The sequence below is a fragment of the Mesorhizobium sp. WSM4809 genome (assembly GCF_055811655.1).
The window spans coordinates 646,544-703,402 of the sequence record NZ_JBVVQW010000002.1; the positions used below are offsets into that span (position 1 = coordinate 646,544).

51 protein-coding genes are annotated in these 56,859 nt (G+C 63.1%); 23 read left to right on the forward strand and 28 right to left on the reverse strand.

The annotated features are described in order from the left end of the window. Positions 1 to 29: 29 nt before the first annotated feature. From AC0L24_RS07585 to AC0L24_RS07620, 8 genes are all read right to left on the reverse strand, one after another. Positions 30 to 2,291 carry a transglycosylase domain-containing protein gene (locus tag AC0L24_RS07585; RefSeq protein WP_473563610.1) on the reverse strand — a complete coding sequence of 754 codons (2,262 nt, stop codon included), beginning with the start codon at positions 2,289 to 2,291 and terminating at the stop codon, positions 30 to 32. Positions 2,292 to 2,415: 124 nt separating this feature from the next. Then, a complete protein-coding gene (locus AC0L24_RS07590; protein WP_473563611.1) occupies positions 2,416 to 4,386 on the reverse strand; it encodes an acyltransferase family protein in 1,971 nt (656 codons plus the stop codon). A 23-nt stretch (positions 4,387 to 4,409) separates the two neighbouring features. Continuing rightward, positions 4,410 to 5,324: a hypothetical protein gene (locus tag AC0L24_RS07595; protein ID WP_473563612.1), complete on the reverse strand. Its 915-nt coding sequence runs from the start codon at positions 5,322 to 5,324 to the stop codon at positions 4,410 to 4,412. Between the two features lie 30 nt (positions 5,325 to 5,354). Next, the gene (locus AC0L24_RS07600) at positions 5,355 to 5,501 is read right to left on the reverse strand and encodes a hypothetical protein (RefSeq protein ID WP_013529552.1); all 147 of its coding nucleotides are present in this window, start codon (positions 5,499 to 5,501) and stop codon (positions 5,355 to 5,357) included. Positions 5,502 to 5,526: 25 nt separating this feature from the next. Next, positions 5,527 to 5,781, reverse strand: coding sequence for a GlsB/YeaQ/YmgE family stress response membrane protein (locus AC0L24_RS07605; protein WP_013529551.1), 255 nt, complete (start codon positions 5,779 to 5,781; stop codon positions 5,527 to 5,529). A 215-nt stretch (positions 5,782 to 5,996) separates the two neighbouring features. Continuing rightward, positions 5,997 to 6,197 (reverse strand): hypothetical protein, encoded by a 201-nt coding sequence (locus AC0L24_RS07610; protein ID WP_473563613.1) that lies wholly within the window; start codon positions 6,195 to 6,197, stop codon positions 5,997 to 5,999. Between the two features lie 104 nt (positions 6,198 to 6,301). Beyond that, positions 6,302 to 6,922, reverse strand: coding sequence for a ribonuclease D (locus tag AC0L24_RS07615; RefSeq protein WP_473563614.1), 621 nt, complete (start codon positions 6,920 to 6,922; stop codon positions 6,302 to 6,304). A gap of 124 nt (positions 6,923 to 7,046) precedes the next feature. Beyond that, the gene (locus AC0L24_RS07620) at positions 7,047 to 8,432 is read right to left on the reverse strand and encodes a M20/M25/M40 family metallo-hydrolase (protein WP_128288043.1); all 1,386 of its coding nucleotides are present in this window, start codon (positions 8,430 to 8,432) and stop codon (positions 7,047 to 7,049) included. 415 nt (positions 8,433 to 8,847) lie between these two features. Between AC0L24_RS07620 and polA the strand changes: the two genes are divergently transcribed. Then, positions 8,848 to 11,799 (forward strand): DNA polymerase I, encoded by a 2,952-nt coding sequence (gene polA / locus AC0L24_RS07625; RefSeq protein WP_473563632.1) that lies wholly within the window; start codon positions 8,848 to 8,850, stop codon positions 11,797 to 11,799. 176 nt (positions 11,800 to 11,975) lie between these two features. On the opposite strand, the gene AC0L24_RS07630 is transcribed toward polA, so the two are convergent. Beyond that, positions 11,976 to 12,380, reverse strand: a complete 405-nt coding sequence (locus tag AC0L24_RS07630; protein ID WP_109658718.1) for a Fur family transcriptional regulator — start codon at positions 12,378 to 12,380, stop codon at positions 11,976 to 11,978. A gap of 240 nt (positions 12,381 to 12,620) precedes the next feature. On the opposite strand from AC0L24_RS07630, the gene AC0L24_RS07635 reads away from it, so the two are divergent. The 3 genes from AC0L24_RS07635 to AC0L24_RS07645 all read left to right on the forward strand — a co-directional run bounded on the left by AC0L24_RS07635 (position 12,621) and on the right by AC0L24_RS07645 (position 16,023). Next, positions 12,621 to 14,816 (forward strand): caspase family protein, encoded by a 2,196-nt coding sequence (locus tag AC0L24_RS07635; protein ID WP_292635322.1) that lies wholly within the window; start codon positions 12,621 to 12,623, stop codon positions 14,814 to 14,816. A 122-nt stretch (positions 14,817 to 14,938) separates the two neighbouring features. Then, positions 14,939 to 15,319 (forward strand): hypothetical protein, encoded by a 381-nt coding sequence (locus tag AC0L24_RS07640; protein WP_127809291.1) that lies wholly within the window; start codon positions 14,939 to 14,941, stop codon positions 15,317 to 15,319. Beyond that, positions 15,316 to 16,023, forward strand: coding sequence for a DUF4760 domain-containing protein (locus tag AC0L24_RS07645; RefSeq protein ID WP_127809290.1), 708 nt, complete (start codon positions 15,316 to 15,318; stop codon positions 16,021 to 16,023). The genes AC0L24_RS07640 and AC0L24_RS07645 overlap by 4 nt, the downstream gene beginning before the upstream one ends. A gap of 63 nt (positions 16,024 to 16,086) precedes the next feature. On the opposite strand, the gene AC0L24_RS07650 is transcribed toward AC0L24_RS07645, so the two are convergent. Further along, on the reverse strand, positions 16,087 to 17,181 hold the full coding sequence (locus AC0L24_RS07650; RefSeq protein ID WP_128288046.1) for a trypsin-like serine peptidase: 1,095 nt from the start codon (positions 17,179 to 17,181) through the stop codon (positions 16,087 to 16,089). Positions 17,182 to 17,580: 399 nt separating this feature from the next. Between AC0L24_RS07650 and AC0L24_RS07655 the strand changes: the two genes are divergently transcribed. Beyond that, positions 17,581 to 18,678: a S1 family serine peptidase gene (locus AC0L24_RS07655; protein WP_473563615.1), complete on the forward strand. Its 1,098-nt coding sequence runs from the start codon at positions 17,581 to 17,583 to the stop codon at positions 18,676 to 18,678. Between the two features lie 75 nt (positions 18,679 to 18,753). On the opposite strand, the gene mgrA is transcribed toward AC0L24_RS07655, so the two are convergent. The 7 genes from mgrA to AC0L24_RS07690 all read right to left on the reverse strand — a co-directional run bounded on the left by mgrA (position 18,754) and on the right by AC0L24_RS07690 (position 26,113). Continuing rightward, the gene (gene mgrA, locus AC0L24_RS07660; protein WP_292635330.1) at positions 18,754 to 19,800 is read right to left on the reverse strand and encodes an L-glyceraldehyde 3-phosphate reductase; all 1,047 of its coding nucleotides are present in this window, start codon (positions 19,798 to 19,800) and stop codon (positions 18,754 to 18,756) included. Between the two features lie 120 nt (positions 19,801 to 19,920). Further along, a complete protein-coding gene (locus AC0L24_RS07665) occupies positions 19,921 to 21,063 on the reverse strand; it encodes a Gfo/Idh/MocA family protein (RefSeq protein ID WP_473563616.1) in 1,143 nt (380 codons plus the stop codon). An 11-nt stretch (positions 21,064 to 21,074) separates the two neighbouring features. After that, on the reverse strand, positions 21,075 to 21,821 hold the full coding sequence (locus AC0L24_RS07670) for a sugar phosphate isomerase/epimerase family protein (RefSeq protein WP_292634427.1): 747 nt from the start codon (positions 21,819 to 21,821) through the stop codon (positions 21,075 to 21,077). Positions 21,822 to 21,867: 46 nt separating this feature from the next. Beyond that, entirely contained in the window at positions 21,868 to 22,965 is a 1,098-nt protein-coding gene (locus AC0L24_RS07675) for an ABC transporter ATP-binding protein (RefSeq protein ID WP_292634430.1), read from the reverse strand. A 5-nt stretch (positions 22,966 to 22,970) separates the two neighbouring features. Continuing rightward, positions 22,971 to 23,903, reverse strand: coding sequence for a carbohydrate ABC transporter permease (locus tag AC0L24_RS07680; protein ID WP_027037756.1), 933 nt, complete (start codon positions 23,901 to 23,903; stop codon positions 22,971 to 22,973). A gap of 2 nt (positions 23,904 to 23,905) precedes the next feature. Next, complete coding sequence (locus AC0L24_RS07685) at positions 23,906 to 24,793, reverse strand: carbohydrate ABC transporter permease (RefSeq protein ID WP_127322195.1); 888 nt, start codon at positions 24,791 to 24,793, stop codon at positions 23,906 to 23,908. An 81-nt stretch (positions 24,794 to 24,874) separates the two neighbouring features. Next, positions 24,875 to 26,113, reverse strand: coding sequence for an ABC transporter substrate-binding protein (locus tag AC0L24_RS07690; protein WP_127382134.1), 1,239 nt, complete (start codon positions 26,111 to 26,113; stop codon positions 24,875 to 24,877). 404 nt (positions 26,114 to 26,517) lie between these two features. Here AC0L24_RS07690 and AC0L24_RS07695 point away from each other — a divergent pair, with 404 nt between their 5' ends. Further along, on the forward strand, positions 26,518 to 27,573 hold the full coding sequence (locus tag AC0L24_RS07695; protein ID WP_292334094.1) for a LacI family DNA-binding transcriptional regulator: 1,056 nt from the start codon (positions 26,518 to 26,520) through the stop codon (positions 27,571 to 27,573). Between the two features lie 9 nt (positions 27,574 to 27,582). Here AC0L24_RS07695 and gndA read toward each other — a convergent pair whose 3' ends face one another. From gndA to AC0L24_RS07725, 6 genes are all read right to left on the reverse strand, one after another. Beyond that, the gene (gene gndA / locus AC0L24_RS07700) at positions 27,583 to 29,010 is read right to left on the reverse strand and encodes an NADP-dependent phosphogluconate dehydrogenase (protein WP_128364600.1); all 1,428 of its coding nucleotides are present in this window, start codon (positions 29,008 to 29,010) and stop codon (positions 27,583 to 27,585) included. Positions 29,011 to 29,158: 148 nt separating this feature from the next. Continuing rightward, entirely contained in the window at positions 29,159 to 30,796 is a 1,638-nt protein-coding gene (locus AC0L24_RS07705; RefSeq protein ID WP_473563617.1) for a copper resistance CopC/CopD family protein, read from the reverse strand. Between the two features lie 53 nt (positions 30,797 to 30,849). Then, on the reverse strand, positions 30,850 to 31,368 hold the full coding sequence (locus AC0L24_RS07710) for a YcnI family copper-binding membrane protein (protein ID WP_127321859.1): 519 nt from the start codon (positions 31,366 to 31,368) through the stop codon (positions 30,850 to 30,852). 41 nt (positions 31,369 to 31,409) lie between these two features. Beyond that, positions 31,410 to 31,949 carry a copper chaperone PCu(A)C gene (locus tag AC0L24_RS07715; protein WP_292634434.1) on the reverse strand — a complete coding sequence of 180 codons (540 nt, stop codon included), beginning with the start codon at positions 31,947 to 31,949 and terminating at the stop codon, positions 31,410 to 31,412. A 97-nt stretch (positions 31,950 to 32,046) separates the two neighbouring features. Beyond that, a complete protein-coding gene (locus AC0L24_RS07720; protein ID WP_292634436.1) occupies positions 32,047 to 32,403 on the reverse strand; it encodes a DUF2946 family protein in 357 nt (118 codons plus the stop codon). Between the two features lie 196 nt (positions 32,404 to 32,599). After that, positions 32,600 to 33,502, reverse strand: coding sequence for a GntR family transcriptional regulator (locus AC0L24_RS07725; protein WP_292634438.1), 903 nt, complete (start codon positions 33,500 to 33,502; stop codon positions 32,600 to 32,602). Positions 33,503 to 33,728: 226 nt separating this feature from the next. Between AC0L24_RS07725 and AC0L24_RS07730 the strand changes: the two genes are divergently transcribed. The 6 genes from AC0L24_RS07730 to AC0L24_RS07755 all read left to right on the forward strand — a co-directional run bounded on the left by AC0L24_RS07730 (position 33,729) and on the right by AC0L24_RS07755 (position 41,343). Continuing rightward, entirely contained in the window at positions 33,729 to 35,234 is a 1,506-nt protein-coding gene (locus AC0L24_RS07730; RefSeq protein WP_473563618.1) for a UxaA family hydrolase, read from the forward strand. 60 nt (positions 35,235 to 35,294) lie between these two features. Further along, positions 35,295 to 36,293 (forward strand): aldo/keto reductase, encoded by a 999-nt coding sequence (locus tag AC0L24_RS07735; RefSeq protein WP_127272466.1) that lies wholly within the window; start codon positions 35,295 to 35,297, stop codon positions 36,291 to 36,293. Positions 36,294 to 36,593: 300 nt separating this feature from the next. Beyond that, positions 36,594 to 37,586, forward strand: a complete 993-nt coding sequence (locus AC0L24_RS07740) for an ABC transporter substrate-binding protein (protein ID WP_127272465.1) — start codon at positions 36,594 to 36,596, stop codon at positions 37,584 to 37,586. A 155-nt stretch (positions 37,587 to 37,741) separates the two neighbouring features. Next, positions 37,742 to 39,295, forward strand: a complete 1,554-nt coding sequence (locus AC0L24_RS07745) for a sugar ABC transporter ATP-binding protein (RefSeq protein ID WP_127328220.1) — start codon at positions 37,742 to 37,744, stop codon at positions 39,293 to 39,295. Continuing rightward, complete coding sequence (locus AC0L24_RS07750; protein WP_023812479.1) at positions 39,292 to 40,257, forward strand: ABC transporter permease; 966 nt, start codon at positions 39,292 to 39,294, stop codon at positions 40,255 to 40,257. The genes AC0L24_RS07745 and AC0L24_RS07750 overlap by 4 nt, the downstream gene beginning before the upstream one ends. A gap of 66 nt (positions 40,258 to 40,323) precedes the next feature. Continuing rightward, on the forward strand, positions 40,324 to 41,343 hold the full coding sequence (locus AC0L24_RS07755; RefSeq protein ID WP_473563619.1) for a zinc-binding alcohol dehydrogenase family protein: 1,020 nt from the start codon (positions 40,324 to 40,326) through the stop codon (positions 41,341 to 41,343). A gap of 251 nt (positions 41,344 to 41,594) precedes the next feature. On the opposite strand, the gene phnF is transcribed toward AC0L24_RS07755, so the two are convergent. After that, positions 41,595 to 42,347: a phosphonate metabolism transcriptional regulator PhnF gene (phnF, locus tag AC0L24_RS07760; protein ID WP_473563620.1), complete on the reverse strand. Its 753-nt coding sequence runs from the start codon at positions 42,345 to 42,347 to the stop codon at positions 41,595 to 41,597. A gap of 131 nt (positions 42,348 to 42,478) precedes the next feature. On the opposite strand from phnF, the gene phnG reads away from it, so the two are divergent. From phnG to AC0L24_RS07775, 3 genes are read left to right on the forward strand one after another with little or no spacing between them, the layout of a single operon-like run. Next, complete coding sequence (gene phnG, locus AC0L24_RS07765) at positions 42,479 to 42,940, forward strand: phosphonate C-P lyase system protein PhnG (protein WP_127398601.1); 462 nt, start codon at positions 42,479 to 42,481, stop codon at positions 42,938 to 42,940. Next, positions 42,940 to 43,551 (forward strand): phosphonate C-P lyase system protein PhnH, encoded by a 612-nt coding sequence (phnH, locus tag AC0L24_RS07770; RefSeq protein ID WP_127398599.1) that lies wholly within the window; start codon positions 42,940 to 42,942, stop codon positions 43,549 to 43,551. The genes phnG and phnH overlap by 1 nt, the downstream gene beginning before the upstream one ends. Position 43,552: 1 nt before the next feature. Beyond that, positions 43,553 to 44,665, forward strand: a complete 1,113-nt coding sequence (locus tag AC0L24_RS07775) for a carbon-phosphorus lyase complex subunit (protein WP_473563621.1) — start codon at positions 43,553 to 43,555, stop codon at positions 44,663 to 44,665. Positions 44,666 to 44,667: 2 nt separating this feature from the next. Here AC0L24_RS07775 and AC0L24_RS07780 read toward each other — a convergent pair whose 3' ends face one another. Next, positions 44,668 to 44,844, reverse strand: coding sequence for a hypothetical protein (locus AC0L24_RS07780; protein WP_189526676.1), 177 nt, complete (start codon positions 44,842 to 44,844; stop codon positions 44,668 to 44,670). Positions 44,845 to 44,909: 65 nt separating this feature from the next. Between AC0L24_RS07780 and AC0L24_RS07785 the strand changes: the two genes are divergently transcribed. The 8 genes from AC0L24_RS07785 to phnE (AC0L24_RS07820) all read left to right on the forward strand — a co-directional run bounded on the left by AC0L24_RS07785 (position 44,910) and on the right by phnE (AC0L24_RS07820) (position 52,724). Then, positions 44,910 to 45,809, forward strand: coding sequence for an alpha-D-ribose 1-methylphosphonate 5-phosphate C-P-lyase PhnJ (locus tag AC0L24_RS07785; protein ID WP_127267989.1), 900 nt, complete (start codon positions 44,910 to 44,912; stop codon positions 45,807 to 45,809). Continuing rightward, positions 45,806 to 46,582 (forward strand): phosphonate C-P lyase system protein PhnK, encoded by a 777-nt coding sequence (gene phnK / locus AC0L24_RS07790; RefSeq protein WP_473563622.1) that lies wholly within the window; start codon positions 45,806 to 45,808, stop codon positions 46,580 to 46,582. Before AC0L24_RS07785 ends, phnK begins: the two co-directional genes overlap by 4 nt. Positions 46,583 to 46,790: 208 nt before the next feature. After that, positions 46,791 to 47,498, forward strand: coding sequence for a phosphonate C-P lyase system protein PhnL (phnL, locus tag AC0L24_RS07795; RefSeq protein WP_473563623.1), 708 nt, complete (start codon positions 46,791 to 46,793; stop codon positions 47,496 to 47,498). Continuing rightward, on the forward strand, positions 47,495 to 48,112 hold the full coding sequence (locus AC0L24_RS07800; protein ID WP_473563624.1) for a DapH/DapD/GlmU-related protein: 618 nt from the start codon (positions 47,495 to 47,497) through the stop codon (positions 48,110 to 48,112). The genes phnL and AC0L24_RS07800 overlap by 4 nt, the downstream gene beginning before the upstream one ends. Positions 48,113 to 48,490: 378 nt before the next feature. After that, the gene (gene phnC / locus AC0L24_RS07805) at positions 48,491 to 49,348 is read left to right on the forward strand and encodes a phosphonate ABC transporter ATP-binding protein (RefSeq protein ID WP_473563625.1); all 858 of its coding nucleotides are present in this window, start codon (positions 48,491 to 48,493) and stop codon (positions 49,346 to 49,348) included. Between the two features lie 92 nt (positions 49,349 to 49,440). Beyond that, positions 49,441 to 50,349, forward strand: a complete 909-nt coding sequence (phnD, locus tag AC0L24_RS07810; protein ID WP_128289248.1) for a phosphonate ABC transporter substrate-binding protein — start codon at positions 49,441 to 49,443, stop codon at positions 50,347 to 50,349. A 57-nt stretch (positions 50,350 to 50,406) separates the two neighbouring features. Continuing rightward, positions 50,407 to 51,357 (forward strand): phosphonate ABC transporter, permease protein PhnE, encoded by a 951-nt coding sequence (gene phnE / locus AC0L24_RS07815; RefSeq protein WP_473563626.1) that lies wholly within the window; start codon positions 50,407 to 50,409, stop codon positions 51,355 to 51,357. A 2-nt stretch (positions 51,358 to 51,359) separates the two neighbouring features. Beyond that, positions 51,360 to 52,724 (forward strand): phosphonate ABC transporter, permease protein PhnE, encoded by a 1,365-nt coding sequence (gene phnE, locus AC0L24_RS07820; protein WP_127809265.1) that lies wholly within the window; start codon positions 51,360 to 51,362, stop codon positions 52,722 to 52,724. A gap of 269 nt (positions 52,725 to 52,993) precedes the next feature. Here the strand turns inward: phnE (AC0L24_RS07820) and AC0L24_RS07825 are convergent, their stop codons facing one another. From AC0L24_RS07825 to AC0L24_RS07835, 3 genes are all read right to left on the reverse strand, one after another. Next, on the reverse strand, positions 52,994 to 53,845 hold the full coding sequence (locus AC0L24_RS07825) for a sugar phosphate isomerase/epimerase family protein (protein WP_127809264.1): 852 nt from the start codon (positions 53,843 to 53,845) through the stop codon (positions 52,994 to 52,996). A gap of 226 nt (positions 53,846 to 54,071) precedes the next feature. Beyond that, positions 54,072 to 55,259, reverse strand: a complete 1,188-nt coding sequence (locus tag AC0L24_RS07830) for a Gfo/Idh/MocA family protein (protein WP_292635689.1) — start codon at positions 55,257 to 55,259, stop codon at positions 54,072 to 54,074. Positions 55,260 to 55,409: 150 nt separating this feature from the next. After that, positions 55,410 to 56,465: a sugar phosphate isomerase/epimerase family protein gene (locus AC0L24_RS07835; RefSeq protein WP_127269536.1), complete on the reverse strand. Its 1,056-nt coding sequence runs from the start codon at positions 56,463 to 56,465 to the stop codon at positions 55,410 to 55,412. Between the last annotated feature and the right edge of the window lie 394 nt (positions 56,466 to 56,859).

Here is a 56,859-nt window from a genome sequence, read left to right on the forward strand (position 1 = left end):
GCGCCAAGCCACGGAATTAGCGGATCGGATCAGCCGCCAAGGAGGTCGAGGATCGAGGTCTGCCGCTTTTTGCGCGGACCGCCGACGTCGCCTGGCGGCACCGGGTGCTTGATCGATGCGGTGGCGCCGTCATCCTCCGGCATGGAAGGGCCGTCGGCATCGACCGTTTGGGCGGGACGGGCCGCGCGGACCGGCGCTTGGGCAACCGGCGCTGCTGGCCGCGCTGGTGCCTGCTGACCGACCGACGTCGACGGAACCGGCGCCGTGTTGTTCGCCGCGGGTATCTCGTCGGGGATGATTGTGTCGGCCGGCGTCGATTTCCAGGTGCCGGGCAGCGGCCGCACCGGCACACCTTCGTGGGCCGCAACCATGAACTCGTGCCAGGCCTGCGCCGGCAGTGCGCCGCCGGTGACCTTCTTCATCGCGCTGCCATCATCATTGCCGAACCACACACCAGTGGTGAGGTTGGCGGTGTAGCCGACGAACCAGGCGTCGCGCGAATTTTGACTGGTGCCGGTCTTGCCGGCCGATGGCCAGGCGAAAGCCGCTTTCCGGGCAGTGCCGATCTCAACCGTGCCCGTCATCATCGAGTTCATCATGCCGACGATCTCAGGCTTGACGACGCGCGGCGCGCTGCCGCCGCCGCTGTCGTAAAGCACTTTGCCCTCGGTGGTCGTCACGCGCCGGATGAAATGGATGTCCGGCTTGTAGCCGCCATTGGCAAAGGGGACATAGGCCGAGGTCAGCTCCAGCGGCGTCACTTCCGAAGTGCCGAGCGCGATCGAGGTGTTGGCTATCAGGTCGGACTGGATGCCCATGCGGTGCGCCGCCTCGACAACCGCGTTCGGCCCGACCTCCATGGTCAGTTGCGCCGCCACCGAGTTCAGCGACTTGGCCAGCGCGGTGGCCAGCGTCACCTTGCCGAAATACTTGCCGCCGTAATTGTCGGGTGTCCAATTGCCGATCTTGATCGGCGCATCGTTGCGGATGCTGTCGGGCGTGCGACCGGCTTCGAGCGCGGCCATATAGACGAACGGCTTGAACGCCGAGCCCGGCTGGCGACGTGCCTCCGAAGCACGGTCGAACTGGCTCGTCGAATAGTCGTAGCCGCCGACCATGGCACGCACCGCACCGGAATCGTCGATCGACACCAGCGCGCCCTGTGTGACGTTGAGCTTCTTGCCGCTCTCGTCGATCAGTCTGCGGATCGACTGTTCGGCGAGCTTTTGCAGGTTGAGGTCGACGGTGCTGTCGATGACGATGTCGCCGCGCACATCGCCGATCAGGTCGGGCAATTCCTCCATGATGGTGTCGGCGACATAATTCTCCGAGCCGGTCCAGTAGGACGGCGCGCGCGTTGCCGGCGCGCTCATTGCCGAGGTCATTTCCTTGGCGCTGATCTTTCCCTCGTCACGCATGGCGGCAAGCACCAGTTGCGAGCGTTCCTCGGCGGCCTTCGGATCGCGTGCCGGGGACAGCCGCGACGGCGCCTTCAACAGGCCGGCAAGCAATGCGGCTTCCGACAGGGTGACGTCGCGCGCGCTCTTGCCGAAATAGCGGCGCGAGGCGGCCTCGACGCCATAGGCGCCGGAACCGAAATACACCCGATTCAGGTACATTTCGAGGATCTGGTCCTTGGTGTGCTTGTGCTCCAGCCACAGCGCCAGCAGCACTTCCTGCACCTTGCGTTCCAGCGTGCGGTCGGGTGTCAGGAACAGGTTCTTCGCCAATTGCTGGGTCAGCGTCGAACCGCCCTGCGAGAAACGCCCGCCCAGCACGTTGGTGACCATGGCGCGCGACAGACCGATCGGGTCGATGCCGAAATGCGAGTAGAAGCGCCGGTCCTCGATGGCGATGACGGCTTCCGGGATATAGGGCGACATTTCATGCAGGCCGACGGCCTCGCCGCCGCTCATGCCGCGATTGGCGAGCAATTGGCCGTCGGCAGAGACGATCTTGATGTTGGGGGCGCGGTCGGGAATCGACCAGGTCGTCGCCGCCGGCATCTTGGCGCCATAGTAGACGACGATGCCGGCCACCGCGATGCCGCCCCAGATGGCGAACACGAAGCACCAGTAGAACAGCCGGCCGAGCACACCGAACAGGCCGCGCCGGCTTCTGCCGCGCTTGGCCCGCGACGATTTCCCTTTGGCCGGCTTGCGTTTTGCGGAGGCTTTGCGATTGCTCGGCACGACGCGATCCTCCTCGTTCACCGAAAGACCCGCCGAGGACCGCGCCTGCGGCGGCCCCTCGAAACTGGGTTCGATGCGACTGTCTCTGCGGTTCGCCATGCGCTGTGCTTGATATCCCCGATGCCTATGGCGTTCGGGTTGAAGAGTAGATGCGGCGGTTTAAAGGCGGGTTAAGTCGTGTTCGATTGCCGGCCCTGGCGTTGGTCAACGATGTTGATGCTCGCTAGAGACCCGCCGCCTTCGCCAGATAGGGCGCCAGCGCCAGCGCATAGGTGGCCGTCATATGGTGATAGTCGCGCCAGACGATGATGTTGCCGACCACGGCCGAACAGCTGTCCTTGCCACATAAGGCATCGTTCATGTCAACGACACGGACCCCTGGCAATGCCCCTGCGGCGAGGGCGAAGACATCGCTCGTCTCCACCTCCTGTCGCGCGTTGACGCATTTGTCGGGATCGGCGGTCAGGCAATCACCGGGATCGAACTTGACGAAAGGCGTGTTCCGAATGGCGATAATGCGCACGCCCGTTCTGTTCAAGTCGCTCCAGATGCTGCGCAAACCGTCGATCATTGCCGGCTCCGGTGTGTCGGAATAGCGAGACTGGCTGGTGAACATCAGGTCTGGCCGCAATTTCCTGATCTCGGCGAGAACGTTGTCGCGCCATGTTGCGCAGGCCTCATACGGCTTACCGTCATCCGTCACAGCGGCAAGGGTGAAAGGGCATGCAGCCTTGGTGAAGGTGACCAGTTTCCACTTGCGGTCCCTGGCAATCTTGTCGATGGCCGGGATCCATTGTGCTGCGTGTGAATCGCCTGCGACGACAATGGTCCTGGTTCCCTGGGGATCGCCGAGCTGGCAGCCCACAGCTTGCGTGCTGTCCTGCTCCTGATGGCATTTCAGTCGATAGACGATCGGTACGTCACGCCTGAGTTTGCCGAGGGATGGCAGCAGTTGCACGTCGCGCGGAACCGAAGCGTTGGCAAGCAGCGCTGCCGGCCCTGGATAATTCGGTGTCCCGATCAGGCTGATATCGACGTCTTGCCTGTCGAGCGCATAGCCGAGCCCACCCGACACCATCACGCAGACGGCAACGGCGGCAGTGGCATAGGCCAGAGGTTTCCGTTCCGTATCCGACCGCGGCTGCCGGTAGCGCTGTTCGACATATCGGTAGGACAGATCCGAGATTGCCAGCGTCAGGGCGATCAGCACGACACCTGCAAGGAGCCCGGCGGCGGGGCGATGCGCCGAATAGAAAACAACCAGCGGCCAATGCCAGAGGTAGATCGAATACGACCGGTCGCCGACATAGCAAAGGATGCTGGCGTCAAGCCCGCGAAACCGGCCTAGTTTGATGCCGCCGGCGGCAATGATGAGCACCGTCCCCAGGGTCGGCAGCAACGCAAGAGCGCCAGGAAATGACGTCGAGGCGGAAAAGAAAAGCGCTGAAAACCCGATGGCGCCAATACCGGTCATCGCCATTGCGGCGCGCAATGGCAGCCCTGCCCTGAACCGATGGACCGTCAGCGCCAGCAGGCCACCGAGCGCCAGCTCCCACAGACGGGTATGGGTTACGAAATAAGCGGCGGCCGGATCGCTCCGGGTGATGACAACCGAGCTGATCAGCGATCCGGCAAAAACCGCGGTCAGCCCCACGAGGAATACGTCTTTCGCTGGCCGCCCGAGACGGCGCGCCAGCCAAAGGCCTGCCACCATCAGCAATGGCCAGACGATATAGAACTGCTCCTCGATCGATAGAGACCAGTAATGTTGCACCGGGCTCGCCGCCTCCTCGGCGCCGAGATAGTCGACCGCCTGCCAGGCAAGCCGCCAGTTCTGCACATAGAGCGCACTGGCAGAGACCTGGATTGCCGTCTCTTCCCAACGTGCCATGGACAGGAAGACCAGCGTTCCTGCGAGCGTGGCAAGAAGGGCCAGGATCGCAGTCGGCAGCAGTCGCCGCACTCGCCGCGAATAAAAGGCCATCAGCGAGATGCGACCATCGCGCAACGCCATGCGGGCAAGCAGACCGGTGATGAGATAGCCCGAGATGACGAAGAACACATCGACCCCGACATACCCGCCAGGAAGAACCCCGGGCCAGATGTGGAAAACCACCACCAGGGCAACGGCTATGCCACGCAGCCCCTGGATTTCAGGCCGCAATGCAACAGGCCCCTCAGCGTCTTCTGTCAACACCACCCGCCTCAGACCTGATTTCAGATGGGCTCGAACTTCACATCCGGCTGGTCGGGACCGCCGGCTTGCCGCAACAGCGCGAGAATGTGTTCGCTCCTGTCAACCTGCTGTCGCCTCCAGTTCGAGGCGTTAGTCACGTGCAGCCAGCCATCGACCACCATGAAAAAATCCTCGGATTGATCATGTCCCGCGCCGAAGCGAAGCGATTTGTTTTCGGCGAACCGAACCAGCGCCGGATCGATCGACCTGTAGAGCACCGGCCAGTTGCCGCCGCCGGAATCCATATGAAACTTGTAGCTCGGGGCGAAATCCAGCCGCCGCCGCAACAGGCTTCCATGGAAAAAACAGAAGCCGGGCCACAGGAACCAGCCGCCTGGTGTCGGCGTATCGCGCCGCACGCTGCCGTAGAGGCTCTTGCCCTCCATCCGGTCGCGGATCGAAAATGGCTCAGTCGGAAAGATGTCATGATCGATGAAGCCGAAAAGCTTCGGCCCGAACCCAGGCAAGAAATTCCGCACGATCCAGTTGAGCGCTTGACCGTGCGATCTGCTGACGACCAGCCTGTTCTTCGGCAAGGCGACATAGGGGACATGCTGGCGACGGCAGAGATCGCGGATTGCTTGCCTCGCCTCGTCCTTCTTGCTGTTGTCGAAGACGATGTAGCTCTCGTGCTCGGCCAGGTATCGGCGCACCAGGTGGATCTGCCATTCGATCATTTCGGGCCGGTTGAAGGCTACGGTGGCTATGATCGTATCGCGGAAAGCCTGCTCTCGCCCCTGCAATTCGCTGACCGGCGCGGATGTCCTCAGGAAGCGAAACACCCGCCAATGATAGCGCAGCAGCGCCTCGCGTCTTGGCGGCCTGTTCAGCCTCTCCCATTCCGCAACGGTAATTCTGGGCTGATCGACGTCTTCCGGAGCGTCAGAAGCCACCATGTCGTGCTCCTGCATGTGCCGTTCGACGGCTCAGTTCTGCTGGATCGAAATGCCCTTGTCGTCGATCTTGAGCTCGACGCCCTTGGGTTTGGTCTGCTCGCGATAGACGTAGATGCCGAGCGCAATGACCACGACGACGAGCGCGCCAATGACGAGATAGAGCGTATTCTGTTTCATGGCGCGCTCTTTGCGTTGTCGAGCCTCAGGCTCGTTTCAGGACCTTGACCAGCACCAGCAGGATAATGGCGCCGATGGTGGCATGGATGATCGCGGCGAGAGTGCCGCCGCCGATGGAAAATCCGATCCTCGGAAACAGCCAGCCGGCGATGAACGCGCCGACGATGCCGACGATGATGTTGCCGATAAGGCCGAAGCCGAAACCGGAAACGATAAGACCGGCGAGCCAGCCGGCGATGGCACCGATGATGATGAAGACGAGCAGGCTTTCGACACCCATAGAGAGTTCCTCCGAGCAAGAGGGCGACGGCGGAACGGAAAGCTCCGAATCGGCCTCGATATCAACGGCTTCAGGCTATTCGAAAGCGGCCAGCCTCACCAGCGGCGCACTCACTAGAGCAATTCTAGGAAAAGTGTAAAGCGGTTTTCCGTCCAAAATTGCGTCAAAACAAAGAGTTAGAGCAGCTCGCCGTTTCCGTGAAACGGTGAACTGCTCTAGTCGTCATCGTCGCTTGCGGCAGGGCGCCAGCTGGTCGGCTCGACCTTCTTTTGTGTGTGACTGTCGGTGTAGACCCACCAGCCATCGTCGCGATATTGCGCGATGGATTCGTTGATCACGCCGTCGCTATCCTTCCACGTGACGGAGACCTTGGAGCCGTCTGTCGGCGCGGTCACAATCGGCTTTCTGTCCGCCATGTCATCATCCCCCAATTGCACCGACAAACTGAGCCGACAGAACGCCGCAGCCCGCATCCGGTTCCAGCCGGTACCGGCTGCGCGATGTGCTGGCCGGACGACCGTCAGCTGTGGGCAAAGATATCCTCTTCGTCCCAGCCCATCAGGTCAAGCTTGGCACGCGTCGGCAGGAAGCGGAAGCAGGCATCGGCCTCCTTGGTCCGCCCATCGCGCGCCAGGCGTCCGGCGAGCACATCGCGCAAACGGTGCAGATAGAGCACGTCGGAAGCGGCATATTCGAGCTGTTCGGGCGACAGCGTCTCGGCCGCCCAGTCCGACGATTGCTGCGCCTTGGACAGGCCGACGCCGAGAAGCTCGAAGCAGATGTCCTTCAGCCCGTGGCGGTCGGTGTAGGTGCGGGTCAGCCGCGAGGCGATCTTGGTGCAGAACACCGGCTCCGGCATCACGCCGAACGCATTGTAGAGCACGGCAAGATCGAAGCGTCCGTAGTGGAACAGCTTGGTTACGCCACGGTTCCGCAGCAGGCTGACGAGATTCGGCGCCTTCTTCTGGCCAGGCGCGATCTGGATGACGTCGGCCGTGCCGTCGCCGGGCGAAATCTGCACCACGCACAGCCGGTCACGATGCGGATTGAGCCCGAGCGTCTCGGTGTCGATGGCCACTGCCCCGACATTGTAATGCCAGAGGTCGGGCAGATCATGCTTGTGGAAACGGATATCGGCCATTGTCTTCTCCGGTCGAGCCCTACAGTGTCCCCTGACCCGCAAGGGACGCTGCAGCGCTTTGTCTTGTGGTTCGTCCTCGCCGCGATCCGCTGAAAAATCAACAGGAAAACAGGGGTTCCGCCGCTCAGCGCGTCAAGGCATCGAGAATCCGCGCCCAGGAGCGCTGGCCCTTGTGGAAGGAGCTGAGCTCGTATTTCTCGTTGGGCGAGTGGATGCGGTCGTCGTCGAGGCCGAACCCGACCAGCAGCGATTCCATACCGAGATAGGTCTGGAAATCGCCGACAACCGGAATGGAGCCGCCGCTGCCCGTCGTCACCGCCGGCTTCGGCCATTCGTCGGACAGCGCATTCTTGGCCTTGGCCAGGAAGGGCGAGTCGTAGGAAAGCTGGATTGCCGGCGAGCCGCCATGCGGATGGAATTCGACTGAACAGTCGGCCGGAATTCGCTCCTTGACGAATTTCTGGAACGCGGCCCGGATTTTCTTGGGATCCTGCTTGTGCACGAGGCGAAACGACACCTTCGCCGAGGCTTCCGCCGCGATCACCGTCTTGAAGCCCTTGCCGGTGTAGCCGCCGATGATGCCGTTGAACTCGGCCGTCGGCCGCGCCCAGGTCAACTCCAGCACGGAGCGGCCCTTTTCGCCCGACGGGATCGACAGGCCGACCGGTCCCAGGAACGTCTCGGCGGTCTCGCCGAGCGTCTCCCATGATTTCAGGATCTGCGACGGTGTTTCCTCGACGCCGTCATAGAAGCCGGGGATGGTGATATGGCCGTCCTTGTCGTGGATATCGGCCAGCACCCTGGCCAGGATCCGGATCGGATTGGCGGCGGCACCGCCATAGAGGCCGGAATGCAGGTCGCGATCGGCCGCCTTCACCGTGATCTCCTCGCCGACCAACCCGCGCAGCCCGACGCAGATCGACGGCGTGTCGCGGTCCCACATGCCAGTATCGCAGACAAGCGCGAAATCGGCCTTGAGTTCGTCGGCATTGGCTTCGAGGAACGGCTTCAACGAGGGCGAGCCGGACTCCTCTTCGCCCTCGAACAGGATGGTGATGCGGCAAGGCAGATTGCCGTGCACCTGTTTCCAGGCGCGGCAAGCCTCGACGAAGGTCATCAACTGGCCCTTGTCGTCGGCCGACCCGCGTCCGGTGATCACCTTGTGATCCGGCCCGACCTCCTTGACAGCAGGCGCGAACGGATCGCTTTCCCACAATTCGATCGGATCGACCGGCTGAACGTCATAATGGCCGTAGAACAGCACATGCGGCGAACCGGCCGGGCCGTCATGGTGCGCAACCACCATCGGGTGGCCTGGTGTGTCGCGAACGCTGGCGTCGAAGCCGATCAGCTTGAGTTCGGCCACCAGCCATTCCGCCGCCTTGCGGCAATCGGCGGCAAAGGCCGGATCGGTGGAGATCGACTTGATCTTGAGCAAGCCGAACAGGCGCTCGAGGCTCTGGTCGAGATTGTTGTCGAGACGGTCGAGGACGGGGGAAATTGCGGACATATGTGAAGCCTTTCGATTCAGAACCCGAACCGTAAAGGCAGGACAGGAAAACGAAAAGCCCGCGATCATTGGACCACGGGCTGCAAACGTCTGTCTGGGATAAAAAAGACCGCCGTGGTGGAGGGGGAACCACGGCGGCCTTCTACTCGAAACGATGCGGCAGCCCGGAGAGGGGGGATAGGCTGCCGCAGGTGTCCGGGATAGGCGGGGGACGGGCCTTGCTCCGGACTCGGCGAAAACTGCCGATGACGTGTATTTGGGTCTCTGAACGTGGCGATTCAAGGGCACGAAAATTACAGTTTTGTAACATAGGCGTGAGCAGGGTGACGGCGATCTGTCAGGGTGTTGCCGGAACCGATAGTCGACGCTGCCTTTGGCATGGACCAAGCCGCCGCGCCGCGCTATCCCTGCCGGCATGAAAAAAGGCGATCATCTCTTCCTTGTCGACGGCTCCGGCTACATCTTCCGTGCCTATCACGCGCTGCCGCCGCTGACCCGCAAATCCGACGGCCTGCCGGTGGGCGCCGTTTCCGGCTTCTGCAACATGCTGTGGAAGCTGATGCTCGACGCCCGCAACACCGATGTAGGCATTGTGCCAACGCATTTCGCCGTCATTTTCGACTATTCGTCGAAAACCTTCCGCAACGACCTCTACCCCGAATACAAGGCCAACCGCTCGGCACCGCCGGAAGATCTGATCCCGCAATTCGGCCTGATCCGCCAGGCGACTAGGGCGTTCAACCTGCCCTGCGTCGAGATCGAAGGCTACGAGGCCGACGATCTGATCGCCACCTATGCGAGGCTCGCCTGCGAAGCCGGCGGCGATACCACCATCATCTCCTCCGACAAGGACCTGATGCAGCTGGTTGGCGATACGGTCGCCATGTACGACCCGATGAAGGACCGCCAGATCGGCATTCCGGAAGTCATAGAAAAATGGGGCGTGCCGCCGGAGAAGATGGTCGATCTGCAGGCGCTGACCGGCGATTCGGTCGACAATGTGCCTGGTGTGCCCGGCATAGGGCCGAAGACGGCGGCGCAACTGCTCGAACAGTTCGGTGACCTCGACACGCTGCTGGCCCGGGCCGGCGAGATCAAGCAGGACAAGAGGCGCGAATCGATCATCGCCAATGCCGACAAGGCGCGCATTTCTCGTCAGTTGGTGACGCTGATGAACGATGTGCCGGTGACCGAGGGACTGGAGGATTTCGTGCTGCACGCGCCGGACGGTCCGAAGCTGATCGGTTTCCTCAAGACCATGGAATTCACGTCACTGACCCGCCGTGTGGCGGAAGCGACCAGCACCGAGGCCGGCGACGTCCAGGCCGTCGCGGTCACCGTCGAACGCGCCGATCATGCTCATGGCCCAGATGTCGGGGCCGGGTTGCCGCCGGTTGCCCGAAACGCGTCCGGCACTGAACCGGACGAAGCCGGCGGGACGGCGGAGACGTCAAAACAAGGCGATACCCCTTCCCTGCTCGCGGCACTGCGGCTGGAGCGCGCGGCCACCGGCAAGATCGATATTTCTGCCTATCATTGCATTCGCGATGTCTCGACCCTGAAAGCCTGGGTGGCCGAGGCACGGGAGGCGGGCATCGCCGCCTTCGATGTCCGGGCAACATCGGCTGATCCGATGCAGGCCGAACTCATCGGCATGGCCATCGCCACAGCGCCCGGCCGCGCCGCCTACATTCCTTTTGCCCACATGAGCGGCAATGGCGACCTGCTCGGTGGTGGCGCGCTCGAAAACCAGATTCCGCTGCGCGAGGCGCTGGCCGTGCTGAAACCGCTGCTCGAAGACCGATCGGTTCTCAAGGTGGCGCAGAATCTGAAATACGATCTTGTGATCATGAGCCGCTACGGCATCGATGTCGCGCCGTTCGACGACACCATGCTGATCTCCTACGTGCTCGATGCCGGCACGCCCCATGGTCATGGCATGGATGCGCTTGCCGAAAAGTGGCTCGGTCATACCCCTCTCCAACTCAAGGATGTGACCGGCTCGGGCAAAAGCTCCGTCGGTTTCGATCAGGTCGACATCGACAAGGCGACGGCTCATGCCGCTGAGGACGCCGATGTGACGCTTCGGCTCTGGCTGGTGCTGAAACCGCGGCTTGCCGCCAAGGGCCTGGTGTCTGTCTATGAGCGGTTGGAGCGGCCGCTGGTGCCGGTGCTGGCGCGCATGGAACAGCGCGGCATCTCGGTCGACCGGCAGATCCTGTCGCGGCTCTCCGGCGAACTGGCCCAGGGCGCCGCTCGCCTTGAAGAGGAAATCTACCAGCTCATCGGCGAACGCATCAACATCGGCTCGCCAAAGCAGCTCGGCGACATCCTGTTCGGGCGCATGGGCCTGCCCGGCGGTTCCAAGACCAAGACCGGCCAGTGGTCGACCTCGGCGCAGCTTCTCGAAGATCTCGCTGCCGAAGGCCACGAACTGCCGCGCAATATCGTCGACTGGCGCCAGCTGACCAAGCTGAAATCGACCTATACCGATGCGCTGCCGGGCTTCATCCACCCCGACACCAAACGCGTCCACACGTCCTACGCGCTGGCCGCGACGACGACGGGCCGGCTGTCGTCCTCCGACCCGAACCTGCAGAACATCCCGGTTCGCACCGCCGAAGGCCGCAAGATCAGGACCGCCTTCATCACCGACAAGAGCCACCGCCTGGTCTCGGCCGACTACAGCCAGATCGAGCTGCGGGTGCTCGCCCATGTCGCCGAAATCCCGCAATTGCGGCAGGCTTTCGCCGACGGCGCCGACATCCATGCCATCACCGCGTCGGAGATGTTCAACGTGCCGGTCGAAGGCATGCCTTCGGAAGTCCGCCGCCGCGCCAAGGCGATCAATTTCGGCATCATCTACGGCATCTCGGCCTTCGGTCTCGCCAACCAGCTGTCGATCCCGCGCGAGGAGGCAGGCAACTACATCAAGAAATATTTCGAGCGCTTCCCCGGCATCCGAGACTATATCGAGGAGACCAAGGCCTATGCCCGCGAGCATGGCTTTGTCGAAACGATCTTCGGCCGCCGCATCCATTACCCCGATATAAGATCGTCCAATCCCTCGCTCCGCGCCTTCAACGAGCGCGCCTCGATCAACGCCCGCCTGCAAGGCACCGCCGCCGACATCATCCGCCGTGCCATGATCCGCATGGAGGAGGCGTTGGAAAAAGCAGGCCTTTCGGCACGCATGCTGCTGCAGGTGCATGACGAATTGATCTTCGAGACCGTCGAGGCGGAAGTCGAGGCAACGATCCCGGTCGTGCGTCACGTCATGGAGAACGCGGCGATGCCGGCGGTCTCGATGTCGGTGCCGCTGCACGTCGACGCGCGGGCGGCGAACAACTGGGACGAGGCGCATTAGCGCCAACGCAAGGTGTGTTGAGATTCATGTCAGGCCGAGCCGAAAATGGTGGATTCCGAGAACCGGAGCGGAGCGTACTTTTCGTACGTGAGCACAGTTCTACCGCGACGCGGTAGAACGGGGAAGCGCAGGTATCAGCCATTTGCAGGCCGGCATCACCTGAATATCAACACACCTTAGGCCGCTTCGGCCAGGCACTTGGCACACGTCCCGCGAAATTCGATCACCGCCTTCTTGGCGGCGAAGCCGGTGGAGCGCACCCATTCGTCCAACTGGTGGCCGACATCGTGGTCGGACATTTCGGTGACCTGCCCGCATGTGTCGCAGATCGCGAAGGCGGTCATCGAATGGCTGTGGTCGTGCGGCTCGGCGCAGGCGACGAAGGAGTTGATGCTTTCGAGCCGATGCACGAAACCTGACTTCACCAGCGTATCGAGCGCGCGATAGACCTGGAGCGGCGCGCGAAAACCGCGCTCGCGCAATTGGTCGAGCAAGGTGTAGGCACTGAGCGGTCCGCTGGCGGTCTCGAGTTTCTCGAGCACGCACAGCTGGTTCTTCGTCAGCACATCCCTTGCCGCCATGATCCTGTTTCCAACTCGCCTTGCGTCGCTTGTGCCGCGCACAACGATCCATGTCCCATCCAGATAGCGACGAACAGGCATTTTTGCTACTGTTTCCAGCATTCTGCCGAGGCGGTCGAGAACATCGATCGGAGCGGGGCAACAGGCAGGTTGCTCTGCGATGTGACGTTCAAAATACTGACAATATCTTCGGCAAGGATTGCCGCGCTTGGAAATTCGGTCGGGCTTGGGGAAGCAATCATGATCAAATTGACGCGGCGGACGCTGCTGGTCGGCACGTCCGCCTTGACCATGGCCGGCATGGTATCGTTCCGGACCATGGCCGCATCGCGCACCTACCATGCGCTGCTGGTCGCCTGCACCGAATATCCCAACCTGCCGCAGAGGAACTGGCTTGTCGGGCCGAAGAACGATGCAGCCCTCGTCCGCGACTATCTCCTGAAGAATGTGCCCGACCCCGTGCGCTTCGCGCCGGAAAACGTCACGCTGCTCGCCAAGGATGTCCCCGGCGCCAGTGGCCTGCCGACCCATGCGGCGATCAAGGCTGCATTGGCCGACCTTGCCGCCAAGGTCCAGCGCGACGATTTCGTCTATCTGCATCTGTCCGGTCACGGTGCCCAGCAGCCGCAGATGGTCAAGGGCGACGAAACCGACGGGCTCGACGAGATCTTCCTGCCCGTCGATATCGGCAAATGGATCAACCGCGATGCCGGCGTGCCCAATGCGCTGATCGACAACGAAATCGGCGCGGCACTCGACGCCATCCGCGACAAGGGTGCTTTCGTCTGGGTTGTGTTCGACTGCTGCCATTCCGGAACCGCGACACGCGCCGTCGAGGTCGATGACGAGCTGGAGCGCAAGGTCGAGTTCGCCGACCTGGTCGGCGGCAACGAGGCCGAGCGGGCTGCCGCGATCAAGGCCTATGACGAGGTGATTTCGGTCGCCGGCTCGCGCGGCATCGACGACAATGGCACGCGCAAGCCCGCCTTCACCCTGACGCCGACCGGTGGCGAACCGATCACCAAGGGCAAGCTGGTCGCCTTCTATGCCGCGCAGACGGTGGAGACGACGCCCGAGATGCCGTTGCCCAAGGGCATCGCGGATGCGCCGCGCTTGGGCCTGTTCACCTTCACCATCCTGTCCAAACTGGCCGAGAATCCCAACGTAACCTATCGCCAGCTCGGCCAGGCCGTGCTGCAGCAATATTCGGCCGACAGCCGCACCCGGCCGACACCGCTGTTCGAGGGCGAACTGGATGCCCGCGTCTTCGGCACCGACAAGACCGATGCACTCATGCAGTGGCCTGTCGTCATCAAGGACGGCGAAGCGACGATCGGCGCCGGGCTGCTGCATCGCCTCACCCCCGGCAGCAAGCTCGCCATCCTGCCGTCGGCGTTATCGCCGCTGTCCGACGCGGTCGGCTATCTCGAAGTGCAGTCGGCAAAAAACCTGGAAAGTCGCGTCAAGCCGGTCGAGTTCGACAAGAAGCCGGCGCTCGAAGTCGCCGACATTCCCGCCAACGCCTATGCGCGGGTGGCGGAGATCGCCGTCGACTACAAGCTCGTCTTGGCGCGGCCGGCCATAGCCAAGGGACTTGAGAAGGAAACCGCTCTGGTCAATGCGGTTCTCGACGAACTGGCCACAGCCAGGGAGACCGGCTTCAACATCGAGCTGGTCGAGCCCGGCAAGAGCGCCGACCTTCGCCTCGCGGTGATGCGCGAGAATGCCGTTCCCGGCGTCAAGGATGCGACCGACAAGCCGGCGCTGTGGTTCCTGCCGGCGTCGGGCGACGTGAGCCTGAAGGAGGGCGGCAAACCGCCGCTGATCATCATTCACGACCGCCACAAGCTGGCCGATGCAACGGCCAGGAACCTGCGCACCATCTTCCGTGCCACCGGGCTTTCGCGGCTGGCGGCGGCCTCAGACTACAAGCCCGAGGACGTCGACGTCCAGTTCCAGGTCAAACGTCGCGACAAGGATGGCCTCGAACCGCTGCAGGCTTCGGTTGTGCCGCGCGTCTCGCCGGGCGACGAAGTGCATGTGCTGGCCAAGAACGGCTCGGACCTGCTGGTCGACATCAACGTGCTCTATGTCGGCAGCGACTATTCGATCACTCATATCGTTGCCGAACGCCTCGCCCCGCAGGCCACGCTCGAAGAGGGGCTGCTGGCTTTCACCGACACCAGTTTCGGCATGGAGCGGATGATCGCTGTTTTGACCGAGGCGCCGCCGGAGAGCGAGAAGCAGGATCTGAGCTTCCTGGCACAGGACGGCGTCGCCTCGGCGACGCGTGGAACGGGCTCCGCCGGCTTCTCCGACATGCTGACCGATCTCGGCATGGCGCCGGCCACCCGCTCGGTGATGCGGCTTGCCGACAAGAGCGGCCCGAAAGGCGCGGTGATGATCTTCCCGATGGAAACGGTGCCGCGCGCCTGAGCGGATGTCGGCGACCAGGGCCATATGGCTCTGTGGCGGCTCTTGCGCGATCGGCGCGATATGAGAACATTCCCGGCCGCGTCCTGGCGCATGACGGCCGGATGAAACGGATAGGATCGATTGTGAAGAATTCTGTGTTTTCCTGGCGTGGAACGGTAACCGGCCTTGCCGGCGGCCTGTTGCTGATCGCCAACGCTTCGGCGGACGAGGCCTGCGGCCTGTGCGTCAAGCAGATCGTCACCAACTCGGAACTGGCGACGTGTTTTCTCGATCAGTACGACCAGTTCGCCAAAAGCGGCAGCGACGCGGTTATCGTCGATCTCAGCAACTGCGCCTCGCGCGGCGTCGTCGAAGCCTTGCCGTCCCCCAACAAGGGGGCGGCGGAGCCCGACGTACAGTTCATGATTTCGCGCCTGCAACTGGAATGCCTGAAACGGAAGCTGGAGACGCCGGGCATTGTGCTGGATCCCTCCGCCACCATTGAACTGGACAGCTGCGGATGAAGAAGCCAACGGGCAACACCAGGCAGACGGCAGTGACCGCACCAGCAAAGGCGCCGGCCGGCAAAACGGCGCTGCCGGAAACCACCGAAGGTTTCCCTTGGCCAAGCGCCCACGAGATCAAGAAGGAGAGCAATCCCTTCACCGACCCCGACTGGCGCATGCTGGTCTATGCCTGGTCGGGCATGGCGGTGCGTCTCGCCATCATCTTCACCTTGATGTTTTCGATCTATCAGTTCCTGGCCAACCAGGAACAGAAGCGCGTCGAGCAGACCATGTCGCTTGTCGAACTCTGGGAAAACAAGGACTACCAGCAGGCGCAGCGCGCGCTGAAAGATCGTCTGACGGGCCTCAACGCCAAATATGATAATCTGCTCAGCGCCAACCCCTCGCCGACCGAGGAGCAGGTGTTCCGGCAACGGATCGGCATCGAGGCGATGACCGCCTCCGGCGGCGACATGCCGCTCGCCGATTTCAGCGAGAATTTCGACCGCATCGTCTATTTCCTCAACCGTCTGTCCTTCTGTGTCGACGGCGATTTGTGTTCGCGCAAGGTGACCGACGCCTATTTCCGCGACTATGCCGTCTCGTTCTGGAGCTATTTTGCCGGCTACATAGACAAGCAGCGCAAGGCGGGTTCTCCCACTTTCGCTTCGGCAATCGAGAACTATGTGCGCAACGGCCCGCCTGCACCCGCAGCCAAATAGCGGCGCGAAAAAAGGCGGCGGGATTGCGCCGCCGCCTTTGTCTCCACCGCGAATGCGCAGCGATTATTTATACAGGCTGTTGATCCACTGGACGTTGGCAGCGTTGAGGCGCACGGCGGTGTTCGCGTCGGGGCTTTCCGCCACGTTGACACCGGTGACGATGCGCTGCTTGGCCTTGTTGTCATAGGCATAGACCGAGCTGCCGCTCGACCCTGGGAACGTATCGCAGTCATACTGGAAATATTCCGGCGCGATGTTTTCGGCGTGCACTTCGCAGTTTGCCTTCCACATCGTGCCCATCGGCTTGTCACCGGGATAGCCGACGAGATTGGCGGTGAAATCGCCGAGATCCTCATAGTTGGCATAGCCCAGCCAGCCGAGATTGGTGCCGACATCCTGCTTTAGCGTGACGACGCCGAGATCCCACAGCAGGACCGAACCATAATAACCCTGGTAGTTGTCGATGAAGCCTTGCAGCACATAGGCGCTTTCGAAGGCGAAGGCGCCGAACGGTGCGTCGTCGGCCGTGCTGCCGTTCAGCCCCGGCACGAACAGATAGTCGGAGAGCCAATCCTTGTCCTCATGACTGTAGAGGCAGTGCGCGGCGGTGAGCACCGTGCGCGGGCCGATCAGCGTTGCCGAACAGCTGCCGAAGCTGCCCGTCTTCGGCGATTTAGCTTCGAGATAGCCGATTGCCGAGAACGGATAGGTCTTGGTGTTCTTGACCTGCTCGCGATCGTCGGTGCCGAAGACCTGACGGCCGGCTTCGCCTTCGCCGAGGTCCGGATCCTCGGTCTTGCGCTCGGCCCCATCTTTTCCAGTGGCCGGAGCGTTCAGTTCCTTGATGATAAGCTCCCGCAGCGCTTGGCTCGGCTCGATCTTGATCTCCTTGCCATCGGCGGACCGTCCGACGATGCCATAGGATTTGACGGCCGTTGCCTCGTCGGCAAGCGGCGCGGCGCGGCTGTCTTCGTCGGTCAGCTTCGGTGGCGCGATTGGCTTTGCCCGCCCGGGCTTGTAGTCGCCTGAAGTCACGTCGCGCGCGCTTTCGCCATTGCCGGCACTGGCGGAGCCAGAATCCGCGGCGAAAGCTGGAACCGCCCACATTGCGGTGGAAAGCAATGTGGACGCAATGAGTGCGTTTATCAGTTTTGTCATGGTGAGACTCTCCCAAAATTCAGCAAGGACTGGATCAAAATACAGAAATATTGTCGAGATCGTGGTGGCGTCGAAAAAGGAGTTTGGTTACCGCACTTGAAATATGACCATCGCCTATGCGGTCGGTCAAAAGCCCCCGCTAAAGACACCCGGGCGGATATATTGCCTAAATTAATACAACATTGGAATGACAATTAGCTTCCACATAGCCCGTGGGGGGCTATAGGGTTTTGAACGGGGTCTGCACAGGAACGGGATACGCGAAGCAGTGCCTGACTTGGTGTCCCTGCCGTGCCGCTGCAACAAAAGCTGCGCGGCCTGACCACCAGTCTGAGGCTTGCTTTGTTGATCATGCGCCGGGGCTGGTCCGCTCGGGAACATATCTCAGGAGGGCTTCAGATGAACATCACCCATCGGTTCAGGCCGATCGCCGCCGCATCGCTGCTCGGCATCGCAGCCGCCCTTGCGGCAGCCAATTCCACCCAGGCCGACGAAGCGGTCGCCCGACCGGAGGCAGCGGTCTCGCCAATGAAGCGCGTGACGGAAGCCAGGGCGAAGGCAGCGGCGGAGAACCCCGACGCGGCCGACCGCGTCTACGGCGGCAACCAGGCCGAAAAGGGAGCCTACCCGTTCCAGGTCGCGCTGCTCACCACCGACAGGCTGGACGAGAATCCGGCATCGCAGGCCAACGCCCAGTTCTGCGGCGGCAGCCTGATCGCGCCGCAATGGGTGCTGACGGCAGCACACTGCCTCAACGACAAGGGTCAGCCGGTTTCGCCGGAGAGCGTCACCGTGCTGACCGGTGCAACCGATCTCAGCGAGGGCAAGCGCCACAAGGTGGTGGAGGTCATCGTCAACGAAGCCTACAGCGAGCAAACGCTCGACAACGATCTCGCCCTGCTCCGGCTTGCCGAACCGGCCGATGCGCCGACCATCAAGGTCGCCCATGAGGCAACGCCCGACACCGGCAAGACGACCGTCATCGGCTGGGGCAAGATGCAGGACGGCACCTTTCCGACCACGCTGATGGTTGTCGATCTCGACCTGCAGTCGAACCAGGCCTGCAACAGCGGCATCAAGGCCATCTATGCGCGTGATCTGAAGGCAGCGCTCGGTGATCTGTCCCGCCGTATGCGCTATTCGGAAAAAGGCATCGACGCGGCCGCCAATGCGATCGCCGCCGACATGACCGACCCGCTGACCGGCAACATGATCTGCGCCGGCACCACCAGCGGCGTGCGCGATGCCTGCAACGGCGACAGCGGCGGCCCGCTGTTCATGACCGGTGCCGAAGGCCCGGTCCAGGTCGGCGTCGTCAGCTGGGGCGAAGGCCCGGCTGACGGCAGTGCGGCGTGCGGCCACAAGGAGGCCTACGGCATCTACACACGGCTGGCCAACTACACCGGCTGGATCGAGGCGAAGATGAAGACCTCGGCTCCCGCGCCGGCAAAGCCCAAGGCGGGACTGGGCACCGCCCAGAAACCGAAAACGCCCTGAAGCAGCGCTGTTCGCTTTCAAGCAAAACGGCGGGAGAGGTTCCCGCCGTTTTGCTTGCCGGCTTATCGAGAGGACTTATTTTCGCGGCGGGCCTTTGCGCTCGGCGGAAGCCGCCCACAGATTAATGTCGGATTCGCGCGCATAGGTGTCGATCTCGGCGAGTTCGGCATCGCTGAAGTCGAGCACCTTGAGCGCGCCGACGCAGTCCTCGACCTGCTCCGGCCGGCTGGCGCCGATCAGTGCCGAGGTCACCCTGCCCTTGCGCAGCACCCAGGCCAGCGCCATCTGCGCCAGCGTCTGCCCGCGCTTGCCGGCGATGGCGTCGAGCGCCTTGATGTTGGCGATGGTCTTGTCGTTGATGAAGGCTGTCTTCAGCGACTTGCCCTGGGAGGCACGGCTGCCATCGGGAATGCCGCCGAGATACTTGTTGGTCAGCATGCCTTGCGCCAGCGGCGAGAACACGATGGAGCCGACGCCGAGCCCTTCGAGCGTGTCGAGCAGGCCATCTTCCTCCACCCAGCGGTTCAGCATCGAATAGCTCGGCTGGTGGATGACGCAAGGCGTGCCAAGCTGCTTCAAGATATCGGCGGCCTCGCGCGTGCGCTGCGAATTGTAGGACGAGATGCCGGCATAGAGCGCCTTGCCCGAGCGGACGGCATGGTCGAGCGCGCCCATGGTCTCTTCCAGCGGCGTGTCGGGATCGAAACGGTGCGAATAGAAGATATCGACATAGTCGAGCCCCATGCGCTTCAGGCTCTGGTCGAGGCTGGCCAGAATGTATTTGCGCCCGCCCCATTCGCCGTAGGGTCCGGCCCACATCTCGTAGCCGGCCTTGGTCGAGATGATCAGCTCGTCGCGGTAGGCGGCGAAGTCGGTGCGCAGGATTTCACCGAAAGCGGTCTCGGCAGAACCGGGTGGCGGACCGTAATTGTTGGCAAGGTCGAAATGCGTGATGCCGAGGTCGAAGGCCTTGCGCGCGATCGCCTGCTTGGTCCTCTGCGGCGTGTCGTTGCCGAAATTATGCCACAGGCCGAGCGAGATTGCCGGCAGCTTCAGGCCGGAGCGGCCACAGCGGTTGTAGATCATCTTTTCATAGCGGTTTTCGGCAGGCGTGTAGGGCATCGGAAAATCCTCAAATGGAAGCGAGCCGGTCGGCTGCATCGCGACAGCGCGGCGAGTTGGCTCTGCCCTCACCTTTACCCTCTCTCCGTCGGAACGGGGAGAGGGTTGAGGTGTGCTGCCCTATTTCTTCTTCGCCAAAAGCGCCTTGGCTTCCTTGACGCCAAGTGCGGCCGGCCGTTCGCAGGTGGTCTGCATGGCGACGAACTTGCCGGTTTCGCCGGAGCGCAACAGCCCGGTCATCACGTCGACGGCGTGCAGCGCCAGCTCCATCGAACAGCGATGCGGTCGGCCTTCCGCGATCGCCACTGCCATGTCGGCGAGGCCCGATGTGCGGTAGTTGGCCATCATGCCTTGCGAATGCATCTCGTTGGGCACGCCGAACGGATGCGGCCAGTTCGGCAGCTTCTTGACCGGCTTGGCCGCGTCGGTGAAGCGAACGTCACCACCGAAGAAGTTCGGGTCCGGCACGAACACCGTACCCGCCTCGCCATAGAGTTCCATCGGCGCGTGGCCGTGGGCCCAGACGTCCCAGCTGGTGTTGAGCGTTATAACGGCACCGTTCTCGAACTCCAGCAGTCCATGGATGGTCGTCGGCGTGTTGACCGGTATCTTTTCACCCGCGCGCGGCTTTGAACTGATCGTCCGCTCCTTGGCCGGCGTCGTCGCGAAGGCCGCGACCTGTTTTACCGGTCCAATCAGCTGGATCAGATTGGTGATGTAGTAAGGCCCGATATCGAGCACGGGACCGGCGCCCGGCTGGAAGAAGAAATCCGGATTGGGGTGCCAATGCTCCATGCCGTGGCCCATGACATGGCAGGTACCGCTCGTGACCTTGCCAAGCTTGTCGGTGTCGATCAGGTTGCGCACCAGCTGGTGCGCGCCGCCGAGGAAAGTGTCTGGCGCCGATCCGATCCGAAGACCCTTTTTCTCCGCCCGCTTCTTAAGGTCGAGCCCTTCCTTGACCGACAGCACGAACGGTTTTTCCGAATAGACGTGCTTGCCGGCGTCGAGGATCTGCTTCGATACTTCGTAGTGCACCGCCGGGATGGTCAGGTTGACGATGATGTCGATATCGTCGGCCCTGAGCAGGTCTTCGACGGTGTCGGCGCGCAGCTTGAACTCCTTCGCCCGCGCCCTGGCCGCCTCCATGTTGATGTCGGCGCAGGCACGCATTTCGATGCCGCGAAACAGCGGCGCTAGTGAAAAATACGCCTTCGAGATGTTGCCGCAGCCGATGACGCCGATGCCAAGTTTCTTTGCCATGCTGATTGCTCCTAATAGGTTTTGGCGGCTGCGATGGAGCGGCGGGCGAAACGCTCGATGTCGTTGGGGTTGTCCTGTTCCATGACGTAGTATTGGGCAGCACTCTTGGCACGCAACACCTTGATCAGGCCGGCCCAGTCGATGGTGCCATGGCCGACATCCGACCAGCCATCCTCATCCAGCCCCTCGCCGGGCTTGGCCATGTCCTTGACGTGGACGGCGCTGATGCGCTTGCCGTGTTTTTCGATCCACGACAACGGATCATCGCCGCCGCGCACCACCCAGGCAACGTCCATCTCCCAGCTGACATCGGGCGCGGATGACAGGATGTGGTCCTGCGGCACCGATCCGTCGGCAAGTTTCTTGAACTCGAAATCATGATTGTGCCAGGCAAAGCCGTAGCCGGCCTTTTTCGCGGCGTCGCCGACCTTGGCCAGGCGTTCGCCGAAGCCGCGCCAGCCGGCCACGTCGGATGGCCGCTGATCGGGCATCAGGAAGGGACAGATGAGCAGCGTGATACCAAGTGCGTCGGCGGTTCTGCGCACGCCGTCGAAATCGTTCTCGAGCGCGTCGATCGAGAAATGCCCAGTCGGCATGGCAAGCCCGTTCTTGTCGAGCTCGGCACGGAATGCCCCGGGATCATCATAGACGCCGCCAAAACCTTCGACCTGGGCGTAGCCGAGCTTGCCGAGCATGGCGAGCACACCGTCCCAGGGTTGGAAATTGCGGGCGCTGTAAAGTTGGAATGACCAATTCATCGTCTCTGTCCGTTCGCTTGGGGATTGGAAGGTTGGTTCTCGGAAGCTAGATGCGTGTGCCGGTTGCGGTGTCGAAAAGCGAAGCGCGCATCGGATCGAAGCCAAGCGTCACCGCCTCGTCGTTCTTGGGCGTGCGTTCCGAGGTCACTCGGACGCTGAAATTCTGCCGGGCAAGCTTCAGCCAGACCAGCGTGTCGGAGCCCATGGGTTCGACCACCTCGACATTGGCGGCTATCGAAAACGGCCAGCCGGTGCCGCTGTTCAGACTGACATGCTCGGGCCTGATACCGAATGTGACGGGGCCGGGAGCCGGAGCTTTGGCAAAGTCGTAAGTGCCGAGCGGGATTTTGATATCCTCGGCCGCGAACCGCCAGCCGCCGTCGGCGTCTTCCAGGCGGCCATCGACGAAGTTCATTGCGGGCGAGCCAAGGAAGCCGGCGACGAAGCGGTTGACCGGGCGGTTGTAAATGGTCTGCGGCGCATCGAGCTGCTGGATGACGCCGCCCTTCATCACCGCGATGCGGTCGGCCAGCGTCATCGCCTCGATCTGGTCGTGGGTGACGTAGATCATGGTGTTCTGCAGCTTGCGATGCAGCAGCTTGATCTCGACGCGCAGTTCGGCGCGCAGCTTGGCATCGAGATTGGACAGCGGCTCGTCGAACAGGAACACGTCGACATCGCGCACCAGCGCCCGTCCGATCGCGACGCGCTGGCGCTGGCCGCCGGAAAGGGCGGCCGGCTTACGCTGCAGCAGCGGTTCGATCTGCAGGATTTCAGCCGCCCGCGCGATCCGCTTGGCGATCTCTTCTCTTGGCGTGCCGGCGACACGCAGCCCGAAGGACAGGTTCTTCTCCACCGTCATTTGCGGATAGAGCGCATAGGACTGGAACACCATGCCGATGCCGCGGTCCTTGGGCTCTTCCCAGGTGACGTTCTTGCCCTTGATGAAGATGCGGCCCTCGGAAACGTCGAGCAGGCCGGCAATGCAGTTGAGCAAGGTCGACTTGCCGCAGCCGGACGGCCCGAGCAGCACGATGAACTCGCCATCGGCGACATCGAGATTGAGCGTCTCCAGGACGGTCACCGCACCGAAGTTCAGCGACAGGTCCTGGATCGAAACGCTGGTATCATTGGCTGCCGTCATCGCCGTCACCCCTTCACCGCGCCGGCGGCGATGCCGCGTACGAAAAGCTTGCCGGAAATGAAGTAGACGATGAGCGGCACAAGCCCGGTCAGGATTGTTGCGGCCATGTTGACGTTGTACTCCTTCACGCCTTGCACCGAATTGACGATGTTGTTGAGCTGCACCGTCATCGGATAGGTGTCGGGGCGGGTGTAGACGACGCCGAACAGGAAGTCGTTCCAGATGCCGGTCACCTGCAGGATGATGGCGACGACGAAGATCGGCAGCGACATCGGCAGCATGATGCGCAGGAAGATGCCCCAGAAGCCGGCGCCGTCGACGCGTGCCGCCCGGAACAGCTCCTCCGGCATCGAGGCGAAATAATTGCGGAACAGCAGCGTCAGGATCGGCATGCCGAAAATGGAATGGACAATCACCAGCCCGCTGAGGCTGCCATAGAGGCCGATTTCGCGCAGGATGATGACGATCGGATAGATCATCACCTGGTAGGGAATGAAGGCGCCGACGATCAGGATGATGAAGAACGTATCGGCGCCCTTGAAGCGCCAATTGGCCAGTGCATAACCATTCACCGAGGCGATGGCGATCGACAGCAGCACCGACGGCACGGTGATGCGCACCGAATTCCAGAAGCCACGCGAGAGCCCGTCGCAGTTAAGGCCGGTGCAGGCCGTTGACCACGCCTTGACCCACGGCTCGAAGGTGATCTCGAGCGGCGGTGAGAAAATGTTGCCGAGCCGGATCTCCGGCATGCCCTTGAGCGAGGTGACGATCATGACATAGAGCGGCAAGAGGTAGTAGACCGCCATGACGAACAATGTGCCGTAGAGGAAGACGTTGCGGCGCGAAATCATGCGGCGCGGCTTTGGACCGTAGGGCCCTGCGATTTCCTGGCGCGCGCCGGCGGCAACGCTTGCTTGAGCGGTGATGTCTGCAATGCTCATTTGCGTCGCCCGAACTCGAGATAGGCCCAAGGCACGATGACGATCACCACCGAGAGCAGCATCATGGTCGAGGCGGCAAAACCCTGGCCGAGGTTCTGGGCGAAGAACATATAGTCGTAGACGTATTTGGCCGGCACTTCGGATGCGATGCCCGGGCCGCCGCTGGTCTGGGCCACGACCAGGTCATAGACCTTGACGATGCCGGAAGCGATGATGACGAGCGTGGTGATGAAGACCGGCCGCATCATCGGGATGACGATGAACAGATAGGTCTTCCACATCGGGATCCCATCCACGCGCGCCGCCTTCCAGATGTCTTCGTCGATGCCGCGCAGGCCGGCCAGCATCAGGCACATGATGAGCCCGGTGCCTTGCCACAGCGCAGCGATCGATATGCCGTAGATGACGATGCTGGAATTATAGAGCGGGTCGAAGCTGAAGCTCGTCCAGCCTAAGTCCCGCACGACATGCTGGATGCCGAAATCCGGATTGAGCAACCACTGCCAGACCAGGCCGGTGACGATGAAGGAGAGCGCGAAAGGATAAAGGAAGATGGTGCGGAACGTGTCCTCGAAGCGGATCTTCTGATCGAGCAGCGCGGCAAGCAGAAAACCGATGACCAGCGAGAACACCAGCGAGATCGCGCCGTAGATCAACAGGTTCTCGATCGAGATCAGCCAGCGCGGCGCCGCCCACAGCCGGTAATACTGGTCTAGTCCGACGAAATTCAGCCGCGGCAGGAGCTTCGAATTGGTGAAGGAATAGAGCACCGTCCAAACGGTGCCGCCGACGAAAACCACCATGGCGGTGAGGATCATCGGGATCGAGGCGACCTTCGCATTGAGGTTGCGGAACAGAAGGTTGGGGCGTGCGCTCTTGCTCATCTCGTCAGCCGGCTGGGTAAGGGCGGTGCATTCCCGGCCCTGCATTCGCAAGGCCGGGAGCGAGGCGGGTTGCCTCCAGCGTCAGTCCGCCGAAGCGATGAGGTCGGCGAAGCGCTTCTGCGCGTCTTCGACGGTCAGTTCCGGCTTGGCGAAGAATTCGGCGAAAAGGTCTTCCTTCTGTTTCTGGGTGTCCTGCGAAAGCAGTTGGTCCGTCCACGGCATGACGGCGCCCTTGGCAAGGATGGCAAGGCCCTTCTTCATGCAATCGTTGGCCGCATTGAGATCGACGTCGCCGCGCACCGGCAGGGATCCCTTCTTCAGATTGAAGGCAACCTGCGTCTTGGGATCGAGCAGCGTCTCGGCCAGCACCTCCTGCGCCTTGCTCTTGTCGGCATCCTTGAGCAGCGGGAAGTAGAAGGCGTCACCGCCCGTGGCTATTACCTCGTTCAGCCCAAGGCCTGGCAGGCAGGTGTAATCCTTGCCCGCGGTCTTGCCGGCAACCTGAAACTCGCCCTGTGCCCAGTCCCCCATGATCTGGCCAGCGGCCTTGCCGGTGATGACCAGGTTGGTCGCCTGGTTCCAGTCCTGCACATTGGTGTTCTTCGCCATCTTGCGGGCATCGTCCGCGGCCTTGAAGACCTTGGCGACTTCGGGCCCGGCGGCGAACTTGGCATCCTTGTCCTTGTAGACCTTGAGGAATGTGTCCGTGCCGCCCACAGCCGCAAGCAGGACGTCGAAGGCACCGGAGGATTGCCAGGCCTGTCCGCCGACGGCGAGCGGGATGATGCCGGCCTTTTCCAGCGCCGGCGCTGCCGCCACGAATTCATTCCAGTCCTTCGGCAACGGCACGCCAGCCTTCTCGAAGGCCTCGTTGGACAGCCACAACCACTGCCAGGAATGGATGTTGACGGGCACGCAATAGATCTTGCCGTCGATGGTGCAGCCGTCGAGCAGGCTCTTCGGCCGGACGACATCAGTCCACTTGCCCTTGGTGGCGACGTCGGTGAGGTCGCGCATCAGGCCGGCCTGCACCAGTTCTTCCGCCTGCCGGCCATGGTTGAATTGCGTGGCGCCCATCGGATCGCCACCGGTGATGCGGCTGATCATGATTGGCCGCGCCGTGCCGCCGGAGCCGGCAATGGCGCCGTCCACCCAGTGGTTGCCGGTCGCATCGAATGCCTTGGCAAGTTCCGCAACCGCCGCCGCCTCGCCGCCCGACGTCCACCAATGGGTGACTTCCAGGTCCGTCGCGGCCGCCTGGCCGGCAAACTGCAACGCGGCCGTCGCTGCCAGCGCAGCGGTCAAAAGTTTGTATCGCATTTCGGCTCCTCCCAGAATCTGAAACGTTACAGATTTTCGATACGGCAATTGCGCGGGCTGTGCAACCCATCAACGAAGCACCCTCGATATTTTTTCGGGCTGCGAACAAATTCGCATGGATGATCGCGCTTCTCATGCACTGCAGCATGGTTTGCTGCGGCGCAAACACCGAAATGCCGCCTGATACGGGCAAAAAGGCGGCGGCAGAGGCAATTTCTCCTGGAATCCCAAGCGTTTCGCAAAAGAACCATCCACCTCGTGGGCGAGGGACATGTAACTCGATATGGCAATCTGTAACGTTTCAGTGTATTGAGACTTTACCGGGGCTGGAACGCATATCGTATCGCCATGACGGCGATTGCCGACATGGCTCGCGGCTGCTATGCGCCTGACGGGCGGGACGAATGGACAGACAGCGTACGGACAAGAGCGGGGAGACCTCGGCACAGGGACGGCCGACGTTGAAGACGCTTGCCTTCATGACCGGGCTCGGCGTCACCACCGTGTCACGCGCCTTGAAGGATGCCCCGGAAATCGGCGCCGAAACCAGGCGCCGCGTCCAGCTCGTCGCCAAGCAGATCGGCTACCGGCCGAACCGCGCCGGCGTGCGTCTGCGCACCGGCAGGACCAATGTCATCAGCCTCGTGCTCAACACTGACCGCGAGATCATGAGCTTTGTCTCGGACATCATCTACGGCGTTTCGGAAGTGCTCGCCGAAACGCCCTATCACCTGATCGTCACGCCCTATTCCCGCTCGCAGGATCCGATGGAGCCGATCCGCTATCTCGTCGAGACCGGCTCGGCCGACGGCGTCATCATTTCGCGCACCCAACCGAACGATCCGCGCGCCCGCTACATGCTCGAGCACGGCATGCCCTTTGCCACGCATGGCCGCACCGACATGGGCCTCGTCCATCCCTACCATGACTTCGACAACCATGTTTTCGCGATGGAGGCCGTGCGCCGCCTGGCGAGCATGGGCAGGCACAAGCTGGCGCTTCTGTCGCCGCCGCCCGGGCTGACCTATTATGGCCACACGCTGAACGGCTTTGCCGATGCGCTGAGCGAGGTCGGAGCCAGCGAAATTCCGTTCAACACCGTTTCCATCGATCACACGATCGAGCAGATCAGGACCAGGACCGCGCAGGTGATGCGCCGCGAAAACAGGCCGGACGGCTTCGTCAGCAGCGCTGCCGCCGCGACACTGGCGATCGTCGCCGGCATCGAGGATGCCGGCCTCAAGCTTGGCCGCGACGTCGATGTCGTGTCCAAGCAGTCGTCGGACCTGTTGCACCTGTTCCGGCCGGAATTGCTCGTCGTCAACGAGAACTTCCGCCTGGCCGGTTCCGATCTCGCCCGCTCCGTGCTCGGCTGGATCGGCGGCGCCGCACCCGGCTCGTTGCAGCGCCTGGTCGCCACCAGCGAGGTTCAGGCGTTCAGCCCGCCGGTTTCCGTTTAGGCCCTTGGGCTAGCCAGCCGCACCGCTCCCCCACGGCCCGTGGAAAGCGCCCTTGTCGTCGATGCGCTCGAAGCCGTGCGCGCCGAAGAAGTCGCGCTGCGCCTGGATCAGGTTCGAGGTGCCGCGGCCCTGGCGGTAGCTGTCGAAATAGGCAAGTGCGGAAGACAGCGCCGGAACCGGCGAACCGGCCTCCGAAGCCCTCGCCACGATGCGGCGCAGCGACGGATGCGCTTCCTGCATCAGCGCGATGAAGGCCGGAGCCATCAGAAGGTTGGTCGAGGCGCCGCCCTTGCTGAAGGCTTCCGCCATGGTGTCGAGCATCTGCGAGCGGATGATGCAGCCGGCGCGCCAGATCCTGGCGATGGTCGGCATCGGCAGGTTCCAGTTGAATTCCTTGGAGGCGCCGCTCATCACCGCGAATCCTTGGGCGTAGGCGGCGATCTTGCCGGCGAACAGCGCCAGTTCCAGATCTTTCAGCAGGGCATCCTTGTCACCTGAAATCTTCGTGACGCCGGCATTGCCATAGGCCTTTTCCGCCGCCAGCCGCTCGTCCTTGATCGATGATAGAACGCGTGCCGCCACCGCCGCCTCGATCGCCGTCGCCGGAATGCCGAGTTGCTGCGCCTCGATGACCGACCATTTGCCGGTGCCCTTCTGGCCGGCGCGGTCGAGGATGATGTCGACCGCCGGCTTGCCGGTCTTCGGATCGTCTGATGCCAGCACCTTGGCGGTGATCTCGATCAGGTAGGAGTTGAGCCGGCCCTTGTTCCAGTTGGCAAACACCGCGCCGATCTCTTTCGGGCCCATGCCCAGGCCGTCGCGCAGGATGCCGTAGATCTCGGCGATCATCTGCATGTCGGCATATTCGATGCCGTTATGGATGGTCTTGACGAAATGCCCGGCGCCGTCGGTGCCGAGCCATGCCGCGCAGGGTTCGTCCTTGAACTTGGCGGAGATCGCCGTCAGCACCTTCTCGACGCGCTTCCATGAGTCCTCCGTGCCGCCGACCATGATCGACGGCCCGTGGCGCGCGCCCTCCTCGCCACCGGACACGCCCATGCCGATGAAGGTGAGGTCCGAGCCGGAAAGCTCGGAGAAGCGCCGCATCGTGTCGCGGAAATTGGCGTTGCCGGCATCGATGACGATGTCATTGGCCGACAGAACGCCGCGCAGCGCAGCGATCTGTTCGTCGACCGGCTTGCCGGCCAGCACCATGATGATGATCGGGCGCGGCGGCCGGATGGCGGCGGCAAGCTCTTCCAGGCTGTAGCAGGGCACGACCATGTCCCTGAGCGCGCCGGCATTCTCGATGAAAGCGTCGGTGCGCGCCCTGGTGCGGTTGAAGACAGCGATGCGGTGCCCGTGCTCGGCGATGTTGAGCGCCAGGTTGGAGCCCATCGTGCCAAGGCCGATCAGGCCGATTTCGGCATTTTCCATCGTTTCTTCCCTGCTTTCGGATCGTTTGTTGAGACCGCGATTTTGCGGGCGATGATTGACGGGCCTTGACGCCTGCGTCAACCGCCTCGCCGAATTGTGTTACCCGGATTTCGGTTGTGCCCGTGTAGAGGTACCTAGCAGTCCGGCCTTACGGCCTGATGTCGACGGGCGCCTCGATCTTCACCATCTCGAAGTCCGAGACCAGGATGTCGATGCGCACCGTCCACCGGCCCGGCACCGGGATGACGAGGTTGTCGACGCGCCAGCTGCCGTCACCGGGCTTGCTCGCAGCGCGCTTCAGCGGCTCGATGCCGGAATCGGGTTTTGACAGCACAAGCGTCACCTCCTTGGCGTCGAGCGGGCCGAAATCGCCGCTCATGATGACCATCGAGGCAACGACCGGGCCGGCATGGCCGGGAGTGATGCTGAGATCGGCCATCGCTTGCAGCGCGTGGATATGAACCGACACCGGTTGCGCTGCCGCAATCGCCAGGGCTCGGGGCGGCGGTGTGAAGCGCCAGCCCGCGGCAACGCCGAAAATCGCCAACACGATCAACATCTCGACGCCGATCGAGCGGACCAGCCTGCGTTGAACTTCCGTCGATCCCGCCTCGGCCGATGCGGTGAGTTTCCAGCGATTGACGGCAGCAAGCGTGAACAGAAAGACCAGCAGCCCCAGCTTGATAAGCAGCAGCCTTCCATAGGCGGTCTCGACCAAAGCCGCGGGTGTCTGCACCTGGATGACGGCAAGCACGATGCCGGCAGCGGCAAGCACGGCCACCACGGGCAGGATCGCCCAAGAAAACCGCCGCAGGAATGGCGTGGCCCCCGCCGATTGCCCCTTCAGCGCCAGCCCGAGTGGGATCAATGCGCCGGCCCACAACGCGATGCAGACGGCATGCAGGAACACCATCGGCCGCGTCAGCCATTGCGGCTCGGCGGCACTGGCATGGCCGCTGGCGGCAAGGGCAACCCCCACCCCGGCCAGGCCGACCAGCGCCAATGGTTTGGCGGTGGCGCGGGGACCGGCCAGCGACAGCAGGCCAAGGCCCAGCGCGATCAGCGCGACCAGCACTGTCCAGCCGAAACTGGTGTCGAGCCCGGTCCGCCAGACGACCGATTGTGCCAGATGGGAGAGCGGCGCCCCCAATGCGTCCAGACCTTGCAAGCCGAGCGACAGGCACGACGCGACCAGCCCGCTCAGGATTGCAGCTGCAACGAAGCGCTGCCCGGCACGGCCACTTCCGGCCAACCAGGCAAGCGCGAAGGCGCCGCCAACGCCGAGGAAAAGGCCGACGTAGAGAAAGATTTTGCCCGTCCAGATAGCCGACCGCAACGGCCAGTCGACGGCTTCGGATACGGCGGGCGGCTCGCTGGGCGCGCCGATGGAAAACAGCAGCGATCCGCCGACGGGATGACCGTCTGCGGAGATGACGCGCCAGCTCAAGACATGCGTGCCGGACTTGAGTGGCTGCGGATTGTCGATCTCGACGGTCTGGTCGCTGAGCCGGAATGACGTTAGCGGAACCGGCTTGCCGTCGGGCTTCACCAGCGTCAGCACCAGAGGCGAGACCGGCTCGCTGAAGGTCAGCGAGAACTGCGCCGGCCCCTGTGCCAGCACCGCGCCGTCGGCCGGGTCGGTCTTGATCAGCGCGGCATGGGCAAAGGCCTGATCCGACACGGCAAGGCTGGCAAGAAACACGATCACGGCCAACAGGCCGGCGGCAAGCCGGCCGGCGCGTTGGCCGGTCATGGAAGCCGTTTGCAGGAAGGAGGTCGTGCCCATGTCACCGCCACGAAAAGGAGCGGCGCGCTCGAAAGGGCGCGCCGCCTGGGAGATCATTTCTTCGGCAGCAGCTTGATGCCGGGTGCCGGGCTTTCCAGCGCGTCTTCATCCTGTCCTGCCGCTGGGATCTCGATCCAGCGATCGGCGGCGCCGTCGCATTCCTGCACCACCGGGAAGTATAGTTTTTGGCCCGCCGGGAGATCCGCCGTCAACGTCGCGCGGAAGACGAACTCGTCGTAGAATTCATCGGGCAGGCTGCCGCCGCTCCAGTCGACCTCCTTGACCCCGTCGGCAACCGCCTGACCGTAGAGCTGGTAGGATTTGTCGTACTTGCCCTTCTTGGTCTGCAGCGTCCAGCCAGGCTTCGGCATCGGCTTCACCGCGATCACCCCTTCCGGAATCTGCACGCGCACGGCGGTCGTCGCCTTGCCTTCGCAGCCATGCGGCACCCGCAAAACGGCCTTGTAGGTCGAGCCGACCGCCGCCTCCTGGGTTTCGAACGTGATATGCGCGAAGGCGGCGCTGGTTCCGAGCGCGAGAAGTGCGCCGGCCGATAAAACATATTTGTTCATGATGGTCCCTCGGATTTTCAAAATTTGTCGAACTGGCGCGGTTAATTGGCGTGATCGTCCATGGCGCCACCGCCCATGCCTTCGACAGCGAAATCGACGCTGACGGCGCCGGCCTTTTCGAAGGTCAGGGTGGCGGAGAACTTTTCGCCCTGTTTGGGTTGCCGCTTCAGGCCGATGAACATCAAATGATAGCCGCCAGGCGCAAGGGCGACCTTGCCGCCGGCCGGAATTTCCAGGCCGCCGGCAACCGGCCGCATGGTCATGACGCCGTCTTTGACGCCCATCTCATGCAGCTCGGTCTTTTCAGAAACATCGGAGGAAATCGACACCAGCCGGTCCGGTGCACTGCCGTTGTTGGTGACGGTGAAATAACCCCCGGCCACTTTGGCGCCGGCCGGTGTGGCGCGCGACCAAGGGTGGCCGACCTCAAGATCGCCAACCTTGAACTCATGCGCGAGGACGGACTGGGCGCCTGTGAACAGCAGCGCAAGTGCCAGCACGGCAATGCCGACACGCTCTTCGATGCCGCGTAGAATGCCGCCTGGCGCAGGACGCGCGGCGTCAGGGAAAAGATAGGACATGGTTGCTCCATGAAATGAAGGTCGCGCCGTTGCCGGTCGCGAGCAGTTTGATCTTTGGATGGGTACGCCCACGAAACGTTCCGCCGGGCAAACAGGCTCAGGCCGTCAGCGGCGGCGCACGCGGGTTCGACGGCGAGCGCTCACGCGCAAAGTCGAGATGGATGGCCGCCGGAAAAACAAAGGCGACCGTTTTGAAGGAAAGGCTGCCCAGCGCCAGGCCAGCACCGGGCGGCGGCGCAAAGGCCGCCGAAACCATGCTGCAGCCGAGCACGCAGCATGCCGGAAGATGGGACGGCTGCTGGTTGCCGCCGGGAATCTGGGTTGCGCCCTCATGGGTGCAGATGACATTGCCGAAGGCGTCGAGCTGTGATGCATTGGGACCGGCGCCGAAGGCGAATGCACCAAGCGTCGACTGGAGCAACAGCAGATAGGCCGCGACAAGCGCGACCGGCATGCTCCACCGTCTCCTCGATACGCTCAAAGCCCTGCCTCTTCGCAGCAATGCGACATTCCTAGCACGGGGCTGGCGGGTGGAAAATCGCCAAATCGCCGCGGCGCCAACGCGGCATATCAATGCATGTCGCCCAAAAGTATGCGGCGGTTTTGGGACAACGACATGCATGAAACAAGACTCTGAGCCTCAGCGCGGCTCAGGATTTTTGCAGCGACCGGCTCTCCGGGATCGAGGTCAGCAATGTCTGGCGCGCCGACTTCAGATGCTTGCGGCAGGCGGCGTCGACCTTGCCGAGGTCGCGCGATTTCAGCGCCTCGATATAGACCAGATGCTCGCCGATCGCGACTTCGTTGCGTTCGCGTTCCTGCGCCTTGTTCCACTGGTAGTGGTAGTGGAAGATCATGGCGATGACATCGTAGAAATCGACGATGAAGCGGTTGCGCGACGCCCGGTGGATGAGCCGGTGGAAGCGCTCGTCGAGTTCGGAGAACTCGGTGAAGCGGGTGGCGATGTCGTTTGCCAACTGGCGATGCTCATCCTCAAGGCGATCTAGATCGGCCCACACCGCGCTGTCCTGCGGTAAAGCGGCGAAGGCGGCCGCCGAGCGCAGTTCGAACATTTCGCGGATTTCGGTCAGCTCCAGCGCGAAGGCGCGGGTAAAGCCCTTCAGCACCCAATGGCTGTTGCGGCGCTTCTCAATCAGGCCGAAGCGGGAGAAGCGGATCAGGAACTCGCGCACGCTGGTGGTGCCGACGCCGATCTCACGCGCCAGTTCGAGTTCATTGATCTGCATGCCGGCCTCGGCGCCGCCGGCGAGCAGCCGACGCATGAACGACCGTTCGATGATCTCGGCCAGCGTGTCGGTCTCCTCCTCGGGGAAGAAATCATCCGGACGCGGCTCGCGCAGCACCGTCTTGGCGCGCTTGTTCCAGGCGATCAGCCCAGTCTCTTCCATGCGCGCGAGAATGGTGCGCACCGTGGTACGGCTGACGCCAAGCAAGGTACCCAGTTCCGGCTCAGAAGGCAGGCTGCGCGTTTCGTCGAGCAGCCGCAGGCAGCGGTTATAGGCATCCTTGTAGACGTTGTTGCTCTTCGACATCCCTGACCCGTTGCACGCCGTCGCTTGCGGCGGCCGGTTTGAAGCGCAATATGACGTTCCCATGGCCCTGAGAAGCGAAATTGCTTCCCGGAACAACCCAGACATGCGGAACTCCCCACGAAAAAACAATTGACGCAAAACTGTTTTTTCACGATAAAAGACATTATCTCTAAACAGACGCGTGTCAATCCGTCCGCGCAACCCAGGATCACCCAGGAAACCGCCCGTGAACGCCTCCAACTGCATTCTCCTGTCCCCGGCCGACAATGTCGCCGTCGCCAACGGCCGCATCGAGATCGGCACCGCGTTGCCGGGCGGTGCCGTCGCCAGTGCGCTGATCGAGCCCGGCCACAAGGTGGCGATCAAGCCGATCGCCGCCGGCGAGGCCGTGGTGAAATACGCCCAAGCGATCGGTCGCGCGACACAGGATATCGCGCCGGGCGAGCACGTTCATTCGCACAATCTGGTTTTCGAATCAGGCCGCTTGCCGGTCGTGCCGCCGAGCGAGGCCGAGCACGCGACGGAGGCCGATCGCGCCCGCACCTTCATGGGCTATCGCCGCGCCGATGGCCGCGCCGGCACGCGCAACTTCATCGGCATCGTCGCCAGCGTCAATTGCTCGGCCACCGTCTGCCATTCCATCGCCGACACCGCCAACCGCACGCTTTTGCCGAACTATCCCGGCATCGACGGTTTCGTGCCGATCGTGCACGGCCAGGGCTGCGGCATGAGCGGCACCGGCGACGGCATGATGGTGCTGCACCGTACACTCGCCGGCTACGCCCGCCACCCGAATTTCGGCGGCGTGCTGATGGTCGGCCTCGGCTGCGAAGTCAACCAGCTCACCCTATACGGCCAAAAGGGTGTCGCTGCGGGCAAACGCCATTTCAACATCCAGGACGCCGGCGGATCGCGCAAATCGGTCGAAAAGGCGATGGGCGTGCTGGCCGAGATCGCCGAGGAAGTCGGCCAGCTGAAGCGTGAGCCGATCCCGGTCAGCGAGATCGTCGTCGGCCTGCAATGCGGCGGCTCGGACGGCATGTCGGGCATCACGGCCAATCCGGCGCTGGGCGCGGCTGTCGATATCCTGGCTGGCGTCGGCGGCATCGGCATCCTCTCCGAGACCACGGAGATCTACGGCGCCGAGCATCTGCTTGCCTACCGCGCGGCAACGCCGGAGATCGCGCAGAAGCTCGACGGTTTCGTGAAATGGTGGGAGGACCACGTCGCCAAGCATGGCGCCTCGATCGACAACAACCCCTCGCCCGGCAACAAGCGCGGCGGTCTCACCACCATCCTGGAGAAGTCGCTCGGCGCGGTCGCCAAGGGCGGCCAGACGCCCCTCAACGGCGTCTTCGGCTACGCCGAAAAAGTCACTGGCAGCGGCCTCGTGTTCATGGACACGCCCGGCTACGACCCGGTTTCGGCGACCGGCCAGGTGGCGGGCGGCGCCAACGTAATCGTCTTCACCACCGGCCGCGGCTCATGCTTCGGCTGCCGCCCGACGCCGTCGATCAAGGTCGCCACCAACTCCACCATGTACCACCAGATGGAAGAGGACATGGACGTCAATTGCGGCGTCATCGCCTCGGGTGAAAAGACCATCGCCGGCATGGGTCGCGAGATCTTCGAACTGATCGTCGAGACGGCTTCCGGCCGCAAGACCAAGAGCGAGGACTTCGGCTACGGCGACAACGAGTTCGTGCCCTGGCATCTGGGCGCAACACTTTAGATTTTACTGATATAAAGTAGACTGCGCGCCGGTCAGCGGCGGGCAACGGGGAGGTTGTGCATGGAAAGACGCCGCATCGGCCAGACAGCGCTGGAAGTCACCGAGGTCAGCTTCGGCGGCGCCGCACTTGGCGGCCTTTACCGCGCCTGTTCGCGCGAAGCGGCGATGGAGACGCTGCAGGGCGCCTGGGATGCCGGCCTGCGCTATTTCGACACCGCACCCTTCTACGGTTTCGGCCTGTCGGAGCGCCGCTTCGGCGACTTCCTGCGCTACAAGCCGCGCGATTCCTATGTGCTGTCGACCAAGGTCGGCCGGCTGTTCCGCCCGGTGCCGGACGATCAGGTTCCCGATCACTCCTATGTCGATCCGCTGCCCTTCGCGCTCGACTACGACTATTCCTATGACGGCATCATGCGGTCGGTCGAGTTCAGCTATGCGCGGCTTGGCCTAAACAGGATAGACATCCTGTTTGTCCACGACATCGGCGCCTACACCCATGGTGTCGAGAAGACCAAGCTGCACTTTCGCGACCTGATGGACGGCGGCCTCAAGGCACTTGAAGAGCTGAAACGGTCCGGCGTCATTTCCGCCTATGGGCTTGGCGTCAACGAAGTGCAGATCTGTCTGGACGTGATGCGCGAGGCGCCGCTCGACTGCATCCTGCTCGCCAGCCGCTATTCCTTGCTCGACCGCAGCGCCGAAGCGGAGTTGCTGCCCCTATGCCGGGCGCGGCAGACCTCCTTGGTCATTGGCGGCGTGTTCAACTCCGGCATCCTGGCGACCGGGCCGGTGCAAGGCGCGCATTTCGACTACCGCCCTGCCAGCCATGACGTGCTCGACCGCGTCGGCGCAATGGAAAGGATCGCCGCCGAGGGTGGCTATCCGCTCGCCGCCGCAGCGTTCCAATTCCCCTTGCATGAACCTGCCGTCGCCACCGTGCTGACCGGCACCGCCAAGCTGGCGAACCTGACGCGCAACCTCCAACTGCTCGACATCGACGTGCCGGAGACGGAATACGCCAGATATCGTCCCCACACGCTGGTGCAGGAGCTGGTGTGAAACTCCATACTCTTGCGGTCACACGAAGGAATGGACATTCTATATTGACGAAATGATGGAATTAATATTCCATACGTTCCCGGAACGGAACGGAAGTGTGACGGCGCCAATGGGGAGCAGCGCGGTGGATTTGCCTCTGCCAGGCCTCGCAAGGACTGATCAAACAGCGCTTGCATCGATCTGTTCGATGCATTATCAAAACATGGCAATTGTTTTTTATTGATAAAGTTCTGTTTTGGACCACGCCTATCCGGACGGAGCTTCCGTATCGTTCACCGGGCGACTTAGGGAGGAAACCTCATGAAATTCGTGACCAGCATTCTCAACCGCCGCGCCGTCATGGCGCTGGCAGCAGCTTCGATGCTCGCCGGCGTCATGCATTCGGCGCCGGTTTCGGCGGCGGACGTCACCATTCCGATCATCGTCAAGGACACCACGTCCTTCTACTGGCAGATCGTTCTGGCCGGCGCCCGCAAGGCCGGCAAGGATCTCGGCGTCAACGTGCCGGAACTCGGTGCCCAGGCTGAAACCGACGTCAACGGCCAGGTCTCGATCCTCGAGAACGCCGTTGCCAGCAACCCGGCGGCCATCGTCATTGCGCCGACCGAGTTCAAGGCGCTTGGCAAGCCGATCGATGAAGCCGCTGCCAAGGTCAAGGTCATCGGCATCGACTCCGGCGCCGACTCCAAGGCCTTCACCTCGTTCCTGACCACCGACAACGTCCAGGGCGGCCGCGTCGCTGCCGACGGCCTCGCAGCCGCCATCGGCGCCGCCAACGGCGGCAAGATCGAGGGCGACGTCGCCCTGATCACCAACGCGCCGGGCGCCGGCTCGCTCGAACAGCGCAAGCAGGGCTTCACCGAACAGCTGGCCGCCAAATATCCGGGCCTCAAGCTGGTCGCCGATAAATATGCCGACGGCCAGGCCACCACCGGCCTCAACATCGCCACCGACCTGATCACCGCCAACCCGAACCTCAAGGGCATCTTCGCTTCCAACCTGATCATGGCGCAGGGCGTCGGTCAGGCTGTCGCGGAAAACAGCCTTGGCGGCAAGCTGGCGCTGGTCGGTTTCGACAGCGACGAGAAGCTGATCAAGTTCCTCAACGACGGCGTCATTTCCGCCCTCGTCGTCCAGGATCCGTACCGGATGGGCTATGACGGCATCAAGACCGCACTCGCCGCTTCCAAGGGCGAGAAGGTCGAAGCCAATGTCGACACCGGCGCCAATCTGGTGACCAAGGACAACATGAAAGACCCCAAGATCGACGCGCTGCTCAATCCGAAGCTCTGAGCCGTCGCATCCGCAATGGTCCCCGGGGCACATCGCCCCGGGGACAAGCTGCCGCGCAAACGACTTGGCAATCCATAAGCGTAGGCTAGGCTGTTTTCGAGACATATCCTTGTCTCGCCGCGTGCCAATCGTGAGGCCAATCTGGGAGGATTGTCATGACATCGACGGCGCAGGAACTGCATCCGGCCCCTGTGCTGGAACCGGGGCGGACCATCCTCGAATTGCGCGGGCTGGAGAAGCGCTATCCCGGCACCCACGCGCTGAAGCCGGTCGACCTCGCCTTCAAGTCCGGTGAGATCCACGCCATCGTCGGCGAGAACGGCGCCGGCAAATCCACGCTCATCAAGCTTCTGACCGGCGTCATGCCGCGCACCTCCGGAGAGATCGCCTGGGAGGGCCAGCCGGCCGCCCTGGCGACGCCGCACGAGGCGATGGCGCTCGGCATCAATGCCGTGCACCAGGAAGTCGTGCTGTGCCGTCACCTGACGGTCGCCGCCAACATGTTCCTCGGCGAGGAGAATTCACGCTTCGGCATCCTGCAGCAGCGCGCCATGGTCAGGCAGGCGCAGACGATCATCGACGACCTCGGCTTCGACCTGCCGGCGCATGTCACGCTTGGCGACCTGACCATCGGCCAGCAGCAGTTGATAGCCGCCGCCCGCGCCACCGTGCGCGGCACCAAATTCCTGATCTTCGACGAGCCGACCGCCTACCTCACCCGCAAGGAGGCCGACCAGCTTTTCACCCTGATCCGTCGGCTGAAGGGCGAAGGCGTGACGATCATCTACATCAGCCACCGCATGGAGGAAGTGTTCGAGCTCGCCGACCGCGTTTCCGTGCTGCGCGACGGCACGCTGGTCGGCACCCGCAACATCGCCGAGACCAACGATGCCGAACTGGTCAAGATGATGATCAACCGCTCGATCGAGCAGGTCTACCACAAGGAGCATTTCACGCCGGGCGCCGCCCTCATCGAGGCGAGGAACCTGTCCGGCAAGGGCTTCGAAAATGTCTCGATGACGGTCCGCGCCGGCGAGATCGTCGGACTCTATGGCCTGATCGGTGCCGGACGCAGCGAGTTCGTCACCACGCTTTACGGCCGCCACCGCAAATCCGCCGGCCAGATCCTCTGGGAAGGCAAGGAGGTGCAGGTCAATTCCGAGCATGACGCGATCAAGCTCGGCATGGCGCTGGCGCCGGAAAGCCGCCGCGACCAGGGCCTCTGCCTCAATCTGCCAGTCGGCTTCAACCTGAACCTGCCGATCTACAAGCGTATCTCGAACAATCTGCTGATTTCGAGCACGCAGGAGAAGACGCAAGCCGATCGCCAGATCGCCGATCTGCGCATCAAGACACCGACGCGCGGCGCGCTGGCATCCAGCCTGTCGGGCGGCAACCAGCAGAAGATCGTCATCGGCAAATGGCTGGCGCACGGCGCCAAGCTGTTCATCTTCGACGAACCGACGGTCGGCGTCGATGTCGGCACCAAGGCCGAGATCTACCGCCTGTTCAGCGCACTTTTGTCAAAGGGCGCCGGCATCATCCTGATCTCGTCCTATCTGCCGGAAGTCTATGAACTCGCCGACACGCTGCATGTGTTCCGGCGCGGCAAACTGGTGGCGACGCACGGTTTTCACGCCGCCAGCCACGAGGATATTCTCACTCAGGCGCTCGCCGAGAAACAAGAAAAGCTGGGAGGACAGATATGAGCACCGAGGCGATCGCCGTCGAAAAACCGAAGCGCAACTACAACGTCCTGTTTGGGCTGACGCTTTTGGCGCTGCTGGTTCTGCTCTGGATTCTTCTCTCCGTGGCGACGACGAGCTTCGCCTCCGCCAACAACATGGCCAATCTCTTGCGCCAGGGCTCGATGATCGCCATCATGGCGGTCGGCCAGACCTTCGTCATCATCACCGGCGGCATCGACCTGTCGGTCGGCGCCGTGGTCGGTTTCGCCACGGTGGTCGTGGCCATGATGATCAATGCCGGCTTCCCCATCTGGCTCGCCATTCTGGTGACGCTGCTGGTCGGCGTCGCCATCGGCATGTTCCACGGCTTCGGCATCGTCAAGATGGGCCTGCCACCCTTCATCATCACGCTGGCAACGCTGACCTCGCTGCGCGGCATCGGCCTTTTGATGACCAACGGCAATTCGATCAACATCAACAGCGACACCTTCACCGCCTTCTCGCGCAATTCCTTCATCGGCATCCCCAACCTGTTCTGGATGGTGATCCTGGTCGGCATTCCAGCCTATATCTTCCTGCACCACAGCCGCTGGGGCCGATACCTGTTTTCGGTCGGCTCCAACGCCGAGGCTTCGCGTCTGTCCGGCGTCAATGTCCAGCGCACCATCTACATGGCCTACACGCTGTCGGGCCTGTGCGCCGCCTTTGTCGGCGTGCTGCTGGCCGCCCGCATCGGCATCGGCAACCCGACGCAGGCCGAGGGCTGGGAGCTGCAGGCGATCGCGTCTTCCGTCATCGGCGGCACCTCGCTGTTCGGCGCGGTCGGCTCGGTGCATGGGCCGCTGCTCGGCGCCTTCATCCTGGCCACCATCAACAACGGCGCCAACCTGCTCAACGTCAACTCGTTCTGGCAGCGCATCATCACCGGCGCGCTGATCATCATCATCGTCTACTTCGACGGCCTGCGCCGCCGCGGCAAGTAGCGATCCCGCAATCAACCGCCGGCCCGCCACACCAACGGGCCGGCGATTTCATGACTGGATTAGCGCATGAAAGCCGTCCTCTGCCGTTCGCCCGGCGATCTTGTCCTTGAAGACCGGCCCGCACCAGAGGCACCGCCTCCCGGCTGGGCGCTGGTGGCGGTCAGCCATGTCGGCATCTGCGGCACCGACTACCACATTTTCGAGGGCAAGCACCCGTTCCTCGCCTATCCCCGCATCATGGGCCATGAGGTGTCGGGAACGATCGTCGAGACCGGCGACGGCGTCGATCTTGCCGTTGGTGAGCCCGTGGTGATCAACCCCTATCTTTCCTGCGGCAAGTGCATCGCCTGCCGGCACGGCAAGCCCAATTGCTGCGTCAGGATCGAGGTGCTGGGCGTGCATCGCGACGGCGCCATGTGCGAACGGATCCTGGTGCCGGCGCAAAATCTCTATCCGGCCAACGGCCTGTCGCTGGCCGACGCCGCCGCAGTCGAGTTCCTGGCCATCGGAGCGCATGCCGTGCGGCGCGCCCGCGCCGACCCCGGCGCCCGCACGCTGGTCATCGGCGCCGGCCCGATCGGGCTCGGCACCGCCATCTTCGCCCGCATCGCCGAACTCGACGTGACGCTGCTCGACATGAGCAGTGAAAGGCTCGCCTTCGCCGCAAATGAGCTTGGTTTCCAGACCCTCGACGGCTCGCGCGGCGCGGTGCCCGATCTGGTCAGGCAAGCGACATCAGGCGAAGGCTTCGATGTGGTCTTCGACGCCACCGGCAACACCCAGTCGGTGCAGTCGGCCTTTGCCCATGTCGCGCATGGCGGCACCTTGGTGCTGGTCTCTGTTGTCAAGGACGACATCAGCTTTTCCGATCCGGAATTCCACAAGCGCGAGATGACGCTGATCGGCAGCCGCAACGCCTTGCGCGCCGACTTCGATCACGTCGCCGCCTCGATCCGCAACGGCGCCGTTCCCCTGGCCAAGCTCGTTACACACCGCACCACACTCGCCGGCACGCCGCGCGATCTGGCTCGTTGGGCACATGAGAAATCGGGCCTGATCAAGGCTGTGATCGAGGTCGGATCATAACATGGCAGACGGCGAAGCCGGTCCGAATTGACGACGCCCGCGCAGGTCGACCCCCACTCCGTCTCGGCTTCGCCGAGCCACCTCTCCCCCGATCGACGGGGGAGAGGAATGGCGCGAGCTTAGCAAGGCGGGCTCCTTCCTCTCCCTCCGGAGGGGGGGAGAGGTGGCTCGGCGAAGCCGAGACGGAGTGGGGAAGGCGGTCCTCAAACGCCAAGTCGCTGAAAAATAAGCGCGACCGAGCTGTCCACTCCCTACAGCGCCGACAGCTTCAGCTCCACCCGTTCGGCCGGAAAGCGCGACTCGGAAAACTGGATCGGCTGGCCGTCCGGCGTGACGTTGACGGCAACCGTGACCAGCACGATGGCGCCCGGCTGCAGGTCGAGGTCGGCAAGGTCCGCCGCATCGGCATGGCGCGCCGACAGCACGGTCGATTGCCTGAGATAGTCGTCTATGCCGAACCGCGCCAGCGATGCGGTGATCGAGCCTGTTTCCGCCATCGCGGCATCGATGCCGGCAAAGCGCCGGGCCTCGAACCAGCCGGCAGCGCGCGACACCGGCCGTCCGTCGGCTTCGCCGCGCGTTTCCAGCCGCATCACATCGGCTCCCTTGGGAAGACCCAGTCCCTCGGCGACCCGCTGGCTGGCCGGCTCGACCGACGAGGCGAGCAGGACGATGTGCCGTTCCGTCGTCTGCCCTTGCAGCCCTGTCGAAAAGCGTGTGCGCGCCCCGATCGGATAGGACAGCCGCTTGCGCGGCAGCACGAAGGTGCCGCGCCCCTGCTCGGCCCGCAGCACGCCTTCCCTTACAAGGGCTGATATGGCGTTGCGCACCGTGTGACGGTTGACGCCATAGCGTTCTGCCAGCGCCACCTCCGGCGGCAGCGCTGCATTCTCCGTGAAATCGCCGATGGCGATCGCATACAGGATCTTGTCGGCGATCTGCCGCCACAGCGAAACGCCACTGCGCCGCTCGATGCCGTCCGCTGACAGCTGCCCGACCTTCATTGCCCCCCACCTTCCAGCGCCCAGTCTTCTATCGCTGTCATCCACCCGTCATGGACACGCGCTAGATAATAGGTATAATTTGTATAGTTGTCTATATCAATAGACAAATTTAGCCACGAGGACGATAGCTTATGCGAGGACAGGAAGCCCGCGACCAGGCCGAGCGCAAGGCCGCCATGGCAACCCTTGCGCAATCCAGCGGCGATGACATCGTACGGCTCTGGAATGAGGCCGGACTGCCTTCGGACGCCGAGTTGCTGCGCGGCCCCGAAACCGGCCTTGTCACCCTGCGCGGCCGCATCGGCGGCGGCGGCGCCGCTTTCAATGTCGGCGAGGCGACCGTTACCCGCGCCACCGTCCGGCTGCCCTCCGGTCAGGTCGGCCATTGCTATGCGCTTGGCCGCGACAAGCAGAAGGCGAAGCTGGCGGCCATCGCCGACGCGCTGTGGCAGGACCCTGCCCGCCGCAATGAGGTCGAGACCGGGCTGATAGCGCCCCTGCGGTCGGCTCTGACCGCAGCGCATGAAAAACGCCGCGCCGAGACGGCGGCAACGAAGGTGGATTTCTTCACCATGGTTCGCGGAGAAGACTGATGGACATTGCAGCGCAATCGATCGAGGGCGGCTTCGCCGATCCGGTCTTCAATGCCCAGACGGTGTTCCGAGCGGTCATGAACGCAATGGCGCGGCCAGGCAGCGTGCAGCCGCTGCCTGCCTTCGCCCGCCCGCCGGCGCCGCTCTCGGCGACCGCCGGCGCCATCGCACTGGCGCTGTGCGATAACGACACCCCGCTCTGGCTCGACCAGGCCCTGCAAGCTTCCACCGCCATCAGATCCTGGCTTGGTTTCCATACTGGTGCGCCCTTGGCCAACACACCGGCCGATGCGCATTTCGCCTTCATCGCGGCCCCGGCCGAGATGATGTCGCTTGATGGTTTTTCGCAGGGCACGCAGGACTATCCCGACCGTTCGACCACGTTGATCCTGCAAGTCGGCGATCTCGTCTCCGGCACGCCGCTGTTGCTCGAAGGTCCCGGCATCGAAACCAGCGCCACGATCGCGCCGGCACAGATGCCGCGCCATTTCGTCGAGCAGTGGAAACAGAACATCAAGCGCTTTCCGCGTGGCGTCGACATCATCCTCGTCACATCAGGCGGCATTGCCTGCCTGCCGCGCACGACGCGCATCAAGACGATGGAGGCGTAAGATGTATGTCGCGGTAAAAGGTGGCGAAGCCGCAATCGCCAACGCCCACAGCCTGCTTGCCGACCGCCGGCGCGGCGACCGTTCGGTGCCGGCGCTTCGCCTCGACCAGATCGTCGAGCAGCTGGCGCTCGGCGTCGACCGGGTGATGAGCGAAGGCTCGCTCTACGATCGGGAGCTGGCCGCCCTAGCCATCGTCCAGGCGCGCGGCGACATGATCGAGGCGATCTTCCTGGTGCGCGCCTATCGCACCACGCTGCCACGCTTCGGCTACTCCAAGCCCATCGACACCGCCACCATGCTGGTCGAGCGACGTGTGTCGGCGACCTACAAGGATCTGCCCGGCGGCCAATTGCTCGGGCCCACCTTCGACTACACGCACAGACTGCTCGATCCCGAGCTTGCCGCGGGGGCCGAGGTCGCCGAGCCCTTGCTGCGCGAGACGGAAGCGCAAGCCATGCCGCGCGTTTCGGCCATCCTCGCCCGCGAAGGCCTGATCGAGCCGGATGGCGAGATGCCGCAGGACCATGTCCCCGGCGACATCACCCGCGAGCCCCTGGAATTCCCGATGGCGCGCGACATCCGCCTGCAGGCGCTGTCACGCGGCGACGAAGGTTTCCTGCTGGCGCTCGGCTATTCCACCCAGCGCGGCTATGCCCGCAACCATCCCTTCGTCGGCGAGATCCGCATCGGCGAGGTCGAGCTCGAGCTTGATGTCCCTGAGCTGTCCTTTGCCGTGCCGCTCGGCACTGTCCGTGTCACCGAATGCCAGATGGTCAACCAGTTCAAAGGCTCAGCCAAGGCGCCGCCGCAGTTCACCCGCGGCTATGGCCTCGTCTTCGGCCAGAGCGAGCGCAAGGCGATGGCGATGGCGCTCTGCGACCGGGCGCTGCGCGCGAAGGAGCTCGGCGAGGATGTCGTCGCCGCGGCCCAGGACGAGGAGTTCGTCATCTCACACTCAGACAATGTCCAGGCGACCGGCTTCGTCGAGCATCTGAAGCTGCCGCACTATGTCGACTTCCAGGCCGAACTCGACCTCGTGCGCCGCATGCGCGCCGAGTACGACGCGCGTGAGAACCCTGCAAAGATAGAAGAAAAGCGAGAGGCAGCAGAGTGATGCTAGTGGCCGCCGCCATCAACCGAGCCGCCGCCGTAACCGCCACTGGCGCCGGCTACAGTCTCGCCCTGCGCGCCATCTTTCGGCGCAGGAAGAACCATGCGCCGAAGGACAAACGCGACCACGCCGACGAACGCCAGCAGCAGAATTCCGATATGCAGCCAAGCGGTCTGGGTCATCCGATTTCGCCCCTGTTTCCGCGCCCTGGATGCCAATTCAATAGCACAATGCGGATGTGATCGCCATGACTGACATCGCCACCTACAACTTCGCCTATCTCGACGAGCAGACCAAAAGGATGATCCGCCGGGCGATCCTCAAGGGCATCGCCATCCCCGGCTACCAGGTGCCGTTCGCTTCGCGCGAAATGCCGATGCCCTATGGCTGGGGCACCGGCGGCGTCCAGGTCACCGCTTCGATCATCGGCCCGGACGATGTGCTGAAGGTCATCGACCAGGGCGCCGACGACACCACCAACGCGGTGTCGATCCGTGCCTTCTTCAAGAAGGTCGCCAACGTCGCGGTGACGACCGACACTGCCAGCGCCACCATCATCCAGACCCGTCACCGCATTCCCGAGCATCCGCTGACGGCGGGCCAGGTGCTGGTCTACCAGGTGCCGATCCCCGAACCCCTGCGCTTCCTCGAGCCGCGCGAGACCGAAACGCGGAAAATGCATGCGCTGGAAGAATACGGCCTCATGCATGTGAAACTTTACGAGGACATCGCCAAACACGGCCGCATCGCCACCACCTATGCCTATCCGGTCAAGGTCGAGGGCCGCTATGTGATGGATCCGTCGCCGACGCCGAAATTCGACAATCCCAAGATGCACCGCTCGCCGGCGCTGCAGCTGTTCGGCGCCGGGCGCGAAAAGCGCATCTATGCGGTGCCGCCCTTCACCGAAGTGGTCAGCCTCGACTTCGAGGATCATCCGTTCGAGGTGCAGACCTTCGACCAGCCCTGCGCGCTGTGCGCGGCCGAGAATGTCTATCTCGACGAGGTCATCCTCGACGACCATGGAGGCCACATGTTCGTCTGCTCCGACACGGATCATTGCGAGAAGCGGCGGGCGGACGGCCATCACGGCCACCTTGCTTCAGAAAACCATCTTGCCTCGGAAAAAATGGAGCCGGCGCAATGACCGACGCACCGCTGCTGCGCGTCTCGGCGCTCTCCAAATTCTACGGCTCGCGCGTCGGCTGCGACAACGTCTCCTTCGACCTGTGGCCGGGCGAAGTCCTGGCTGTGGTCGGCGAGTCCGGCTCCGGCAAGACGACATTGCTCAACTGCCTGTCGACGCGGCTGCTGCCCTCCTCCGGCAGCGCCAGCTACCGCATGCGCGACGGCCAGTTCCGCGAGCTCTACCGCATGAGTGAGGCCGAGCGCCGCTTCCTGATGCGCACCGACTGGGGGTTTGTCCACCAGAACCCGGCCGACGGCCTGCGCATGACGGTGTCGGCCGGCGCAAATGTCGGCGAGCGGCTGATGGCGGTCGGCGACCGCCACTACGGCAAGATCCGCGCCACCGCCGTCGACTGGCTATCGCGCGTCGAGATCGACGAGGACCGCATCGACGACGAGCCCCGCGCCTTTTCCGGCGGCATGCGCCAGCGCCTGCAGATTGCCCGCAACCTCGTCACCGGCCCGCGTCTGGTGTTCATGGACGAGCCAACCGGCGGCCTCGACGTCTCGGTCCAGGCGCGCCTGCTTGACCTGCTGCGCGGTCTGGTCACCGATCTTGGTCTGGCGGCCATCGTCGTCACCCATGACCTTGCCGTGGCGCGGCTTTTGTCGCAGCGCATGATGGTGATGAAGGACGGCCGCGTCGTCGAAAGCGGTCTCACCGACCGCGTGCTCGACGACCCGCGCGCGCCTTACACGCAATTGCTTGTTTCCTCGATTCTGCAGGTTTGACGATGGCGCCAAGACACCCCCCTCTGGCCTGCCGGCCATCTCCCCCTCAAGGGGGGAGATTGGATGTCGTCCTCGGCTTCGCCACTCCCCACCGTCGGAAAAAAGCAGCGACAGTGCCGCTGCCAATCTCCCCCCTTGAGGGGGAGATGCCTGGCAAGGCAGAGGGGGGTACTGGCCCGCAAACGGATGCCAATTGGAGGGCCTTCTAATGGCAACCCCGCTTGTTGTCTCCGACGTCGCCAAGAGCTTCACCATGCATCTGCGCGACGGCATCAAACTGCCTGTTGTCGCCGGTGTCTCGTTCTCGATCAGGGCCGGCGAATGCACCGTGCTCGGCGGCCCGTCCGGTGCCGGCAAGAGCTCGATCCTGAAGATGCTCTACGGCAACTACGCCGTCGACGAAGGCCAGATCATCGTCACGCATGATGACGGGCTGATCGACCTGGCCACCGCCAGCCCTCGCACCGTGCTTGCGGTGCGCCGGCAAACGATCGGCTATGTCAGCCAGTTCCTGCGCACCGTGCCGCGCGTTTCGGCGCTCGATGTCGTCGCCGAACCGCTGGTCGAGCGCGGCGAGGATCGCGAGATTGCCCGCGGCAAGGCGCGCGCCTTGCTGGCACAGCTCAACCTGCCGGAGAAACTCTGGGCTTTGCCGCCTGCGACCTTTTCCGGCGGCGAGCAGCAGCGCGTTAACATCGCGCGCGGCTTCATCACCGAGCATCCGATCCTGCTGCTCGACGAACCGACCGCTTCGCTCGACGCCAGGAACCGCGATGTCGTGATCGAACTCATCGCCGCCAAGAAGGCGGCTGATGTCGCCCTGCTCGGCATCTTCCACGACCACGACGTGCGCGAGGCGGTTGCCGACCGCACCATCGACGTCACCGCTTTCGCGTCCGGAAAAATCGCCGCATGAGCAGGAAATTGTCCGAGACGCCGCTGATCCACCCGACGGCGGACGTACAGAATTCGACGCTCGGCCGCTGGACCGAGATCGCCGACCGCAGCCGGGTCTCGGAAAGCGAACTTGGCGACTATTCCTACATGATGCAGGACTGCTCCGTCTGGTGCGCGACGATCGGCAAGTTCGCCAACATCGCGGCCAGCGTTCGCATCAACGCCACCAACCACCCGACCTGGCGGCCGACGCTGCATCACTTCACCTATCGCGCCTCGGACTACTGGGACGATGCCGAGCACGAGACAGAATTCTTCGCCCAACGCCGCGCCAAACGTGTCACCATCGGCCACGACACCTGGCTCGGCCATGGCTCGACCATCCTGCCTGGCGTCACCGTCGGCGATGGCGCGGCGGTCGGCGCGGGTGCGGTGGTCTCGAAAGATGTCGCGCCCTATACCATTGTCGGCGGCGTGCCGGCAAAGCCGATCCGCGAACGCTTCGATCGCCGCACGGCCGAACGCTACCAGGCGCTCGCCTGGTGGGACTGGGACCATGCAAGGCTGCGCGCCGCGTTGGATGATTTCCGGGAGCTTGAGGCCGAGACGTTCCTAGAGAAATATGGCGGATAGCGACGTCCAGGAATGGGCGGTCACTGACGCGGGGCAGCGGGGCATTATCACAAACCGCCCCGGCCCCTACTATCCGCATGACATGCCTCTCGACACCAGCATCGACACTATGACTGCCTTTGTCTGGAACGCTTGAAGGGGCGGCCTCGCCGTTGCCAAGCGACGGACGAGTATGTGCGCATCAAGTGGTGCCGTCTTGCCACCGGCACCAGCTTGCCGGGCCCGCGTTCCACATCACCTTCGACTGCTAGTCCTGGGCCGACCCTAGACTCCGGCCTGTGGAGCGTAACAAAACTGACATCACCGCGACACGGCAGGTTCATGTGGCTGCGTTAGGCGAGAGCCTGACGATCAATGGTCCGGACTGGAACCTGCCCCATGCCAGCAACCTCTGCCACGCTCGAAATCCGCGGTGTCAGCCGACGATTTGGCAAGAACACTGCCGTCAGCGACATCAACATCGCGATCCCGCAGGGTCAGATGGTTGGCGTCATCGGCCGTTCGGGCGCCGGCAAATCGACCCTCCTTCGCATGATCAACCGTCTCATCGATCCCAGCCAGGGGTCGATTTTTTTTGACGGCGCCGAGGTCTCGCAACTGCGCGGCTCGCCGCTGCGGCGCTGGCAGCGCGACTGCGCCATGATCTTCCAGCAGTTCAACCTGGTGCCGCGCCTCGACGTGCTGACCAATGTGCTGCTCGGCAAGCTGAACCACCGTTCGACCATGTCCAACCTTCTCGGTATGTTTTCCCGCGCCGAGTGCGCTGAAGCCGTCGCCGCGCTCGAGCGGCTCGATATCGCCCGCACCGCGCTGCAGCCCGCCGGCACCTTGTCGGGCGGCCAGCAGCAGCGCGTCGCCATTGCCCGCGCCATGATGCAACAGCCCAAGGTGATCCTCGCCGACGAGCCGATCGCCTCGCTCGACCCGCTCAACGCCAAGGTGGTGATGGATTCGCTGCAGGACATCAATTTGCGTGAGGGCATCACCGTCGTCACCAATCTGCACACGCTGGATACCGCTCGCACCTACTGCAACCGCATCATCGGCATGGCCGCCGGCAAGGTCGTCTTCGACGGCCCGCCGGAAGAACTCAACCGCGAGGCCGTGCGTCTCGTCTATGGCGCCGACAGCAATGGCCAGGAAATCTCCGAGGCCATCACCTCGACCAGCGTTGCCTTCAGCCGAAAGATCGCCGCATCCGCCGGACCGCTCGAGCCCGCATTCCCAGGGTATTGAGAGCGGTTGGGATCGCCAGCCCACGTCAAGGGCACCTGTCAAAATCGATAACGCTGCCGGCGCGGGGCCGGAACCTACAGGAGAGATAACAGATGTTCAGGAAGATGGTTTTTGGCGCCGTTTCGGTGCTCGCCATGGCGACCAGCATGGCCCATTCCGCCGACATGAAGGAATTTCGCGTCGGCATTCTCGGCGGTGAAAACGAAACCGACCGCCTGCGCAACTACCAGTGCCTCGCCGATCATCTGAAGGCCGAATTCGGCTTCGAAAAGGTCTCGCTGTTCCCCGCCGCCGACTATGACGGCGTCATCCAGGGTCTGCTCGGCGGCACGCTCGACTTCGCCGAACTCGGCGCTTCCGGCTATGCCAGCGTCGTTCTCAAGGACCCTAAGGCGGTCACCCCGATCCTCACCACCCAGCAGACCGACGGCGCCACCGGCTATTATTCGATCGGCCTGGCACTGAAGTCCTCCGGCATCACCGACATCAAGTCGGCCAAAGGCAAGAAACTCGGCTATGCCGATCCGGATTCGACCTCCGGCTATCTGATCCCGCTGACCCAGATTCCGAAGGACACCGGCGCTTCGAACGAGACGTTCTTCGCCTCGACCCAGTTCAACGGTGGCCATGAGAACAACATCCTCGCCGTGCGCGACGGCAAGGTCGACGTGGCGGTAGACGATTCCTCGGGCGTCGGCGACTTCAAGAACGGCTTCACCTCCGGCTCCTTCCACAAGGTAGTCGCCAAGGGCGCCGTCGACCCCAACGACTTGGTCGAAGTCTGGCGCTCGGGTCTGATCCCGAACGGCCCGCTGGTCGTGCGCACCGCGCTCGGCGACGAGATGACCGCCAAGCTGGCCGCCTTCTTCACCGCCTTGCCGACCAAGGACAAGGCTTGCTTCGAAGGCGTCGAAGGCGGCGACTTTACCGGCTACGTCCCGGTGAAGGCGGACTTCTACAACGTCATCGTTGAAGCCCGTAAGGCAGCCATCGGCGGCTAACGGCGAAATCGGAAAGGGCGGTGCGTTCAAAGTACCGCCCTTTTTGCATCTCCGATCATGACCATTTCAGTGACAGCCCCCACCCACCAGATGGCCGATGCCTGGCGAAGCCAGACGTCTCTGCGCCGGCTCTATACAGCACTCGGCATTGGCTTGCTGCTTGTTGCGATGTTTTCCAGCATGTGGTTTGCCGACGAAGCCAATGCCGGGCACTTCTTTGACCGCCTGCCGCACATTCTGGATTTCCTGAGCTGGCTGGTTCCCAAGGACTGGAACGACGTCTGGCGCGCGCTGTTCGACATCGCCTCGCCGCACGACACCGGTACCCAGGAATTCAACTTTCCGCTCGGCCGGGTCTATATCTGGGGCGGGCTCTACATCCCCGAATATTTCGAGCTGATGCTGACCACGGTGAATGTGGCGCTGGTCTCGACCTTTATCGGCTTTGTCTTCGCCGTGCCCTTCTCGTTCATCGCGGCGCGCAATCTGACGCCGCACCCGGTGCTGCGGCTCATCGTCAAGCGCCTCATGGAATTGCTGCGCGCCTTTCCCGAAATCGTCATTGCCGGCCTCTTCGCCGCAATCGTCTCGACCGGTCCCATCGCGGCCATCCTCGCCATCGGCCTGCATTCGATCGGCGCACTCGGCAAGCTGTTCTACGAGATCAACGAGAACATCGACATGCGCGCCGAGGAAGGCTTGACGGCGGTCGGCGCCAACTGGTTCGAGCGGGTGCGCTTCGCCGACCTGCCGCAGGTGCTGCCCAATTTCATGTCTTACACGCTGCTGCGGATCGAGATCAATGTTCGGGCATCGACGATCATCGGCGCCGTCGGCGGCGGCGGCATCGGCGAGGAGCTGAAGCTCTCCATCTCGCGCGGCTTCGGCGCCAAGACGCTGGCGCTGGTGCTGCTGCTGTTCACGACCATCTTCATCATCGACCAGTTCTCCGCCTGGCTGCGCCGCAAATTGGTCGGCGAACAGGCCTTTTTGATGAGCGCCACCTGACCATGGCCATGACCGTCGATGAAATCAAAGCGATCGAGGAACGCTACCCGCACGTGTTCCGGCGTCCGGCCTACAAGCGCTTCGGCCCGTTGCTCCTGTTCGTCGGCACGCTCCTCTATCTCGTCTATGCCTTATGGTTCTTCAGCCTGCCGCAGGTTTTGCGCGAATCGCATTGGGAACGGCTGCCGCTCTTCCTGACGCAATGGGTCAGCTACGATCTGCAACCGGAATTCCGGCTCGACCAGCCGGAGATTACGCCCAGATATCCGCGTTTTTCGGCGCTGGGCGAGAATCCCAATCCGGATTGGGTAATCAAGAATGCCGACGGCTCCTTCACCGTGCGGATCGATGGCCAGGCAAAGTCCGTCACGTTCGACAAGACCTATGCGACCATTGTTGCTCATGGACAAACAGTGCCGGTGGCGTTGACCAGCGGCAAGCCGGTAGTCTCGGGCCCTGTGCCGGACTGGGTGACCGTGCATGACGATGAAATCGTCGCCAAGATGGGCTTTGTCGGCGAGGTGCGCGTCACCGTAGACCGGGTAAAAGTCCGCAAACGCTTCCTCGGCTGGGCAAATTTCGTGTTCGACACACGCTCACCCTTCTTCGGCAAGTCCGCTGGCGAAGTCATCTCGCTGATCGTGTCCGGGCCCGAACTCAAGCCGGGCACCTCGAACCTCGCGCTGGCCGGCAACAACATCTGGAACAACGCCCAATGGCAGCACGGCGACGTCTGGACGAAGCTGCTACAGACCATTGTCATGGCTTTTCTGGGCACGCTGCTCGGTGGCATCGTCGCCTTTCCGCTTGCCTTCTTCGCCGCCCGCAACATCACGCCCAGCGGGTTGCTCAGCCAGATCCTGAAGCGCTTCTTTGATTTCATGCGCTCAGTCGACATGTTGATCTGGGCGCTGTTCTTCACCCGCGCTTTCGGCCCCGGCCCACTGGCAGGCAGTGCCGCCATCTTCTTCACCGAGATCGGCACCCTCGGCAAAGTCTATTCGGAAAGCCTCGAGAACATCGACGACAAGCCACGCGAGGGCATCAAGTCGACCGGCGCCAATGGCTTGCTGGTGCAGCGCTATGGCGTGATGCCGGAAGTCATCCCCATCTTCATCAGCCAGACGCTCTACCAGTGGGAATCCAACACCCGCGGCGCCACCATCATCGGCGCCGTCGGCGCCGGCGGCATTGGCCTCAAGCTCTGGGAAGCGATGCGCACCAATTCCAACTGGGCCAACGTCTTCTACATGGTGCTGCTGATCCTGTTCGTCGTCTTCATCTTCGACAACATCTCCAACTTCCTGCGCCGCCGGCTGAGCCGGACAATCCACGACTACAACAGGATCCAGGCCGAGCAGGGGTAGGCTTGTGATGCAGAAGCGCAAGTCGTCTCGTCCGGCGCCCAAGGATCGCCCCCCACTCCGTCGAGCTACGCTCGACACCTCTCCCCCGATCGACGGGGTAGAGGAAAGGCGCCAGGCTGTCCGAGCCGACGCCTGTCTTTCTAGACCAGCCACCAAGCTCCCTTTCCTCTCCCTCCGGAGGGGGGAGAGGTGGCTCGGCGAAGCCGAGACGGAGCGGGGGAACCACCTGGCAACCGCCGCGAACGCAAATAGAAAATGGGTCAGGGCGCCTAAGCCGCCTTCTTCCACCCGCTCTTGATATGCCTATACCCCTCCCGATAGACCGCTTCCGGCGTCTCGGAAAAATCGCGCCACACCTTCGTTGCCGCCGCCAAGTCCTTCAGCGAGCGGCCGAACGCCTCGATCGTCAGCCAGTCGTCATAGCCGCTCTTGCGGATGGCTGAGAATGTTTCTGTCCAGGGAATGTTGCCGCGCCCCGGCACGCCGCGATCATTCTCCGAAATATGGATATGCACGACATTCCTGCGATGTTTCGTGTAGGCGCCGATCGGGTCGGCCTCCTCGATATTGGCGTGGAAAGTATCGTACATCGCCTTGATGTGCGGCCGGTCGATGGCGTCGATATGCTCCGACAGATCCGCCATCGTGTTGAGGAGATAGCATTCGAAGCGGTTGAGCGCCTCGAGGCCGATGGTGACGCCCTTGTTGCCGGCATGGTCGCCGATCGCGCGTTGCGAGGCGACGGAGCGCTTTTTCTCGGCAGAGGTCGGTCCGGAGCCGGAAAACGACCCGAGCGTCGAATGCAGCGGGCCGCTCAGCGTGCTGGCGCCAAGTGCCTGCGCGCAGTCGATCGCCCATTTCATGTAGTCGACCCCGGCCTTGCGCGTCGCCGCGTCGGCCGAGATCAAATTCATCGCCGGATCGCCCATGGCCGAAACAGAGGTTCGCTCCAGTCCGATGCGGTCGAGCAGATCGCCGAGTTTTTTGTAGTCGTCCGGCGCGCCGGCGAAGATCGGTATCTCGACGCCATCGAAGCCGGTCGCCTTGATGTCGCGCAACAGCGGCTCGTGTTTCTTCGACACCGCCGTCGTCCACAAGAACATGCACATGCCGATTTTCATCGACGCCCCTCCCCATTTGATGCTGCGTGCGGGCTGTTCCCGTCAGCTTCGCGCAAAGTCCCCTCATCCGGCCGCTTCGCGGTCACCTTCTCCCCGAGGGGAGAAGAGACGAGCACGGGCCTCGGCTTCCTCCTCTCCCCTCGGGGAGAGGTCGGATTGCCCCGAATTGCCCTTCGCAATTCGGCTGGCAATCCGGGTGAGGGGGCCTTCGTTACCCGCCGTGCGACTACAGCTTCGTCCACGCCCCATTCTTCTTCGACGATTTCACGCAGGCCTCGATGAAGGCCATGCCCTCGACGCCGTCCTGGATGGTCGGGAAGACGACGTCCTTGGGCGGCTTGCCGCCCTTGCGGCGTGCCGCGCGGATGGCGCGTGCGGCCTCCTGGTAGATGTTGGCGAAACCTTCGAGATAGCCCTCGGGATGACCCGACGGCACGCGGCTGACACGGCCCGCCACCGGCAGCGCGCCGGCGCCGTTGCGGGTGATCAATTGCTTCGGCTGGCCGAACGGCGTGTACCAGAGATAGTTCGGGTCGGCCTGCACCCATTCCAGCCCGCCCTTGGAGCCGTAGATGCGCAGCTTCAGCCCGTTCTCGTGGCCGGGCGCCACCTGGCTTGCCCAGATCATGCCCTTGGCCGGATGCGTCTTGCCGATAGGTTTGAAGCGCAGCATGACGTTGACGTTGTCATCGAGTAGCCGGCCCGGCACGAAGGCGTCGAGATCGGCCGACAGGGAGTCCAGTTCCAGCCCTGAGACGAAGCGGGCGAGGTTGTAGGCATGCGTGCCGATATCGCCCAGCGCACCGCCGGCGCCTGCCTGCTTGGGGTCGGAGCGCCACGCCGCCTGCTTCTGGCCTGTCGCGGCCAAATCCTCGGTCAGCCAGTCCTGCGGATATTCGGACTGCACGATGCGGATGTCGCCGAGCACGCCCTTGGCGACCATTTCGCGTGCTTGCCGGATCATCGGATAGGCGGTGTAGTTGTGCGTCAGCACGAACACCTTGCCGGTCTTCTCGACTATCGCCGCAAGCTTTTTCGCCTCGGCCAGCGTCGTCGCCAGCGGCTTGTCGCAGATGACGTGGATGCCGGCCTCGAGGAAAGCTTTTGCCGCCGGCACATGGACATTGTTGGGCGTGACGATGGCCACCGCCTCGATGCCGTCGGGGCGCTTCGCCTCGGCCTTGGCCATCTCGGCATAGGATGCATAGCTGCGTGCGGGGTCGAGCCCCAGTTCGGCGGCCGAGGCCTTGGCACGGGCCGGGTCGGCTGACAAAGCACCGGCAACCAGCACGAAATCATTGTCCAGCCGCGCCGCGATCCGGTGCACCGCGCCGATGAAGGCGCCTTGCCCGCCGCCGACCATGCCATAGCGGATCGGGCCGCCTCCCGTTTCCGACTTCGATGCTTCGACCATATCTTGCTCCTCGCTGTTGCTCACCTCCCCCTTGAGGGGAGGTCGATCCGCGCAGCGGATCGGGTGGGGTCGTTGAGGCAGAGCTCGGCATGAACCGACCGCTCCCGGCCCTTCGGGCCACCCTCCCCTCGAGGGGGAGGGGAAACCGCGCTAGATGCCCATCATGGCGCGCAGCATCTTCTTGTCGGTAGTGCCGGCGGCGAAGTCGTCGAATGCCTTTTCGGTCACCCGGATGATGTGGTGCTCGATGAAAGGCGCGCCTTCGGCCGCGCCATCCTCCGGATGCTTCAGGCAGCATTCCCACTCCAGCACCGCCCAGGAATCATAATTGTACTGCGTCAGCTTGGAGAAGATGCCGCCGAAATCCACCTGTCCATCGCCCAGCGAACGGAAGCGCCCGGCGCGGTTGGTCCAGCTCTGGTAGCCGGAATAGACGCCTTGCCGGCCGGTCGGGTTGAACTCGGCGTCCTTGACGTGAAACGCCTTGATGCGCTCGTGATAGATGTCGATGAATTCTAGATAGTCGAGCTGCTGCAGCAGGAAGTGCGACGGATCGTAGTTGATATTGCAGCGCTTGTGGCCGCCGACCGCGTCGAGGAACATCTCGAAAGTGGCGCCGTCGAACACGTCCTCAGAGGGGTGAATTTCATAGCCGACATCGACGCCGTTGTCCTCGTAGACGTCGAGGATCGGCTTCCAGCGTTTGCCGAGCTCGCCAAACGCTTCCTCAATGAGTCCAGCCGGTCGCTGCGGGAACGGATAGAGGTAAGGGAAAGCCAGCGAGCCGGTAAACGACACTGAAGCATTCAGGCCCAGATTGCGCGATGCTTTAGCGCCGAACTTCATCTGCTCGACAGCCCACTCCTGCCGGGCTGCGGGATTGTTGTGCACCGACGGCGGCGCAAAGCCATCCATCTGCGCGTCATAGGCTGGATGAACCGCGACCAACTGCCCCTGCAGATGCGTCGACAGTTCGGTGATCTCGACGCCGGCGTCAGCGCAGATGCCCTTCACCTCATCGCAATAGGCCTTGGAAGAAGCCGCCTTCTTGAGGTCGAACAGCCGCGCGTCCCAGGTCGGGATCTGCACGCCCCTGTAGCCGAGACCGGCCGCCCATTTGGTGATCGACGCCAGTGAGTTGAACGGCGCGGCGTCGCCCGCGAACTGCGCCAGAAACAGCCCAGGGCCCTTCATTGTCGTCGGCATCGCATCCTCCCTCATTTCTCTCTCGACCGAGCATAGCGCCGATTGGAAGCAGGGCCAGCCACTTTGGTCTTTTCTCAACGGGTGCTTGCACGCACCGCCATTCTGGTATTACCAAATGTGGAAATTTGGTCAAGCCGCGCAATGCGCCATCAAGACCCCAAAATCAACTGTTGCAGGCCTATATATCTCAATATAATCAAGGAAATAATCCATTGAGAGAGTTGCACCCCAGCGCTTCTTGCCGATCTGGAGAATTTGCTGTAGACCTCGCTTCAGGCCCAATTGGTCGAACCAGTTTGCGAAAAAAGGCTGGGAACGCCTTGGGGAGGAACCTTTGTGTCGCCTTTTGGCGATGCATGTCGCAGGCGAACCATAGAGACGATTTGGGAAGGAC

Excerpts from the sequence above, each read along its gene's own strand:
- AC0L24_RS07585 (WP_473563610.1), bottom strand. The coding sequence starts at position 2,291 with ATGGCGAACCGCAGAGACAGTCGCATCGAACCCAGTTTCGAGGGGCCG.
- AC0L24_RS07595 (WP_473563612.1), bottom strand. The coding sequence starts at position 5,324 with ATGGTGGCTTCTGACGCTCCGGAAGACGTCGATCAGCCCAGAATTACC.
- AC0L24_RS07600 (WP_013529552.1), bottom strand. The coding sequence starts at position 5,501 with ATGAAACAGAATACGCTCTATCTCGTCATTGGCGCGCTCGTCGTCGTG.
- AC0L24_RS07605 (WP_013529551.1), bottom strand. The coding sequence starts at position 5,781 with ATGGGTGTCGAAAGCCTGCTCGTCTTCATCATCATCGGTGCCATCGCC.
- AC0L24_RS07610 (WP_473563613.1), bottom strand. The coding sequence starts at position 6,197 with ATGGCGGACAGAAAGCCGATTGTGACCGCGCCGACAGACGGCTCCAAG.
- AC0L24_RS07615 (WP_473563614.1), bottom strand. The coding sequence starts at position 6,922 with ATGGCCGATATCCGTTTCCACAAGCATGATCTGCCCGACCTCTGGCAT.
- AC0L24_RS07620 (WP_128288043.1), bottom strand. The coding sequence starts at position 8,432 with ATGTCCGCAATTTCCCCCGTCCTCGACCGTCTCGACAACAATCTCGAC.
- polA (WP_473563632.1), top strand. The coding sequence starts at position 8,848 with ATGAAAAAAGGCGATCATCTCTTCCTTGTCGACGGCTCCGGCTACATC.
- AC0L24_RS07630 (WP_109658718.1), bottom strand. The coding sequence starts at position 12,380 with ATGGCGGCAAGGGATGTGCTGACGAAGAACCAGCTGTGCGTGCTCGAG.
- AC0L24_RS07635 (WP_292635322.1), top strand. The coding sequence starts at position 12,621 with ATGATCAAATTGACGCGGCGGACGCTGCTGGTCGGCACGTCCGCCTTG.
- AC0L24_RS07645 (WP_127809290.1), top strand. The coding sequence starts at position 15,316 with ATGAAGAAGCCAACGGGCAACACCAGGCAGACGGCAGTGACCGCACCA.
- AC0L24_RS07650 (WP_128288046.1), bottom strand. The coding sequence starts at position 17,181 with ATGACAAAACTGATAAACGCACTCATTGCGTCCACATTGCTTTCCACC.
- AC0L24_RS07655 (WP_473563615.1), top strand. The coding sequence starts at position 17,581 with ATGAACATCACCCATCGGTTCAGGCCGATCGCCGCCGCATCGCTGCTC.
- mgrA (WP_292635330.1), bottom strand. The coding sequence starts at position 19,800 with ATGCCCTACACGCCTGCCGAAAACCGCTATGAAAAGATGATCTACAAC.
- AC0L24_RS07665 (WP_473563616.1), bottom strand. The coding sequence starts at position 21,063 with ATGGCAAAGAAACTTGGCATCGGCGTCATCGGCTGCGGCAACATCTCG.
- AC0L24_RS07670 (WP_292634427.1), bottom strand. The coding sequence starts at position 21,821 with ATGAATTGGTCATTCCAACTTTACAGCGCCCGCAATTTCCAACCCTGG.
- AC0L24_RS07675 (WP_292634430.1), bottom strand. The coding sequence starts at position 22,965 with ATGACGGCAGCCAATGATACCAGCGTTTCGATCCAGGACCTGTCGCTG.
- AC0L24_RS07685 (WP_127322195.1), bottom strand. The coding sequence starts at position 24,793 with ATGAGCAAGAGCGCACGCCCCAACCTTCTGTTCCGCAACCTCAATGCG.
- AC0L24_RS07690 (WP_127382134.1), bottom strand. The coding sequence starts at position 26,113 with ATGCGATACAAACTTTTGACCGCTGCGCTGGCAGCGACGGCCGCGTTG.
- AC0L24_RS07695 (WP_292334094.1), top strand. The coding sequence starts at position 26,518 with ATGGACAGACAGCGTACGGACAAGAGCGGGGAGACCTCGGCACAGGGA.
- gndA (WP_128364600.1), bottom strand. The coding sequence starts at position 29,010 with ATGGAAAATGCCGAAATCGGCCTGATCGGCCTTGGCACGATGGGCTCC.
- AC0L24_RS07705 (WP_473563617.1), bottom strand. The coding sequence starts at position 30,796 with ATGGGCACGACCTCCTTCCTGCAAACGGCTTCCATGACCGGCCAACGC.
- AC0L24_RS07710 (WP_127321859.1), bottom strand. The coding sequence starts at position 31,368 with ATGAACAAATATGTTTTATCGGCCGGCGCACTTCTCGCGCTCGGAACC.
- AC0L24_RS07715 (WP_292634434.1), bottom strand. The coding sequence starts at position 31,949 with ATGTCCTATCTTTTCCCTGACGCCGCGCGTCCTGCGCCAGGCGGCATT.
- AC0L24_RS07720 (WP_292634436.1), bottom strand. The coding sequence starts at position 32,403 with ATGCCGGTCGCGCTTGTCGCGGCCTATCTGCTGTTGCTCCAGTCGACG.
- AC0L24_RS07725 (WP_292634438.1), bottom strand. The coding sequence starts at position 33,502 with ATGTCGAAGAGCAACAACGTCTACAAGGATGCCTATAACCGCTGCCTG.
- AC0L24_RS07735 (WP_127272466.1), top strand. The coding sequence starts at position 35,295 with ATGGAAAGACGCCGCATCGGCCAGACAGCGCTGGAAGTCACCGAGGTC.
- AC0L24_RS07740 (WP_127272465.1), top strand. The coding sequence starts at position 36,594 with ATGAAATTCGTGACCAGCATTCTCAACCGCCGCGCCGTCATGGCGCTG.
- AC0L24_RS07745 (WP_127328220.1), top strand. The coding sequence starts at position 37,742 with ATGACATCGACGGCGCAGGAACTGCATCCGGCCCCTGTGCTGGAACCG.
- AC0L24_RS07750 (WP_023812479.1), top strand. The coding sequence starts at position 39,292 with ATGAGCACCGAGGCGATCGCCGTCGAAAAACCGAAGCGCAACTACAAC.
- AC0L24_RS07755 (WP_473563619.1), top strand. The coding sequence starts at position 40,324 with ATGAAAGCCGTCCTCTGCCGTTCGCCCGGCGATCTTGTCCTTGAAGAC.
- phnF (WP_473563620.1), bottom strand. The coding sequence starts at position 42,347 with ATGAAGGTCGGGCAGCTGTCAGCGGACGGCATCGAGCGGCGCAGTGGC.
- phnG (WP_127398601.1), top strand. The coding sequence starts at position 42,479 with ATGCGAGGACAGGAAGCCCGCGACCAGGCCGAGCGCAAGGCCGCCATG.
- phnH (WP_127398599.1), top strand. The coding sequence starts at position 42,940 with ATGGACATTGCAGCGCAATCGATCGAGGGCGGCTTCGCCGATCCGGTC.
- AC0L24_RS07775 (WP_473563621.1), top strand. The coding sequence starts at position 43,553 with ATGTATGTCGCGGTAAAAGGTGGCGAAGCCGCAATCGCCAACGCCCAC.
- AC0L24_RS07780 (WP_189526676.1), bottom strand. The coding sequence starts at position 44,844 with ATGACCCAGACCGCTTGGCTGCATATCGGAATTCTGCTGCTGGCGTTC.
- AC0L24_RS07785 (WP_127267989.1), top strand. The coding sequence starts at position 44,910 with ATGACTGACATCGCCACCTACAACTTCGCCTATCTCGACGAGCAGACC.
- phnK (WP_473563622.1), top strand. The coding sequence starts at position 45,806 with ATGACCGACGCACCGCTGCTGCGCGTCTCGGCGCTCTCCAAATTCTAC.
- phnL (WP_473563623.1), top strand. The coding sequence starts at position 46,791 with ATGGCAACCCCGCTTGTTGTCTCCGACGTCGCCAAGAGCTTCACCATG.
- AC0L24_RS07800 (WP_473563624.1), top strand. The coding sequence starts at position 47,495 with ATGAGCAGGAAATTGTCCGAGACGCCGCTGATCCACCCGACGGCGGAC.
- phnC (WP_473563625.1), top strand. The coding sequence starts at position 48,491 with ATGCCAGCAACCTCTGCCACGCTCGAAATCCGCGGTGTCAGCCGACGA.
- phnD (WP_128289248.1), top strand. The coding sequence starts at position 49,441 with ATGTTCAGGAAGATGGTTTTTGGCGCCGTTTCGGTGCTCGCCATGGCG.
- phnE (WP_473563626.1), top strand. The coding sequence starts at position 50,407 with ATGACCATTTCAGTGACAGCCCCCACCCACCAGATGGCCGATGCCTGG.
- phnE (WP_127809265.1), top strand. The coding sequence starts at position 51,360 with ATGGCCATGACCGTCGATGAAATCAAAGCGATCGAGGAACGCTACCCG.
- AC0L24_RS07825 (WP_127809264.1), bottom strand. The coding sequence starts at position 53,845 with ATGAAAATCGGCATGTGCATGTTCTTGTGGACGACGGCGGTGTCGAAG.
- AC0L24_RS07830 (WP_292635689.1), bottom strand. The coding sequence starts at position 55,259 with ATGGTCGAAGCATCGAAGTCGGAAACGGGAGGCGGCCCGATCCGCTAT.
- AC0L24_RS07835 (WP_127269536.1), bottom strand. The coding sequence starts at position 56,465 with ATGCCGACGACAATGAAGGGCCCTGGGCTGTTTCTGGCGCAGTTCGCG.